Origin of the sequence: Citricoccus parietis, assembly GCF_042433045.1 — a bacterium.
GTDB lineage: Bacteria > Actinomycetota > Actinomycetes > Actinomycetales > Micrococcaceae > Citricoccus > Citricoccus parietis.
Window position 1 is genome coordinate 1 of record NZ_JBHLWH010000046.1, and the last position, 46,709, is coordinate 46,709.

Annotated in this window: 41 protein-coding genes; 18 read left to right on the forward strand and 23 right to left on the reverse strand. The window is 70.3% G+C overall.

Annotation, left to right across the window (positions count from 1 at the left end; all coding sequences use genetic code 11):
- Nucleotides 1-104 precede the first annotated feature (104 nt).
- The 4 genes from ACFFIO_RS16000 to ACFFIO_RS16015 all read right to left on the reverse strand — a co-directional run bounded on the left by ACFFIO_RS16000 (nucleotide 105) and on the right by ACFFIO_RS16015 (nucleotide 4,362).
- A complete protein-coding gene (locus ACFFIO_RS16000) occupies nucleotides 105-1,508 on the reverse strand; it encodes a GntP family permease (RefSeq protein ID WP_378043383.1) in 1,404 nt (467 codons plus the stop codon).
- A 113-nt stretch (nucleotides 1,509-1,621) separates the two neighbouring features.
- Entirely contained in the window at nucleotides 1,622-2,152 is a 531-nt protein-coding gene (locus ACFFIO_RS16005; protein WP_378043385.1) for a gluconokinase, read from the reverse strand.
- Nucleotides 2,152-3,210, reverse strand: a complete 1,059-nt coding sequence (locus tag ACFFIO_RS16010; protein WP_378043442.1) for a 4-hydroxy-3-methylbut-2-enyl diphosphate reductase — start codon at nucleotides 3,208-3,210, stop codon at nucleotides 2,152-2,154. The genes ACFFIO_RS16005 and ACFFIO_RS16010 overlap by 1 nt, the downstream gene beginning before the upstream one ends.
- Nucleotides 3,211-3,360: 150 nt before the next feature.
- The gene (locus ACFFIO_RS16015; protein WP_378043386.1) at nucleotides 3,361-4,362 is read right to left on the reverse strand and encodes a hypothetical protein; all 1,002 of its coding nucleotides are present in this window, start codon (nucleotides 4,360-4,362) and stop codon (nucleotides 3,361-3,363) included.
- A 115-nt stretch (nucleotides 4,363-4,477) separates the two neighbouring features.
- On the opposite strand from ACFFIO_RS16015, the gene xseA reads away from it, so the two are divergent.
- Nucleotides 4,478-5,785, forward strand: a complete 1,308-nt coding sequence (gene xseA, locus ACFFIO_RS16020) for an exodeoxyribonuclease VII large subunit (protein ID WP_378043387.1) — start codon at nucleotides 4,478-4,480, stop codon at nucleotides 5,783-5,785.
- Complete coding sequence (locus ACFFIO_RS16025; RefSeq protein WP_378043389.1) at nucleotides 5,782-6,066, forward strand: exodeoxyribonuclease VII small subunit; 285 nt, start codon at nucleotides 5,782-5,784, stop codon at nucleotides 6,064-6,066. Before xseA ends, ACFFIO_RS16025 begins: the two co-directional genes overlap by 4 nt.
- A gap of 19 nt (nucleotides 6,067-6,085) precedes the next feature.
- Here ACFFIO_RS16025 and ACFFIO_RS16030 read toward each other — a convergent pair whose 3' ends face one another.
- Nucleotides 6,086-6,655, reverse strand: a complete 570-nt coding sequence (locus ACFFIO_RS16030; RefSeq protein WP_378043390.1) for a type 1 glutamine amidotransferase domain-containing protein — start codon at nucleotides 6,653-6,655, stop codon at nucleotides 6,086-6,088.
- 209 nt (nucleotides 6,656-6,864) lie between these two features.
- Between ACFFIO_RS16030 and ACFFIO_RS16035 the strand changes: the two genes are divergently transcribed.
- On the forward strand, nucleotides 6,865-8,226 hold the full coding sequence (locus ACFFIO_RS16035) for an L-lactate MFS transporter (protein ID WP_378043393.1): 1,362 nt from the start codon (nucleotides 6,865-6,867) through the stop codon (nucleotides 8,224-8,226).
- On the forward strand, nucleotides 8,223-8,390 hold the full coding sequence (locus ACFFIO_RS16040; protein WP_378043394.1) for an MFS transporter small subunit: 168 nt from the start codon (nucleotides 8,223-8,225) through the stop codon (nucleotides 8,388-8,390). Before ACFFIO_RS16035 ends, ACFFIO_RS16040 begins: the two co-directional genes overlap by 4 nt.
- 121 nt (nucleotides 8,391-8,511) lie before the next feature.
- On the opposite strand, the gene ACFFIO_RS16045 is transcribed toward ACFFIO_RS16040, so the two are convergent.
- The 4 genes from ACFFIO_RS16045 to ACFFIO_RS16060 form a co-directional block, all read right to left on the reverse strand.
- Nucleotides 8,512-9,402 (reverse strand): PPK2 family polyphosphate kinase, encoded by an 891-nt coding sequence (locus ACFFIO_RS16045; protein WP_378043444.1) that lies wholly within the window; start codon nucleotides 9,400-9,402, stop codon nucleotides 8,512-8,514.
- A 10-nt stretch (nucleotides 9,403-9,412) separates the two neighbouring features.
- Complete coding sequence (locus tag ACFFIO_RS16050) at nucleotides 9,413-10,645, reverse strand: pyridoxal phosphate-dependent aminotransferase (protein WP_378043396.1); 1,233 nt, start codon at nucleotides 10,643-10,645, stop codon at nucleotides 9,413-9,415.
- Nucleotides 10,646-10,734: 89 nt separating this feature from the next.
- Nucleotides 10,735-11,937 carry a type 2 periplasmic-binding domain-containing protein gene (locus ACFFIO_RS16055; protein WP_378043398.1) on the reverse strand — a complete coding sequence of 401 codons (1,203 nt, stop codon included), beginning with the start codon at nucleotides 11,935-11,937 and terminating at the stop codon, nucleotides 10,735-10,737.
- On the reverse strand, nucleotides 11,934-12,362 hold the full coding sequence (locus ACFFIO_RS16060) for an NUDIX hydrolase (RefSeq protein WP_378043400.1): 429 nt from the start codon (nucleotides 12,360-12,362) through the stop codon (nucleotides 11,934-11,936). Before ACFFIO_RS16060 ends, ACFFIO_RS16055 begins: the two co-directional genes overlap by 4 nt.
- A 93-nt stretch (nucleotides 12,363-12,455) precedes the next feature.
- On the opposite strand from ACFFIO_RS16060, the gene ACFFIO_RS16065 reads away from it, so the two are divergent.
- From ACFFIO_RS16065 to ACFFIO_RS16080, 4 genes are all read left to right on the forward strand, one after another.
- Nucleotides 12,456-14,339 (forward strand): tetratricopeptide repeat protein, encoded by a 1,884-nt coding sequence (locus ACFFIO_RS16065; protein WP_378043402.1) that lies wholly within the window; start codon nucleotides 12,456-12,458, stop codon nucleotides 14,337-14,339.
- A 117-nt stretch (nucleotides 14,340-14,456) separates the two neighbouring features.
- Nucleotides 14,457-14,996, forward strand: coding sequence for a hypothetical protein (locus ACFFIO_RS16070; RefSeq protein WP_378043404.1), 540 nt, complete (start codon nucleotides 14,457-14,459; stop codon nucleotides 14,994-14,996).
- A gap of 138 nt (nucleotides 14,997-15,134) precedes the next feature.
- The gene (locus tag ACFFIO_RS16075) at nucleotides 15,135-16,646 is read left to right on the forward strand and encodes a sensor histidine kinase (RefSeq protein ID WP_378043405.1); all 1,512 of its coding nucleotides are present in this window, start codon (nucleotides 15,135-15,137) and stop codon (nucleotides 16,644-16,646) included.
- Nucleotides 16,643-17,341: a response regulator transcription factor gene (locus tag ACFFIO_RS16080; RefSeq protein WP_378043406.1), complete on the forward strand. Its 699-nt coding sequence runs from the start codon at nucleotides 16,643-16,645 to the stop codon at nucleotides 17,339-17,341. The genes ACFFIO_RS16075 and ACFFIO_RS16080 overlap by 4 nt, the downstream gene beginning before the upstream one ends.
- Before the next feature lie 39 nt (nucleotides 17,342-17,380).
- On the opposite strand, the gene ACFFIO_RS16085 is transcribed toward ACFFIO_RS16080, so the two are convergent.
- From ACFFIO_RS16085 to ACFFIO_RS16095, 3 genes are all read right to left on the reverse strand, one after another.
- On the reverse strand, nucleotides 17,381-18,640 hold the full coding sequence (locus ACFFIO_RS16085; protein WP_378043408.1) for a phosphotransferase: 1,260 nt from the start codon (nucleotides 18,638-18,640) through the stop codon (nucleotides 17,381-17,383).
- A gap of 17 nt (nucleotides 18,641-18,657) precedes the next feature.
- Nucleotides 18,658-19,365 (reverse strand): hypothetical protein, encoded by a 708-nt coding sequence (locus ACFFIO_RS16090; RefSeq protein ID WP_378043409.1) that lies wholly within the window; start codon nucleotides 19,363-19,365, stop codon nucleotides 18,658-18,660.
- Between the two features lie 255 nt (nucleotides 19,366-19,620).
- Complete coding sequence (locus ACFFIO_RS16095) at nucleotides 19,621-20,247, reverse strand: GNAT family N-acetyltransferase (protein ID WP_378043411.1); 627 nt, start codon at nucleotides 20,245-20,247, stop codon at nucleotides 19,621-19,623.
- Nucleotides 20,248-20,391: 144 nt separating this feature from the next.
- Here ACFFIO_RS16095 and ACFFIO_RS16100 point away from each other — a divergent pair, with 144 nt between their 5' ends.
- From ACFFIO_RS16100 to ACFFIO_RS16110, 3 genes are all read left to right on the forward strand, one after another.
- Complete coding sequence (locus ACFFIO_RS16100) at nucleotides 20,392-21,204, forward strand: 5-formyltetrahydrofolate cyclo-ligase (protein WP_378043413.1); 813 nt, start codon at nucleotides 20,392-20,394, stop codon at nucleotides 21,202-21,204.
- A gap of 46 nt (nucleotides 21,205-21,250) precedes the next feature.
- A complete protein-coding gene (locus tag ACFFIO_RS16105; RefSeq protein ID WP_378043414.1) occupies nucleotides 21,251-21,643 on the forward strand; it encodes an FmdB family zinc ribbon protein in 393 nt (130 codons plus the stop codon).
- A gap of 646 nt (nucleotides 21,644-22,289) precedes the next feature.
- Nucleotides 22,290-22,517 (forward strand): hypothetical protein, encoded by a 228-nt coding sequence (locus tag ACFFIO_RS16110; RefSeq protein ID WP_378043415.1) that lies wholly within the window; start codon nucleotides 22,290-22,292, stop codon nucleotides 22,515-22,517.
- Between the two features lie 6 nt (nucleotides 22,518-22,523).
- Here the strand turns inward: ACFFIO_RS16110 and ACFFIO_RS16115 are convergent, their stop codons facing one another.
- The 3 genes from ACFFIO_RS16115 to guaA form a co-directional block, all read right to left on the reverse strand.
- Nucleotides 22,524-22,781 (reverse strand): hypothetical protein, encoded by a 258-nt coding sequence (locus tag ACFFIO_RS16115; RefSeq protein ID WP_378043417.1) that lies wholly within the window; start codon nucleotides 22,779-22,781, stop codon nucleotides 22,524-22,526.
- Nucleotides 22,768-26,736, reverse strand: coding sequence for a DEAD/DEAH box helicase (locus ACFFIO_RS16120; RefSeq protein WP_378043418.1), 3,969 nt, complete (start codon nucleotides 26,734-26,736; stop codon nucleotides 22,768-22,770). Before ACFFIO_RS16120 ends, ACFFIO_RS16115 begins: the two co-directional genes overlap by 14 nt.
- A gap of 165 nt (nucleotides 26,737-26,901) precedes the next feature.
- The gene (gene guaA, locus ACFFIO_RS16125) at nucleotides 26,902-28,482 is read right to left on the reverse strand and encodes a glutamine-hydrolyzing GMP synthase (RefSeq protein ID WP_378043446.1); all 1,581 of its coding nucleotides are present in this window, start codon (nucleotides 28,480-28,482) and stop codon (nucleotides 26,902-26,904) included.
- A 185-nt stretch (nucleotides 28,483-28,667) separates the two neighbouring features.
- Between guaA and ACFFIO_RS16130 the strand changes: the two genes are divergently transcribed.
- Entirely contained in the window at nucleotides 28,668-30,077 is a 1,410-nt protein-coding gene (locus ACFFIO_RS16130) for an MFS transporter (protein ID WP_378043420.1), read from the forward strand.
- Here ACFFIO_RS16130 and ACFFIO_RS16135 read toward each other — a convergent pair.
- The 6 genes from ACFFIO_RS16135 to ACFFIO_RS16160 all read right to left on the reverse strand — a co-directional run bounded on the left by ACFFIO_RS16135 (nucleotide 30,074) and on the right by ACFFIO_RS16160 (nucleotide 37,675).
- The gene (locus ACFFIO_RS16135) at nucleotides 30,074-32,224 is read right to left on the reverse strand and encodes a beta-glucosidase (protein WP_378043422.1); all 2,151 of its coding nucleotides are present in this window, start codon (nucleotides 32,222-32,224) and stop codon (nucleotides 30,074-30,076) included. The two genes, ACFFIO_RS16130 and ACFFIO_RS16135, sit on opposite strands and share 4 nt — an antisense overlap.
- A gap of 189 nt (nucleotides 32,225-32,413) precedes the next feature.
- Nucleotides 32,414-32,962: a DUF3817 domain-containing protein gene (locus ACFFIO_RS16140; RefSeq protein WP_378043424.1), complete on the reverse strand. Its 549-nt coding sequence runs from the start codon at nucleotides 32,960-32,962 to the stop codon at nucleotides 32,414-32,416.
- Entirely contained in the window at nucleotides 32,959-33,927 is a 969-nt protein-coding gene (locus ACFFIO_RS16145; RefSeq protein WP_378043425.1) for an SURF1 family protein, read from the reverse strand. Before ACFFIO_RS16145 ends, ACFFIO_RS16140 begins: the two co-directional genes overlap by 4 nt.
- A 9-nt stretch (nucleotides 33,928-33,936) precedes the next feature.
- Nucleotides 33,937-35,826, reverse strand: coding sequence for a glycerol-3-phosphate dehydrogenase/oxidase (locus tag ACFFIO_RS16150; RefSeq protein ID WP_378043427.1), 1,890 nt, complete (start codon nucleotides 35,824-35,826; stop codon nucleotides 33,937-33,939).
- 36 nt (nucleotides 35,827-35,862) lie between these two features.
- The gene (locus tag ACFFIO_RS16155; RefSeq protein ID WP_188805758.1) at nucleotides 35,863-36,999 is read right to left on the reverse strand and encodes a GuaB3 family IMP dehydrogenase-related protein; all 1,137 of its coding nucleotides are present in this window, start codon (nucleotides 36,997-36,999) and stop codon (nucleotides 35,863-35,865) included.
- Between the two features lie 31 nt (nucleotides 37,000-37,030).
- On the reverse strand, nucleotides 37,031-37,675 hold the full coding sequence (locus ACFFIO_RS16160; protein WP_378043428.1) for a TetR/AcrR family transcriptional regulator: 645 nt from the start codon (nucleotides 37,673-37,675) through the stop codon (nucleotides 37,031-37,033).
- A 111-nt stretch (nucleotides 37,676-37,786) separates the two neighbouring features.
- Between ACFFIO_RS16160 and ACFFIO_RS16165 the strand changes: the two genes are divergently transcribed.
- The 4 genes from ACFFIO_RS16165 to ACFFIO_RS16180 all read left to right on the forward strand — a co-directional run bounded on the left by ACFFIO_RS16165 (nucleotide 37,787) and on the right by ACFFIO_RS16180 (nucleotide 41,387).
- Nucleotides 37,787-38,719 (forward strand): NADP-dependent oxidoreductase, encoded by a 933-nt coding sequence (locus ACFFIO_RS16165; protein ID WP_378043430.1) that lies wholly within the window; start codon nucleotides 37,787-37,789, stop codon nucleotides 38,717-38,719.
- A gap of 104 nt (nucleotides 38,720-38,823) precedes the next feature.
- Nucleotides 38,824-39,867, forward strand: coding sequence for an LLM class flavin-dependent oxidoreductase (locus ACFFIO_RS16170; RefSeq protein WP_378043432.1), 1,044 nt, complete (start codon nucleotides 38,824-38,826; stop codon nucleotides 39,865-39,867).
- Nucleotides 39,864-40,505 carry an NAD(P)-dependent oxidoreductase gene (locus ACFFIO_RS16175; protein WP_378043433.1) on the forward strand — a complete coding sequence of 214 codons (642 nt, stop codon included), beginning with the start codon at nucleotides 39,864-39,866 and terminating at the stop codon, nucleotides 40,503-40,505. The genes ACFFIO_RS16170 and ACFFIO_RS16175 overlap by 4 nt, the downstream gene beginning before the upstream one ends.
- 27 nt (nucleotides 40,506-40,532) lie before the next feature.
- A complete protein-coding gene (locus ACFFIO_RS16180) occupies nucleotides 40,533-41,387 on the forward strand; it encodes an NmrA family NAD(P)-binding protein (RefSeq protein ID WP_378043435.1) in 855 nt (284 codons plus the stop codon).
- Nucleotides 41,388-41,422: 35 nt separating this feature from the next.
- On the opposite strand, the gene guaB is transcribed toward ACFFIO_RS16180, so the two are convergent.
- Both guaB and ACFFIO_RS16190 read right to left on the reverse strand, forming a co-directional pair.
- Nucleotides 41,423-42,967, reverse strand: coding sequence for an IMP dehydrogenase (gene guaB / locus ACFFIO_RS16185; RefSeq protein ID WP_378043437.1), 1,545 nt, complete (start codon nucleotides 42,965-42,967; stop codon nucleotides 41,423-41,425).
- A 240-nt stretch (nucleotides 42,968-43,207) separates the two neighbouring features.
- On the reverse strand, nucleotides 43,208-44,011 hold the full coding sequence (locus ACFFIO_RS16190) for a class E sortase (protein WP_378043438.1): 804 nt from the start codon (nucleotides 44,009-44,011) through the stop codon (nucleotides 43,208-43,210).
- A 205-nt stretch (nucleotides 44,012-44,216) separates the two neighbouring features.
- Between ACFFIO_RS16190 and ACFFIO_RS16195 the strand changes: the two genes are divergently transcribed.
- Entirely contained in the window at nucleotides 44,217-45,593 is a 1,377-nt protein-coding gene (locus ACFFIO_RS16195) for a dicarboxylate/amino acid:cation symporter (protein ID WP_378043448.1), read from the forward strand.
- A gap of 189 nt (nucleotides 45,594-45,782) precedes the next feature.
- Complete coding sequence (locus ACFFIO_RS16200) at nucleotides 45,783-46,598, forward strand: M23 family metallopeptidase (RefSeq protein ID WP_378043440.1); 816 nt, start codon at nucleotides 45,783-45,785, stop codon at nucleotides 46,596-46,598.
- Nucleotides 46,599-46,709: the final 111 nt, after the last annotated feature.

A 46,709-nucleotide genomic window follows, 5' to 3' on the forward strand; every position in this document is an offset into this window, starting at 1 on the left:
CCTCGAACGACACGATCCTCGCAACTCCCTAAAAGATAGGGTGTTGCGAGGATCGCTAGAGCCCGCCGCTGGATGCGGGGGCTTCTCGCTGTGCAGGGGCTGGGTCAGCCTATGGCGCCGGCGAGGGCGAAGATCGCCCAGGCGATCACGAAGCCCATGACGCCGATAAGGGTCTCCAGCACGGTCCAGGTCTTCAGGGTGGTCTTGACGTCCATCCCGAAGAACCGGCCGACAAGCCAGAAGCCCGAGTCGTTGACGTGGGAGACCACCACCGAGCCGGCGCCCACGGCCAGAACCATGGCGGCCAGCTGGACGGCGTTGTAGTCCGCGGCGGCCACTCCGGCACTCACCAGGCCGGCCGCCGTCGTGAGGGCCACGGTGGCCGAGCCCTGAGCGATGCGCAGCACGGCCGCAATGATGAAGCCGGCGAGGATCAACGGCACGCCAAGGTCGGACAGGGAGCCCTCCAGGGCGTCACCGATACCGGAGGTGCGCAGCACGGAGCCGAACATGCCGCCGGCGCCGGTGACGAGGATGACGGAGCACACCGGGCCGAGGGCACCCTCGAGGGTCTTCTCCAGGACGGACTTGTCGGTGCCGCGGGCCCGGCCCAGGACGACCGTGGCCACCAGCAGCGTGATGAGCAGCGCCACGGGGGTCTCGCCCAGGACGCGCAGGACCTGGAACCAGGTGGAGTCGCCCGTGCCCTCGGGCAGCATGCCGCCGCGGTTGAGGGTGTCCAGGCCGGTGTTGAGGAAGATCAGGATCATCGGCAGCAGCAGAACCAGGACCACGGTCACGAACCGCGGCGGGTTCTCCTCCTGCTCCTCATCCGCCCGGCCGAGCAGGGAGGGCACCGGCAACTGCCAGCGCCGGCCGGCCCAGCGGCCGAAGAGGTAGCTGGTCAGGTACCAGGTGGGCAGGGCCACCAGCAGGCCGAGGAGCATCACCAGGCCGACGTTGGCCTCGAAGAACGTGGCCGCGGACACCGGTCCCGGGTGCGGGGGCAGGTAGATGTGCATGACGGAGAAGGCACCGGCCACCGGCAGCCCGTAGGACAGCACCGATCCGCCGAGGCGGCGCGCCACGGCGAAGACGACGGGCAGCATGACGACCAGGCCGGCGTCGAAGAAGATGGGGAAGCCGAACAGCAGGGAGGCGACGCCGAGGGCGAAGGGGGCCCGCTTCTCACCGAACCAGCCGATGAGGGTGTCCGCCAGGACCTTGGCTCCGCCGGACATCTCCACGAGCCGGCCGAGCATGGCTCCCAGGCCCACCAGCAGGGCGACGGTGGCCAGGGTGCTGCCGAAGCCCTCCGTAGCGGTGGAGACCACGAGGTTCGCCGGGATGCCCGCGGCGAAGGCGGTCAGGACACTGACGAGGACGAGCGCGGGGAACGCGTGCATCCGCAGGTACATGATGAGGAACAGCAACAGCACGATCGCCGCGGCGGCGATGCCGAGCAGTGGTCCGGCCCCCAGGGTAGGGGTCCATTCTTCGATGGTCATGGGTGGGCCTTCGGGTCGGAGCGCAGCCCGGCGGCCCGGTCAGGTCGGAGGCATCAGCGCATGGTGGTATGGCGCTTGCCGCCCTGGCTCCCGGTGGTCAACGGCCGGCGGCCTCAGAGGTCGGCGACGATGGTCAGCGCCTGTTCGACAAGCTCGTCCACACTACCGGAGTTGACCAGCACCGCTCCGTCCTCGTCCATCCCGAGTTCCTCGAGTGTCGCGAGCTGACTGGGCACCAGTGAGGCCGGCATGAAGTGGCCCAGCCGGTGTTCCATGCGGTCCGTGATGACCGCCGGATCGCAGGTGACGTGCAGGAAGAACACCCGGCCGGAGGCCTGGCGCAACAGGTCGCGGTAGGTGCGCTTGAGCGCCGAGCAGGTGGAGATCGTCCCGCCGGCGTTGGCCTCCAAGTCCATCCACGCGCGCATGGACTCCAGCCAGGGCCAGCGGTCCGCGTCCGTCAGGGGGGTGCCGGCGGACATCTTGGCGATGTTGGAGGCCGGGTGGAACTCGTCAGCCTCAGCGTAGGGCCAGCCCAGACGCGTCGCCAGCCGTTCGGCCAGGACGGTCTTGCCCGAGCCCGAGATGCCCATCAGGACCAGGTGGACAGGCTCCTGCACCGCCCTGGGTGTACCGGATGCCATCAGTGGGCGGTGTTGGTCCGGCGGCCGCCGAGGGAGCGGTCGTTGTCCCCGACCTTCTTCATCTCGGCGCGGAGCTCCTTGGGCAGCGAGAAGATGATGTCCTCCTCGGCCGTGACGACCTCCTCCACCGAGCCGTAGCCGTATTCGGCGAGCAACGTGAGCACCTCCTGCACCAGGACCTCCGGGACGGACGCACCTGAGGACAGGCCGACGGTGGCCACGCCCTCGAACCAGGACTCGTCCACCTGGTTGGCGAAGTCCACGCGCTCAGCACGCTGTGCCCCGTACTCCACGGCGACCTCCTTGAGGCGCACGGAGTTCGAGGAGTTCGCGGAGCCGACCACGATCACGAGATCGCAGGACGGGGAGATCTTCTTGATGGCAGCCTGGCGGTTGGAGGTGGCGTAGCAGATGTCATCCGAGGGCGGATCCTGCAGATTCGGGAACCGCTCACGCAGGATGGAGACGATCTCCAGGGTCTCGTCCACGCTCAGGGTCGTCTGGGACAGCCAGATGAGGTTGTCCGGGTCCTCCACCTCAACGGTCCGGGCCTCCTCCGGGTTGTTGATGATGGTGGTGTGCTCGGGAGCCTCACCGTAGGTGCCCTCGACCTCTTCGTGGCCCTCGTGGCCGATCAACAGGATGCTGCGGTTCTGCTTGGCGAACCGGACGGCCTCGCGGTGCACCTTGGTGACCAGCGGGCAGGTGGCGTCGATGGTCTGGAGGTTGCGCTCAGCGGCCTCGTTGACGACGGCCGGGGACACCCCGTGGGCGGAGAACACGGTCAGCGCGCCCTCCGGCACCTCGTCCAGCTCCTCCACGAAGACCACGCCCTGCTGCTCGAGGGTGTCCACCACGTGCCGGTTGTGGACGATCTCCTTGCGCACGTAGACGGGCGCCCCGTGGTGCTCGAGGGCCTTCTCCACGGCGATGACGGCGCGGTCCACGCCGGCGCAATAGCCGCGCGGCGCGGCCAGCATGACCTTCTTCTCCCCGCTCACGACGGCGGCGGCCTCCACATCCTCGCGGGTGCGGCGGGCACGGGGCACCTGGGGCATCCCGATGGCGACCGGCGAACCGGCGGCGTTGGGGACGGGGGTGGTGGGGGTGGCAGCGGCTGCTGAGGGAGCGGCTGCTGAGAGAACGGCGGACATATGTTCCAGTCTACCGGCGTACCCGGCACGGGCCACCCGCGGGTGAGGCACGCCTCAATGCCCGGCACGGCCCCGGGAACGCAAGCCGGAGGCCAGGCCCACGAGCAGGCCGAGGGCGGCGACCACCCCACCCCCGATGATCAGTATCAGGGTGTCCGGCATCGCGTAGTCACGGATCCCCTCCAGCAGCGAGTCCGCGGCAACCCGGGCGATGCCCTCCAGGCCTGCGTCGGGCTCCATCCGCCCCAGCGCCCACCGGCTGACTCCCCCCGCAGCCAGGGCCGTGAGGCCGGCGACGAACAGCGGGGTGCCCTTCCGGCGGCGCGGTGCCGCCCACAGCGCCAGCAGAGCCACCACGACGGCTGTACCGGCCAGCCAGGGCCAGCGGTACAGGTTCTCCACGATCAGCACGACTGCGTCCGTGGGCACCGCGTCCGGATCCGGGACGGCGAGGTCCACGGACAGCACCGACTCCCCCGCCTCCTCATTCCCGGCCCCTGGGCCGGCGGCCAGGCCATCACGCAGCGTCTCCGCCACCGCCTCGCCGCCCGGCACCCCGGAGAGGGCCTCGGCCAGCCGGTCCAGACCGAGGTCCACGAGCGGCGCCGCCTGCAGGTGCACGGTGCCGGACACAGCTACCTCCGCACCGCCGCCGTCCACCGCACCGCCAGCACCCGGGGTGCTGGCCGGCGTCGTGCCCCCGGTGGCGAGGCGGTCGATGCGGGCGACCCAGTCCAGTCGGGTCTCCTCCAGGACCGCGGACCAGGCCGCTGGGAAGCGGTCGTCTTCGACCAGTCCGCTGGCGACTCCCTCCACGAGCCGGGAGGCGGCGGACTGGGCGAATCCGGGCATCTCCTCCGGCAACTGGTCCTCGACGAGCGAGCTGATCTCCCCGGGCAGAGCCTCCTGCAGCTGTGGGTCCTCGGACATCGGGGCGGCGATCTGCTGCAGAGGCCCCGGGGTAGAGACCAAAGCCTCGGCCCGGGCCCCCACGAGGGACAGGGACGCGAGTAGGCCGGCGAGCACGGCCAGCAGGATGGACAGTACCGTGCGCATGATGGCTCCGTTCGCTCAGGTGGATGTAGCCAGGGTGGCACAGGTCGGTCGTATCCCGTCCTAGCCTAGAGAGAGAATGGCATGACGACCCTGCCACCGAGGAGACACAGTACGCATGGACGACCAGCCGCCACCGGCACCCCTGCCGGCCACCGCCTCCGGGACCGCGCCGGATGCCCCGTGGCCGCTGCGGGTCCTCTCGGAGAATCTCAAGAAGTACTTCGAGCGTGCTCCGGAAGCCTGGATCGAGGGACAGCTGATCGAGTTCAAGGTGATCCGCGGCAATGCCTGGATGACCCTCCGTGACCTGGACGAGGACTACTCGCTGCCGGTGACCGCCTGGCGGAACGTGGCCTCCACCCTGGAGGGCGCGGTCGAGCAGGGATCCCGCGTGGTGGCCTGCGTCAAGCCCAGCTTCTACACGAAGACCGGACGGCTGAACATGATCGCCTCCGCCATGCGGCCGGTCGGCATCGGGGACCTGCTGGCCCGGGTGGAGAAGCTCCGCCGCACCCTGGAGGCCGAGGGCCTGACCTCGGCGGCCCGCAAACGGCCGCTGCCCGTACTGCCGCATCTAATCGGCCTGGTCACGGGCAAGAACTCGGACGCCCTGAAGGACGTCATGCGCAACGCCCACCTGCGCTGGCCCGAGGCCCGCTTCGAAATCCGCGAGGTGGCCGTGCAGGGGGCGAACGCGCCGCGGGAGGTGATGGCCGCCGTCGCCGAGCTGGACGCCCACCCGGAGGTGGACGTGATCATCATCGCGCGCGGTGGGGGCGCGCTCGAGGAGGTCGTGCTGCCGTTCTCGGACGAAGCGCTCGTCCGCGCCGTGGCCGCCACGCACACCCCGGTGGTCTCCGCCATCGGGCACGAGGCCGACCGCCCCGTACTGGATGACGTGGCCGATGTGCGGGCCTCCACCCCCACGGACGCCGCCAAGCGGGTGGTCCCGGACGCCACGCTCGAGCGTGAGGCGATCTCCGCGGCCCGGATGCGCCTGGCCTCCGGTGTGGAACGCCTGGTGCTGCAGGAGGCCCAGTCCCTGCAGGCCCTGCGCACCCGGCCCGTGATGGCCCAACCGGAACGCCTGGTGGACGAACGCGCACAGGACCTGGAGCGGTGGCGGGGGCGGGCCCGCACCTCGCTCTCCGGCCGGCTGGACCGGGAGCACGACGCCGTAGGGCACCTGCGCGCGAGGGTCCGGTCACTGTCCCCCCAGAAGACCCTGGACCGCGGCTATGCGGTCGTCCAGCACGAGGGCGAGGTGATCCGTCACGCTGGCCGGGTCGCCGCCGGGGACCGGCTGGACATCCTGGTGGCCGCCGGCCGGATCGGTGCCACCGTCACGGACATCACCGATACTGCCGATACTGCCGACCACACCGAGATCACCGCAACCACGACCGCCGAGGAGACCGCATGAGCGACGCGACCGAGAACACCGACCCCACTATTTCGGGTCCGGAGGGAGCCGCCGTGGAGGGGTTCTCCGCGGCGGACACCTCGGACATCGCCACCCTCAGCTATGAACAGGCCCGGTCCGAACTCGTCGAGACGGTGACCCGGCTGGAGACCGGCGGGGCCGGCCTGGAGGAGTCCCTGGCCCTCTGGGAGCGCGGCGAAGCCCTCGCGGACCGCTGCGAGGAGTGGTTGAACGGGGCCCGGGCGAAGCTCGACGAGGTCCGGGCCAAGACGGCCGACTGAGCCGCTTGCCCCGGCCGATTCAGGCAGTCTGGCCGGCGTGCTTGCCCTCGGCAAACTCCTCCACCATCTTGGCGTTGAAGGCGTCCAGGTCACCCGGGTTGCGGCTGGTGGTCAGGCCCTGGTCCACCACCACCTGCTCGTCCACCCAGGTGGCGCCGGCGTTCTTCAGGTCCTCGGACAACGAGTGGTAGCTGGTGAGCTTGCGCCCCTGGACCACACCGGCATTGATGAGGGTCCACGGTGCGTGGCAGATGGCCGCCACCGGCTTGTGCTGGTCGAAGAAGCCGCGGACGAAGCCCTGGACACTGGCGTCCACGCGGAGTGCGTCCGCGTTGAGGGTGCCGCCGGGCATGACCAGGCCGTCGAAATCCGAGGCCGAGACGGAACCGGCCGCGTGATCGACGGTGAAGGTGTCCCCGTGCTCCCAGTCACCGTTCATGGCGGTGATGGTGCCGGACTCGATGGAGACGAGCCGGGGCTGTCCCCCGGCGGCGATGACGGCCTCCCACGGCGAGGTGAGTTCGACCTGCTCCACCCCACGGGTGGCGAGGAAGGCGATGGACTTTCCCTGAAGCTGCTGAGTAGTCATGCCCCACCCTAAGCACGTTCCCCCGGGGCCAGGGCAAGCCCTGTTCGCCGACGGCGGGGACGTATCCCCTTCATTGACCCCGTGGTATCCCGGAGCTAACCTCTGCAAGGTTAGAGACGAAAACGTCATGAGCATCACTGAAGGCAACGCAACCGCCGGGTGACCAGCCACCTCTGGTCGACGGCGACCCGGAGAGGGACCGCACCGACATGCCCAACATCCTTGATCGAGAGGCCATAGTCGCCCCTCGACAATTCAATCGCTGGCTGATCCCGGCCGCCGCACTGGCGATTCACCTGTGCATCGGCCAGGTCTATGCCTTCAGTGTCTTCAAGATCCCGATGATGGGTCATTTCGAGGCCGGTGACGTGGCGGTCGGCTGGATCTTCTCCGTGGCCATCGCCATGCTCGGCCTGTCCGCCGCCTTCGGGGGTACGTGGGTCGAGCGTTCCGGGCCACGCAAGTCGATGGTCGTGGCCGGCAGCTTCTGGGTGGTCGGCTTCTTCGTCGCCACCCTGGGCATCGCCACCGGTCAGCTCTGGCTCGTCTACCTCGGCTACGGCGTGATCGGCGGCATCGGCCTCGGCATCGGATACATCTCCCCCGTGTCCACGCTGATGAAGTGGTTCCCGGACCGTCCCGGCCTGGCCACCGGCCTCGCGATCATGGGCTTCGGCGGCGGCGCGCTGATCGCCAGCCCGATGTCCAACAGCCTGATGGCTCTCTTCGGTGGCGGCAGCGAGCCGGAGCAGCTCCAGAGCGGTCTGATGCAGACCTTCCTCACCTTGGCCATCGTCTATGCCGTGGTCATCGCGCTCGGCGCCCTGGTGATCCGTGTTCCCCACCCGGACTGGAAGCCTGCGGGCTGGGATCCCTCCCAGGCCGCCGCCAAGCCGATGCAGACCACGGCGAACGTGTCTGCCAGTGCGTCCATCAAGACCCCGCAGTTCTGGCTGCTGTGGATCGTGCTGTTCTGCAACGTGACCGCCGGCATCGGCATCCTGGAGAACGCCGCCCCCATGATCCAGGGGTACTTCGACTGGATCACCCCGGCAGCCGCCGCCGGCTTCGTGGGCCTGCTGTCCATCGCCAACATGGCCGGCCGCTTCGTGTGGTCCACCACCTCGGACTACTGGGGCCGCAAGAACAACTACATGATGTACCTCGGCATCGGACTGGCCATGTACCTGATCATCGCCCTGATGGGCGGGGCCAACCTGGTGGTCTTCATCGTCGCCACCATGGTCATCATCTCCTTCTACGGCGGCGGGTTCTCCACGGTCCCGGCGTACCTGAAGGACATGTTCGGCGTCTACCAGGTCGGCGCCATCCACGGCCGCCTGCTGACCGCCTGGTCCGCGGCAGGTATCGCCGGACCACTGATCGTCAACAGCCTGATCGAATCCCAGGCTGCGGCTGGCAAGACCGGTGCCGACCTCTACACGGTCTCGCTGTTCATCATGGTCGGCCTGCTGGCCGTCGGTTTCATCGCCAACCTGCTGGTCCGTCCAGTGGCCCAGAAGCACCACATCTCCGAGGACCAGATCCGCGAGAAGGAGCACGCCAAGTGAGCACCAGCAACGAGAACACCCCGGACAGCCGAGCCCACGCCGAGGCGGCGGCCGGCGGCACCTACCGCGCCGTGGCCGTCTTCCTCGCCGTGATCGTCGTCGCCGCCCTGGCGTACGGCCTGGTCCAGACGGCGATCAAGGCCTCGGCGCTCTTCACCGGCTGAGGCCGAACACCACCGAGCGCCAACGACCATCGACGAACGGACCGGGGGCCGTGCACTGACACCAGTGCACGGCTCCCGGTCCGTCTGCATGCCGCAGCATCAGTTGGGTATCAACTGGGTATCAGCTGGCGGCGAGACGCTGCTGCTCCGCCGCCACGTCAAAATCCGCCGGCGGCCAGTCGAGCCCCATGCTCTCCAGCACCGTGATCATCAGCTCCTGGACGGCAATCCGGGAGTACCACTTGCGGTTGGCCGGGACGATGAACCAGGGAGCGTCATCGGTGTCCGTCTCAGCGATGGCGGCCCGGTACGCCTCCATGTACTCGTTCCAATAGGCGCGTTCGTCCACGTCCGAGGGGCTGTACTTCCAGAACTTGTCCGGGCGCTCCAGGCGTTCGGCCAGGCGTTCCTTCTGCTCGTCCTTGGACAGGTGCAGCATCACCTTGATGATGCGGGTACCACCAGCCACCAGTTCCTGCTCGAACGCACGGATGTCCGCGTAGCGTTGCTCAATCTCCTCCGTGGAGGCCAGGCCGTGGACCCGGTGGATCAGCACGTCCTCGTAGTGGGACCGGTCCCAGACGCCCACATAGCCGTCCTGCGGGACGTGCGGGCGGATGCGCCAGAGGAAGTGCTGTTGCTTCTCCTCCTCGGTGGGTGCCTTGAAGGCCGCGTCCTCCACGCCCTGGGGGTCCATGGCGCCGATCACGTGCCGCATGATCCCGCCCTTGCCGGCAGTGTCCATCGCCTGGACCACCAGCAGCAGGGAGCGGCCACGCCCGTGCTCGTCCGGGGTGCCGGCCACGCCGTTGGCGTAGAGCAGTTCCTGGAGTTCGGTCAGCCGTTCGGCACGGGCCTGGAGGGTGGCTTCCCCCTCGGCCTTGCCGCCGAGATAACCCGGCTTGGTGTCCGGATCCACGTCGAGCGGCCCCCGGGGCGCCCCCGGTGCCCCGGGTGTCTCCTCCGTGGTGCGGGCCCGCAGCGCACGCCACGGGTCCAGATTGAACTCCATCACGTGCCGTTTAGCGCTCACGGTAGTCCTCCAGGAAATCGGCGATGCGGCCGATGCCCTCCTCCAGGTCCCGCACGTTCGGCAGCGTGACGAGGCGGAAGTGGTCGGTGTCCGGCCAGTTGAAGGCGCGGCCGTGGGAGACCAGGATCTTCTGGGCCCGCAGCAGCTCGATGACGAACTCCTCGTCGTCCTCGATCCGGTAGACCTCCGGGTCCAGTCGCGGGAACAGGTACAGGGCGCCTTGGGCCGGCTGCACGCTCACCCCGGGGATCTCGGAGAGCAGCTTCTGCGCCAGGTTGCGCTGTTCCAGTAGCCGACCGCCCGGCAGGATGAGGTCGTTGACGGACTGGTAACCGCCCAGGGCGGTCTGGATGGCGTGCTGGGCCGGGACGTTGGCGCACATTCGCATGTTGGCCAGCAGCGTCAGGCCCTCGAGGAAGTCCGTGGCCCGGTGCTTGGGCCCGGAGATGGCCACCCAGCCGGAGCGGAACCCGGCCACCCGGTAGGCCTTGGACAGCCCCGAGAAGGTCAACGTCACCACGTCATCGGACAGTCCGGCCACGTTGATGTGGCGGGCGCCGTCGTACAGGATCTTCTCGTAGATCTCGTCACTCATCAGCACCAGGTTGTGCCGGCGGGCGATGTCCACGATCCCGTTGAGCACCTGGCGGGAGTAGACCGCCCCCGTGGGGTTGTTCGGGTTGATGATGACGATGGCCTTCGTCCGGTCCGTCACCTTGGACTCGATGTCCTCGAGGTCCGGGGACCAGCCCTCCTCCTCCACACACCGGTAGTGCACCGCGGTGCCGCCCGAGAGCGTGGTGGCACCGGTCCACAGCGGGTAGTCCGGGGCGGGGATGAGCACCTCGTCGCCGTCGTCCACGAGCGCCTGCAACACCATCGAGATCAACTCGGAGACGCCGTTGCCGATGAAGACGTCCTCCACGTCGATGCCCATGATCCCGCGGGACTGGTAGTACTGGCTGACCGCGGTCCGGGCCGAGTAGATGCCCCGGGAGTCGGAGTAGCCCTGGGCGTGGGGCAGGTGGGAGACCATGTCCTTGAGGATGGCGTCCGGGGCCTCGAAGCCGAACGGGGCGGGGTTGCCGATGTTCAGCTTCATGATGCGGTGGCCGGCCGCCTCCATGCGCTGGGCCTCTTCCAGGATCGGTCCGCGCACGTCATAGCGCACGTTGAGGAGCTTCGAAGACTGCTTGATCTGACCGGTCCGTGTCTTTGCCATGGGCCCCATCCTAGAACCGCGGGCCGCCGGATCGCGGGAGTGACGGCGGGATACTGCGGGTCCTCCCGCGACTGCCGGCGGACAGCCGGTCAGAACCAGTTCTCGGGAGTCTCCTCGAGTCCGGCGGACACGAGCCAGTACTGGGCGGCCTCCTCGCTCGGGAGGCGGTCCGGTCCGGTGGCGAGCCGCTGGAGTTCGGCCAGCATCTCACCGTCGAGTTTCCCAGCGACCTCGTTCACCGCGTCCGACGCGCCCCCGGGCAGGACGTCCGGCTCGGCCACCATGAGCATGCGCCCCTCCGGAAGCACCCGGCCTGCGTCCCCGAGGGGTTCAAGGGCGTGGTCGGGGATCGCCGGGTCGGTCCCGTACAGCAGGGCGACGTCGGCCCGTCCGGTCACCAGGTCCACGGCCGCGCCAGCGTCCCCCGCCTCGATCCACTCGGCCGGTTCGCAGCCGGCCAGCACGTCCAGCCGTTCGCCGTGCACGGCCGCTGCGGAGGCCGGGGCGAACACCATCCGGTCGCACAGGCCGTTGAGGTCGGTGAGGTCCTCCATCTCGTACAGCCCGGACAGCGCCGTGGTGGTGACCGCCTGCAGACGCATGGTGCCCGAGGACGCTCCGATCACCTCGGTGTCCTCGGGGAAGTACTCGGAGACCATGGCGGTGGTGCCTTGGGCATCTGCTGCGGGCCGCCCCTCGGGCAGGGGCGTGGGTGAGCCCGTGGCGGTCGGATGGCCGGTCGGCGAGGCCGGGGCCGGGTCCGACGGCGACGCGCTGGGTGACGCCGTCGCGCTCGCTGTCGCGCTCACAGCGGAGCTCGGGCCGGCCGCGGACGGGGATCCGGAGCCGGACGCCGAGGGCGACTGGGACGGCGTCGGGACCTCCCCGGCGAGCAGGTCCGGAACGAGGTGTGTGGCCATGGCGAGGGTGTCCACCACGGCGACCTGCTGTTCCCCGGCCGCGCCCCAGGGTTCGGCGGACGGTTCTCCCACGGCGGCGGGGATGCCCTTGTTCTCGAGGTGGCGCACCAGCACCACGGCCAGCAGCTGTTCCTCCGGACGGGGCCCCGTGATGACGGAGACGGGCGCCTGGGTCGGGGATGCCGTGGCCGCAGGGGTGCCCTCCGCCGTCGGGTCGTCATGGCCCGGGGCGGGCGTGCAGCCGGCCAGGGCGCCGGCCGCCAGCGCGGTGGCCGCGATCAGGCTGCCGGCACGCTGGGTGACCGAGCGGAGAGGCGAGCGGAGGGGCGAGCGGGACAGTCTCGCCTGGGAGCCGGCCTGCTCTGCCCTCATCGGCTGGCCCCGGCGAGCTCGAGGGCACGCTGGACGGTCGGCGAGGTGCGGTGGCGGTGCAGCTCCGCGAGGGGGATCCAGGCGGCGTCGATGGAGGAGCCGTCCACCTCTGGACGCAGTTCACCGGAGACGACGGCAGCCCGGTACAGGACCTGGACGGTCAGCAGGGGGCGTCCCGGGTGGGAGATGCGGTGGCCGCCTTCGATGGTGCGGCTGGTGACGCCGAGCAGCTCACCCAGCTCGGCCTGGTAGCCGGTTTCCTCCATGATCTCCCGCACGCAGGCCTCGTGGGGCTGCTCCCCCAATTCCACCTGGCCGCCGGGCAACGTCCAGATGTTCTCGGTGGGCCCCGCCCAGAGGCTCAGCAGCAGTGCACGGTCACGGATGACGACGCCGTAGGCGCCGACCCGGCTGTCGAAATCCATGCTCACCAGTCTAGATGTTGGGGACGGGCGCGTCTGGAATACTGGATGGGTTGCAGACCACACAGGAACGACATGGGATCACGAAGGGCTGGGATGACCGAGCACGACGGCGCTGAGCCGACGCCGGAACTGCCGGAGGACCTCACGGCCCGCCTGAACGCGGTCCTGGCCCGCCGTTCGCTGACGGGAGGACCCCAGGGCGAGCCGGACACGGCCCGCGGCTGGTTGGACGTCTCCTACGAGGCCGCCTACGCCGAGGACCTGGCCCGTGCCTCCCGTGCCGCTGAGACCGGCCTGACGGCCCCCGGCGGCCACGATCCGGTCAACCGCGCCAGCCTGTACCGGGCCCTGGCCTCCGTGGCCGCGCTGACCGGCGACCACGCCGCCGCCACCCGTCACATCGCCGACCGCGCCCAGGTCCTGGCCGAGGCCGGCTACCCCCACCAGGCCCGGCTGGAGGCCGAGCTCGGCACCATGTTGCTCCGTGAGCCCGAATCGTTCGAGGCCACCGTGCTGGAGGGCGTGCTGGAGGACGAGCGGACCCGGTCCGCCCACTCCGTGGACACCGTGCTGCCGGACGTGCTGGTGGCTCTGGCGGTCCGGCACGTCGAGGACGGCCGGTTCGATCCCGCCGTCGACCTGCTGGAGGAGTGCCTCGAGATCCTCGACGCCCGGGTGGCCGCCGGCGTACCGGTGCCCGCTGAGTCGTTGGCGTCCACGCGGATGTTCCTGGCCCACGTCCACCTGATGGGCCACGAGCCGGAGAGGTCTGCCGAGGTTGCCGACGAGGTCCTCGCCGGCCAGGCCAACCGCGCCGTGCGGGCCGCCATGTGGATGCTCAAGGCCGTCGTCGCCCATGAGCTGGGGGATTCCGCCGCTGCCATCCTCGATGCCCTGCGCTCGGTCGAGCTGCACGCCGCCGCAGGAGTGCGCAAGGGTGCCGCCTCGGCCGCGGCCCTGCTGGCCGGCATGGCGGACGACGCCGGCGACCAGCAGGCCTCCATCCTCGCCTGGAAGGTGGCCGTGGCCCAGGCCGAGCAGGGGGAGGTCCCGGAGGCCTCGGACCTGACGCTCGCCCTCGGGCACCAGTTGCTGGAGGCCGAGGAGCATGCCCTCGCCGAACGCGTGCTGGCCGGTCTGGTGCGCCGCGAGGAGGCCGCCCGGCGGCTGCCCGGCCTTGCCCGCGCGTTGGTGGACCTGGGCCATGCGGCCCGTCACCAGAACCGGCCCGCAGAGGCCCTGGAGCACTGGGGCCGGGCCTCCACCCTGTTCGAACAGGCCGGTGCCACCGATGAGGCGGCCCGCATGTATCTCGCCTCCGGTGCCCTGCTGAACCGGCAGGAGAAACCGGAGGAGGCCGCCGAGCGGTTCTCCCGTGCCGTGGAACTGGCCCGCCAGGACGAGGGATCCGAGGACAACGATCCTGCGGTCCTTCCCCAGGCCCTGCATGCGCTCGGGCACGTCCTGTGCGAGTTGGGCGAGGAGCGCGGGGTGGCCCTGCTGGACGAGGCCATCGCCCTGGCCCAGGACTCCTCCGCGTCCTGGTACGAGGCCGACTTCACGGACACCCGTGCCCGCGGCCTGTGGGCCCTGCGCAAGGGCGCGGCCGCCGTGTCCTCCGCCCTCACGGCGGCTGACCTGTTCGCCGCCTCGGAGGATGCCATGGCCTCCTCCAACGCCGAGCTGTTCGCCGCCTACGTCCTGCTGGAGCAGGAACGTGCCGAGGAGGCGGCCTCCCTCTTCCGGATGATCACCGAGAAGGAGGACACCGCCAGGTACCTGAGGATGGCCGCCTGGCTCGGGCTGGCCCAGTCCCTGGACCTGTCCGGGGACGAGGAGGGCGCCACCAAGGCACGCCTCGAGGCCGATGCCGCCGCCAGCACGGAGGATCCCGACGACGGGACTGGAACTGGAACTGGAACTGGCCAGGCTGGCACGGCGGACAGCGGCCTGGACAACGATCCGGAGACCGACTGACCGGCACCGGTGGACTCGGCTGGCCTGACCTGGCCTCCCGTGCTCTTTCACCGGTTTCTCATGCGGACGGGGCTGTTTCTCATCTTGGACTCATGATCACGCGCGATCATGGAGGGCATGAAGAACGCCGGGAAGGGACTCAAGGCCACCGTCATCGTGATGGTGGCCGCAGTCATGGCAGCCCTGGGCATCGCCGTGGTCTCCGCTCAACCGAGGCCGGTCGACCTCGGCGCAATGATCGCCGTCAGTGATGCCCCGTCTGCGAGCGAGCGCAACGCGCCGTCCTCGGCTGGTGCCGCCTCCACTCCGCCCAGCACCGCGACTCCCTCCTCTTCGCCGTCCTCTCCACCGTCTCCGTCTTCGTCCGGCGGCTCGTCCGCGTCCGGCGCAGCCGCCGAGCCCCCGTCCTCTCGGGTCAAGATCTCCTCCAAGCCCGGTCCGTCGACCACCGCTCCAGCCCAGGAAGGGTCCGGTTCCGGGTCCTCCGGTGCCGGGTCCGGTGGATCCGGAACCGGTGGCTCTGGTTCGGGTGGTCCCCGCTCGGGCTCGGCTCCCGCCGTGCCGGCTCCCCAGCCGGTGCCGAACCCCGCACCCCAGCAGCCCACGGACGACGACGACGATGACGACTGGGAGGATGACGATGATGACGACGACTGATCGCCACCGCACTCCCGGAACGTGGCAATGACCGCTCCCCCGGGAACGCACCCAGCGTCGCCGGCCCGGGAGCAATCCCGGGCCGGCGGCCGTTTGCGGACCCTTTGGGCCCTGGTCACCGATTGGAGTGCCCTGCCCGTGCGCACCCGGGTGGTCGCCCTGCTGGTCCTCCTCACCGCCGTGGCGCTGCTGCTCTCCGGGGCGACGGCCTACGCCCTGCAGCGCAGCGGCATGGCCCAGCAGGTCGACGACTCCCTGACGCGCTCGGTCCAGGAATTCCGCATCCTGGCCCAGGAGGGCATCGATCCGGCCACCGGCGAGCCGTTCTCCGCCTCCGACCAGTTGGTGTTCACGGCCATGCAGCGCACCCTGCCGGCCGAACACGAGGGCATGCTCGGATTCCAGAACGGGGAAATCAGCTGGACGGCGTCCTCCGCCGTGGAGCTCCGTCTCGAGTCGGACCCCGAACTCGTGCGGTGGGCCGCGGACCAGCTCGGTTCTGACCAGGTGGCCATCCAGACGATCACCACCGCCCAGACCACCTACCGTGCCGTCGCCGTGCCCATCCACTTCGACAATGACTCGGCACCGTCACTGATGCTCCTCGCCTACGACTTCTCGGCCGAGCTCGGCGACCTGGACAGCACCTTCCTGACCTACGGCCTCGTCGGCTTCGGCGTCATGATCGTGGTCGGCGTGGCCGGGTGGCTCCTGGTGGGCCGGCTGCTCCATCCCCTGCGCATCCTGCAGTCCACGGCAGCGGAGATCTCCGGAACGGACCTTCGGCGCCGCGTCCCGGTCTCCGGCCAGGACGACGTGGCCGAGCTGGCCGAGACCTTCAACGAGATGCTGGACCGTCTCCAGGGCGCCTTCTCGTCCCAGCGGCAATTGCTGGACGACGTCGGGCACGAGTTGCGCACCCCCATCACCATCGTCCAGGGGCACCTGGAGTTGCAGGATGCCGAGGACGCGGCCGACGTCCGCGAGGTGCGGGAGATCGCCCTCGATGAACTGGACCGGATGCGGCTGCTGGTGGACGATCTCGTCACCCTGGCGAAGTCCGGCCGGCCGGACTTCGTGGATACCGAACCGACCGACGTCGGGACCCTCACCCGGGATGTGCTGGGCAAGGCCTCCCCGTTGGGACCCCGGATCTGGACCCTGGACCATGCGGCGGACGTGACCGTGTCCCTGGATGCCCAGCGCATCACGCAGGCCTGGCTGCAGCTGGCATCCAACGCGGTGAAGTACTCGGAGGAGGGTTCCAAGGTCTCCCTCGGCTCGCAGGCCCTGTCCGGCGCCCTGCGCCTGTGGGTGCGGGACCAGGGCATCGGCATCCGGCCCGAGGACCGGGAGGGCATCTTCGAGCGTTTCGGGCGGGGCTCCAACAGCACCCGGGCCGAGGGCTCCGGACTGGGGCTGAACATCGTCACGGCGATCGTCCAGGCCCACGGCGGCAGCGTGGACGTCCAGTCCGCGCCGGGCATCGGATCCACCTTCTACATCGACCTGCCGCTGGACGGTCCGGTGGACGGTCCTCTGGACGGCCATCTGGACGTCACCGAGCTTGATGGAACGGACGGCGGCCACCTCCGGCAGGTAGGTTCTCCAGTGAGCAAGACTTCCCACCCCAAGGACGGTGCGGCGTGAGCCAAATCCTGATGATCGAAGACGAGCCGCGGATCAGTTCGTTCGTGGCCAAGGGCCTCAAGGCCGAGGGACTGGCCACCACCGTGGCCGCCACCGGGCGCGAGGGACTCATCCTGGCCTTGACCGGCGGTTTCGAACTCGTCATCCTCGACCTCGGCCTGCCGGACATGGACGGCTTCACGGTGCTGGAGAAGATCCGGGCCCAGGACCCGGGCCTGCCGGTCATCATCCTGACGGCGCGGGCCTCCGGGGAGGACACCGTCACGGGGCTGACCTCCGGGGCTGACGACTACATGCCCAAACCGTTCCGCTTCGCCGAGCTGGTGGCCCGCGTGCGGTTGCGGCTGCGCTCCGAGGGCCACTCGTCCTCAGCCCCGGCAGACCCGGTGCTGCGCCATGCCGACCTCGAGCTGGACCCGATCCGCCATGTGGCGGCCATCGGCGGCGTTGAGGTGGACCTGTCCGCCCGTGAGTTCTCCCTGGCCGAGACCTTCCTGCGCCATCCCGGCCAGGCCCTGAGCCGCGAGCAGCTGCTGTCCCGGGTGTGGGGCTACGACTTCGACCCGGGATCCAACGTGGTCGACGTCTACGTGCGCTACCTGCGCAACAAGCTCGGCGTCACGCGGTTCACCACCGTTCGCGGCGTCGGCTACCGCCTGGTGGATGAGAAGGACTACCAGCCCGCTGGCGACTGAGGCGGATCTCAGGGCCTGGAGCTCTGAAGGTCTAGAGCTCTAGAGGTCCAGGAGCGATTCGGCGATGTCCAGCCGCTGCCGGGCCGATCCCTGCCAGTCCCGCCGCCCCGAGTCCCGGGCGCCGGCCACCAGGGACAGCGCCACCGCCGCGGAGCGGCACGCCAGCGCCGCTGGATCGACTCCGGCTGTGAAGTGCCCGTGGAAGCGCCGCAGGGCCTCGTCCACGTGGACATACCGGCGGTCGACGGCCGGCAGCACGGCCAGGTGCCCCAGGAAACAGGCCAGGTCGTCCACCCGGTGGCCCGGACCCGCTCCGTCGATGTCCAGCACGCAGCTGATGCGGTTCTGCTGCACCAGCAGGTTGGCCTCGTAGAAGTCGCCGTGGGTGGGCACCACCGGCCCACGGTCCGTGACGGCCAGCTGCCGCTGCAGGTGGTCCACGAGGGACCGGATCCGCCGGGCCTGGTCCGGCAGTGCGGTGGCGGCGGCGTGCCCGTAGTCGGGCGTGCGGTCGGACCAGGCATCGCGCCGCGGCAGTTCCAGCAGGTCGGCCGGCATCCGGTCCAGGATCCCAACGACGTCGGCCGGTTCCACCTGCCGTGCCCCGTTCGCCATGATCGCGTTGGCCAGGACCTCGCCCTCGCCCTGTTCGAGGGCCAGCACGTCGGCGACCGGCGGGCCGAGGACCACGGGTACCGGCACCCCGGCCGCCGCCAGCAACGTGTGGCGATGGTGGAGCCGGGTGGCCAGCCCGGCGCGCATGACCTTGAGGAAGAGGGTGCGGCGCCCGGAGGCGCCGGAAGCATCCGAGGTGCCGGAGGCGTCAGGGGCGCCGGGCGTCCCGGGGACGCCCGTCACCACCGCGCGCAGGACGGCTCGACGCAGCGGGCGATAGCTGATGGTCTGCAGGTCCACCAGCGTCCCGCCGCGGCCCCAGAGGGCAGCCACTGATGTCGGGTCGGACGCCAGCGCCAGGCCGGTGAGCAACGGGTCATGCGGATGGAACCAGGCCGACCAGGTGGCGTCGTCGTCCTCGCCTGCCGCCAGGACGTCCTCGTCCGGCACGGCTTCTGCGGTCAGAGCGACGAAGAGGTCCTCCGACTCCTCCTCGGTGACGCGGACGCGGAAGACGCCGGTGGCCCCGGCACCGGGACGGTGCTGGAGGTCGACGAGTTCGGCGTGGTCGAGGTGAAATCCCTGCCCGTCGAGGACCTCTCCCAGACGGCCTCTCACGGCTGCTGAGGACAGGTACTGAACCTGCCGATGCTCCGCCTCGTCCCGGTGCGCGCCCTTGCGCATCGGTGCCAGTCCGGGTCTCAGACGGCCCGGCGGCGTTCCAGGACCTTGTCCAGGTCCAGGGTGCGGTTGGCCGTGGCCTCGACCTTGGCGCGGTATTCAGCGGAGACGCCGGACTTCAGCTTGACGCCAGGGCTGGCCTGCGGGGCATCGGGCTTGGCCATGGGAGCCGGCACCACCCGGTGGGCCTCTGCGGCGTCCAGGTAGGTGGGTCGCGGGACGGACGGCAGGGCCGAGGCACTCTCGTCCGCCCCAGCGGCACGGGACACCTGTTCGGTGACGTGCCCGGTGGTCGGCGCGGTGGCCGGCTTCTCAGCGGGCGCAGCCGCGGCAGCACGTCCGGAGGTGGAACCGGCGGCCGCATCGAACACGCGGGTCGGTCCGGTGGCTGGCGCGGTGGGCTCGGCGGTCGGCAGGCCGGGGTTCATGGCGTCATCGAAGGCGCTCTCGATCCAACGGTCCTTGCGCTTCTTGCGGTCCCGGAGGGCCAGAGCACGCAGGGCGACCACGCCGGCCACGGCGACGGCTGCGGCGATGCCGGAGACCAAGAGGGTTCCCGCGCCGAAAGCGGCGGCGATGCCGGTCCCCAGGAACGTGAGGGTGGCCAGCACGGCAACGGCGGCGATGATGGTCCGGTCCCACTTGATGCGGAAGCCGGAGTCAGACTCCTTCGCGTCGTCCACGGGACGGGTGTTGTTCCGAGGCATGGACTGGGCGGTGCGCTTCATGGTCTTCCTCCGGTGGCTCCTGGGCTGGGGCTCCTTGTTCGCCCTCCGGTAGATGGCTGTCAACCACGCCACCACCAGTGCACACAGCACCAGTGATCCGTGCAGGTGAATGTCCGGAAGGTAGCCCAGTGCAAGGCTGAGCGACTCCTCAAGACTACCTGTGCCTGCATCCACCCCTCAAACGGTACCGGCCGCGAACTACACCGGTGTGATTCAGCGCGGTTTGCCTGCCGTGTCGCCGCAGATTCGGGCTCGTCAGCACCCCTGCCACCGGGCGAGCAGTCCCTCCGGGACCTCGGGAGCGGTCAGGGCATAGGCGTCATGATCCCGCCAAGCCCCGTCGATGTGCAGGAAATCGCGGCGAATCCCCTCATGCCGGAAGCCGAGCTTCTCCACCACACGCCGGCTGGGGACGTTCTCCGGCCGGATGTTGATCTCCATCCGGTGCAGCCCCAGGGTGGTGAAGCAGTAGTCGGTGGCCAACGCCACGGCGGTCGGCACGAGCCCCTGCCCGGCCCGGGCCTGGTCGATCCAATAGCCCAGCGAGGCCGAGAGCGCCGACCCGCGCACGATCGAGGACACGCTCAACTGCCCGGCGATCACCGGCACTCCGGCGGCGGATGTCCGCACGCAGATCAGCCACGGCAGCGCCGTCCCCTCCTTCCCGGAGCGGTTGAGGACCTTCACCATCTCGCCGTAGCTCTTCAGGGCGGTGGCCGGCTCGGGGTTGGTGGCGTCCCAGCGGCGGAGCCAGTCCCGGTTGCGGGCCCGCAGCGAGGTCCACTCCTCCTGGTCCCAGCGGCGGAAGGGTCGCAGCACGAGATCCCCGTGTTCCAGGGACACGGGCCAGCGATGGGTCCGGGGGGTGGCGGCAGGCGGCATGTGCCTGATCCTAGGTCGGAGAGGCGATGCCCGTCTTCCGCCTCACTGTGGGGCAGAACTTTCAAGACAGAGAGAAGTACTCATCCTCGCCCCGCAAAGTCGCCCCGAAGCCGGGTGGTTGCGGGAGGGAGGCACAATGGGAGCGTGTCGTTCAACGAGTCGTTCAACCAGTCAGCCTCCTCCCCGTCGCCGGAGGGAGGAGAGGCCGAGTACTCAGCGTCCCTGACCGGGAACCGGGGCGAGAGCCCGGAGGAGGTGCTGACGCACCGTAAGCAGGATTTCCGCACCCTGTGGCGGGCCCGCCGGCGTGAGCTGGACCCGGCTGATCGCGCCGCCCAGTCTGCCGACCTGACCTCCACCATCCTCGACTGGTACCTCCCACGGGCGCAGCACCGCCGCGTCGCCGCGGTGCTGTCCTATGGTGCCGAGCCGGACACCGGAGCGCTGCTCGAGGCACTGCACAGAGCCGGCGTCGAGGTCCTGGTCCCCATCACGGAGCCTGAGCGGCAGTTGTCCTGGACCGCCTGGCATCCCGGCGTGGAGGTGGCCCGCAGTTCGGTCGCGCCGATCGACGAACCGGTGGGCGAACGCCTCGGCGTGGAGACCATGGAGACGGTGGACCTCGTGCTGGTACCGGCTCAGGCGGTGGACACCCGCGGCTTCCGTCTGGGACAGGGCGGCGGCTACTACGACCGCTTCCTGGCCGCCCTGTACCGCCAGCGTTCCGCCTCCATCACCTCCATCACCTCCAGCACGTCCAGTACTTCCAGCGTTCCCGGCGCGGATGCCACCACCACGCCCGACGCCGGCTCGGCCCCCTCCGCGGCCCCCCTCACGGTGGCCGTGGTGTTCCGGCACGAGCTGATGACCCGGGGCCAGGTGCCCACCTCTGGGTTCGACGAGCCGGTCGACGGAGCCGTCACCGCCGACGGCTTCACGTGGTTCGGCCAGGTGTAGACTTGGCACTCGAAACGTGAGAGTGCCAAATCGAGAGGACCATTCGGTGCCCACCTATGCCTACGCCTGCAAGGACTGCGGCCATGAGTTCGACATCGTCCAGTCGTTCACGGACGATTCACTGACCGCCTGCCCCGAGTGCGAGGGCACCCTGCGGAAGAAGTTCAACTCCGTGGGCGTGGTGTTCAAGGGATCCGGTTTCTACCGCAACGACTCCCGCTCCGAGGGCTCCGGCTCCCAGGCCTCCTCCACGCTGGCCGCGGACAGCTCCTCGGGCGGCTCCTCTGACAGCTCCGCCTCAAGCGGGGCCTCCACCTCCTCTGATTCCGGCTCAACATCGTCGCCGTCCACGTCGGGCGCCGCCGCGGCCTCCTCATCCGGGTCCAGTGCGGCGTCGTCCGGTTCCTCGGGCACTTCCTCCTCGGGTACCGCTGCCTAGTTCCGCGTTCCTCCACAGCCGACCGATGACGGCTGTACCTCCACCGCTGGGGTGATCACGGTGGCCGGGCCTGCTGCGGTCCTGATGGGATCGTGGCATGACATCACCCACCGCCGCGGCCCGGCGCTCCCGGGACTCTCCGCCATCGTCCCGATCCCGGAGACGGCCCTCTCCTCGCCGTGAGCTGCGCCGGTATCGCCGCGCCGTGCGCCGGCGGATGGCCACTCCCCCACCTCCACATCTGGTGGAGCACGACGCCGGCCGGTCCCTTCCACCGGCCGGCGGCACAGCATCAGCCGCCTCCCCGCGGCGGCGCACTCGGCTGAAGCTGGCGCTGGCCTCCATCCCGCTCGTCCTGGCGGTCATCCTGCTCCTGGTCAATGCCTTCGGTGGTCCGGACGGCTCGGGTGGCCGAGGTGACGCGGACGGTCCGCGCGGTTCAGGCAGTTCAGGCAGTTCAGGCGGTTCAGGCGGTTCTGTGGGGGCGGAATCCCAGCAAGCGGGAACAGCAGCAGTAGCGGCCGGTGACGTCACCGTGTCGGCGGTCCAGGAAGGCCATCGCCGAGCCCTTCCCGATGGTGGCGACGTTGTATCCGCAGAGGCCGCCGGAAGGCCCGAGGTGCCGGCCGGGCATCGGGCTGTAGCCGTGAGGTTCGCGAGCCCCGACGCTGTGGACCTGGTGGCGGCCGGAGACCGCATCGACATCGTGGGAACGGACGGAAGTGTGCTGGAGGCGAACGTCGAGGTGCTGCAGGACCGCTCCACGGAACAGGCCACGGTGCTGGTCCTGGCCGTGACCGAGGAGCGAGCCGCAGAACTGGCGGCGGCCGCGGTGAACCAGGACCTCACGCTCCTGGTGACACCGGAGCCGTAGCCGGCGTCAGTCCCAGTGCGGCGGACGCTGTTCGAGCAGCCAGCGCTCACGCTCGGACAGGTTGCGCTGGTCCGCGGACCGGGTGTCGCCCTGGCCGGAGACGGATGGCCCCGAGGTTGCTGACGTCGCTGAGGACTCGCCAACCGCAGGTTCGCCGAGGGTCGGCTCGGGCCCGTCGGCGGACGCCGGACCGGTGCCGGGCGCGTCGGCCCGTCGGGGACCGCGACGGCGAGCTACCGGGCGCTCGGGGTCAGCGGGTGCCATCGTCCTGGTGCCCGTCAGCGGTCGCGTCCTCACGCTGTTGCTCGGCGGCGGCACCATCGAAGACCGCACCGTCGAACACCGCGTCGGACGATCCTGCCCCCTCCGGGGACTCCGGTGAACCCACCGACGCAGGGCCAGACGTCTCGGCCTCGGGGATGGCCAGGTGCTCCGCAGGGCCAGGGCCGGCAGGTTCCACGGGGCCGTCCTCGGCCGAGGGCAGGCCCAGGAAGTCGGCGATGGTCCGCGCGCATCCGGCCGGGTCGGAGAAGACGTCGATGGTCCACAGGGCGTGGTAGCGCCAGCCGCTGCGCTCGAGCTGCTGCGGCACCTGACGGGACCGCTCGCGCACGGTCATCCCGCGGTACGCCTCGGACCCGTCGGAGAACATGGCGACAGGGACGGCCTGTTCCGGGGAGGTCTGCGCCTCCCACGCGGGCAGGCCCAGGGGGTTCCAGACGGCCAGGTCGATGCTCCCGGCGAAGTTCGGCAGCACGGTGGCATGGCGATGAGCCAGGCGGTCGGACAGGTCCGCCACCAGCGGGTCCCGCGGACGCGGCGAGGTGGTGTGCCCGGTGTCCTTGAGATAGGCCTCGAGCAGCCCGTAGAAGTCCGCGGCACCATTGCCCAGCCGCTGCGGTTCCAGGTCGTCCGGATGCACGCAGGTCAGCACGTGCAGGTGCTGGCGCGCGCGGGTCAGGGCGGTGGCGTAGAGCTCCCGGCCACCGGCCTCCGAGAACGGCCCGAAGTGGTGCACCACGCGCCCGTGCGGGGTCCGACCGTAGCCGAGGCTGAAGATGATGTGGTCCCGGACCACGCCGTGGGCCCGGGCCATGGGGGCCACCACGAACGGCTCCCGGTCCCGGTTGAAGAAGGAGGCGGCCCACGGGTTGTTGGGCAGGTTCAACCGGATCGCCTCGGCCACGCGGCGGGCATGCAGCGGGCTCGCGGTGATGACGGCCAGCGAGGCGCCCGGGCGGTGCCGGATGTGCTCGAACACCAGGTCCATGGTCCGGTTGACCTCGGCCACGGTGGATTCCACGCCCTCGTCGCCGGCACCGGGCATGCCGGTCCCGCCGGGCAGGAATTCCACCCGCACCGGATGGTCGGCGCCGGTCAGCTCGGACGCGCCGGGCAGCATGTCCAGCGTCGAGTCGTAGAGCTGTTCGCCCAGCAGACGGGTGAGCTTGCGCTCCAGCCCGCGGTGCATGGTGGTCAACCTGACGTTCGGCAGCACCCGCATCAGGGCGCTGAAGGCCGAGTCCACCTCGCGCGGCAGCAGCACGGAGGCCGTCGGGTCCACGGAGACGTTGAAGGTCTTCGGTGAACCGGAGGTGCCGTCGCCGAAGGCCACCACCTGCTTGCCGCGGCTGATCGCGCCCAGCGCCGTGCTGAGGGCGAGGGATTCAGCGTCCAGCAGCAGGACGGCGTCGAAGCTCATGTCCGCCGGGAACTCGGCCAGGGCCAGCGGGGAGGTGGTCCAGGCCGGAACCAGGGACTGGAGCAGCTCCGGCTCGAGGCCGGACAGGGACTCCGGGTCCGGGTTGCCGTCCTTGAGCAGGGAGCGCAGCACGCGGGCCGAGGCTCGGTGCCTGCCGGCGGTCCGGGTCCACCGCTGGGCCATCTTCCAGTTCAGGCGCTGACTGCCGCCCTCCAGGTGGGCGGTGTCCGCGAGGCGGTACTCCGCCTCGATCTTCCGCAGCGACTCGGCGTCCATCATGGCCAGATAGTCGTCGCCGGAGATCATCGCCTCGAGCGCGGACTGCCACCAGGCCAGCTCGAGCTCGGCCCGTAGCTGGTCCGTCGGCACTTCCCGTTGCTGCAGGTCCGCCATGAGCTCCTGCAGGCCCTGCTCCCGGAGTTGGTCGCCGACGAGAGTGCGTTCGGGCAGTGTCTTGAGCGTGTCCTGGTCCGCCACGAGCCGGTCCAGGATCTGGCTGAGATCGTCCACAGGCAGGTTCTCCAACCGGCCCGACTCCCGCCGCGGCTCGGCGAGGGCCCGCTGCAACCGGGCCATCTGGCCGGCCACCTCGGCACCCTTGGCCGAGAGTGCCTCCAGGCCGGCCGGCACGGAGGGGTGGCGCTTGCTGGTGGCCCAGCGGGTCCACTCGGCGCGCTGGTCCTGCACGTCCACGAGGGCCTCGTGCAGGTCGGAGACGTGCACGCCCGGACGGATGTACTCCTTGGCCACGCGGCGGAGCCGGGAGCGGGTCATGGAGGACATCTCGACGCCGTGCTGCTTGCGCCACTGCCCGGAGGCCGTGGCGGAGATCAGGTCCGTGACCGGACGGTCGAAGATGTCCGGGGTGAACTGGTCCAGGGAACCGCGGACGGCGGAGAGCAGGTGGATCTGGCGGATCCAGTCAGTGAAGGTCCCGCCGGTGGACAGTTGGGCCTGCTCGGTGGCCTGGTCCAGCTGCCCGCGCAGCACGGGCAGGGCGGCGGCCAGGTCCTCGGCCAGCCCGTAGGCGTCCTCGGTCTCCTGTACGTTGCGCAGCCGTGCCCCGTACCAGGGGCTCTCCGTGGAGGAGCGGGAGAAGGCTCCGAGTTCCCCGGCACGGATGAACGTCGCCGCGGTCTCGTCACGGTTGACGGTGGCGTCCAGCACCGACCGCTTGAGGCGAACGGTGGTGGAGGGCGCCGGATCCATCGCGGTCAGTGAGGCCAGCGACTGCATGGCCTGGAAGGGCGAGCAGCCCCAGCGCTCCCGCACGTTGTGCAGGCTGCGCAGGTGGTCCCGCAGCTGGTGGCGGCGCTCCACGAGGGTGGCGTTGAGCCGGCTGGTTGCCGGTTCCTGGGCCCGCTCCACGCGCAACAGGGCCTGGATGAGCTGACGGCGCATCAACTCGGGGGTGGCCGCAGCCGGGATGTCCAGCGCCAGCGAGTCCACGTTCACGGAGCCCAGACGGCGCCGGAAGTCGTCCAGGGTGGCGGTGCGCTCGGCCACCACCAGCACGCGCTTGCCGTCCCCGGCGAGCTGCGCCACGGCATTGGCCGCGGTCTGCGTCTGGCCCGTACCGGGAGGGGTGAAGACCACCAGGTCGTGGCCGGCGGCGATGTGGTCGAGGGCCTGCTGCTGGGACGGGTCCGCGTCCAGGATCAGGTTCTCAGCGGACGGGTCCCGCTCGTCGACGGGCGGTAGTCCCGTCTCCGGCAGTTCCGCACGGCGCGGGACCATGCCCGAACCGGCGTCATACAGTGCGGAGACCACCGGGTGGGTGGAGTCCACCACGTCCACGGACGCGGTGTCCGCCAGATCGGCGAAGGTGGACACGAGCAGGCGGTGCTCCACCACGAGCCCGCGGACCTCGCGTCCCTGCGAGCGCAGCAGCTCCATGGCGGGCATGGGCTCGAGCTTGGCGGTGGCGTAGGCGGCGCGCAGGTAGTCGTCCGCGTCCAGCACGATCCCGTGGTGGTCCCGGAAGTAGCGGGCCAGGGCGGGGTTGAGCCGGGCCCGGTCCGAGATCTGCAGCTCGTAGTCGTCCTGCTCGCCCCGCAGCGTCAGGCTCAGCCGGGCCAGCATCACGGGTGCGGACATCTGCGTGGAGCGGCCGTCCTCGATGACGCGCCACGTCGCCAGGCCGGTGGCCAGGTACCCGACGTCGACGCCGCGGTCCTCCGCCAGCTCCTGGATCTTGCCGCGCAGCTGACGGGCCGCACCGCGGGCGTGCATGAAGGCGTCGGAGTCCCGCAGCAGGGTGGACAGGCGCGTGCGGCGCCCGGACATGAACTGGCTCAGCCCGGAGGGGTGGGAGTGCGAGATGTCGATGCTGTTCGCGCCGGACGGGGCGAAGCGCAGCATCGTGTCGTTCTCGGTGCCCGAGCCCAGCGAGGCCAGCCACGCTGGGAAGGTGAGGCGGGAGTCGGACTCGGCGGGGCCGTCGTCGGGCAGGCCCGTGTCCCTGCCCCCGTGGAGGCGAGGCGCCGCGGGGCTCTGCTGGGGGTCCTGCTCAGTCACAGTTGTCCTTCCTGCCGCCGGCCGCTTCCCCGCCCTGCCCACGACGACGGCCGGTGCGGTGGGGCCGCGAGGCACCAATGCTTGATTCCACGGTACACAGGCGCACCGCGGATTCCCCCGAGGGAAACGGACCGGTTCCCCGGCGCCCGCCTCCTGACGGGGGGCTTACTCCCACTCGATGGTTCCCGGGGGCTTGCTGGTCACGTCCAGGACCACCCGGTTGATGCCGTCCACCTCGTTGGTGATGCGGTTGGAGATCCGTGAGAGCAGGTCGTACGGCAGCTGGGCCCAGTCAGCGGTCATCGCGTCCTCGGACGTGACCGGCCGCAGCACCACGGGGTGACCGTAGGTGCGGCCGTCACCCTGGACGCCCACGGAGCGGACATCGGCCAGCAGCACCACGGGGCACTGCCAGATGTGGCGGTCCAGGCCGGCTGCGGTCAGTTCCGCGCGCACGATCGCGTCGGCCTGGCGGAGCAGGTCCAGGCGTTCCCGCGTCACCTCGCCGATGATGCGGATGCCCAGGCCGGGGCCCGGGAAGGGCTGGCGCCAGACGATCTCATCCGGCAGTCCGAGCTCGGAGCCCACGGCGCGGACCTCGTCCTTGAACAGGGCGCGCAGCGGTTCGACCAGCTCGAACTCGATGTCCTCCGGCAGCCCGCCCACGTTGTGGTGGCTCTTGATGTTCGCGGTGCCCTCGCCCCCGCCGGACTCCACGACGTCCGGGTACAGGGTGCCCTGCACCAGGAACTTCACGTCCTTGGCATCTGGGTCGTGGCGGGACTCGGCGATGATGTCCGCCTGGGCCTTCTCGAAGGTGCGGATGAACTTCTCGCCGATGATCTTGCGCTTGGCCTCCGGGTCGGTCACGCCGGCCAGAGCCTCCAGGAACACGTCCTCGGCGTCCACCATGATCAGCCTGGCACCGCCGGTGGCCGCGCCGAACGCCTTCTCGATCTCCTCGGACTCGTCCTGGCGCATCAGGCCGTGGTTGACGTAGACGCAGGTCAGCTGGTCCCCCACGGCCCGCTGGACCAGGGCGGCGGCCACAGCGGAGTCCACGCCGCCGGAGAGGCCGCAGATGGCCCGGTGCTCGCCGATCTGCTCGCGGATCAGCTCGACCTGCTCCTCGATCACGGAGCTGGTGGTCCAGGTGTCCTTGAGGCCGGCGCCGTGGTGCAGGAAGTTGCGCAGCACCTCCTGGCCGCGCTCGGAGTGGCCGACCTCCGGGTGCCACTGCACGCCGTAGATCTTCTTCTCCGGGCTCTCGAACGCCGCCACGGGGGCACCCGGGGTGCGGGCGGTCACGGAGAAGCCCGCCGGGGCCTCGGTCACGGAATCGGCATGGCTCATCCACACGACCTGGTCCACGTCCTGACCGGCGAAGAGCACCGAGGTAGAACCGATGGCCTCCAGCCGGGTGGAGCCGTACTCACGGGTGTCGGTCTTGGACACGGTGCCGCCGAGCGACTGGGCGATCGACTGGAAGCCGTAGCAGAGGCCGAGCACGGGGACCCCGGCCTCGAGGAGTTCCGGGTCGAGCCCGGGCGCGCCCTCGGCGTAGACCGAGGAGGGACCGCCGGAGAGGATCAGGGCGGCGGGCTTGCGGGCCAGGATGTCCTCGGCCGAGAGCGTGTGCGGAACGACCTCGGAGTACACGTTGGCCTCGCGCACGCGCCGGGCGATCAGCTGGGCGTACTGGGCACCGTTGTCCACCACCAGCACGGTCGGGAAGTCGGCGGCGATCTGCGGGTTGTCCGGGGTGTCCGGCCGGTGGTCCGGAGCTGTGGTCTGGTCGTCAGCCTGGGAGGAAGTCACCCGTCAAGGATAGTGCAGTTGTGGAGGGGACCGCGGCGAGGCGAGGACCACCGAGGGGACCGCCGCGGGGCCGGCCCGCGCCGGGTGTCCCCTTCTCGGGCACAATGTCCCCTATGCCAGGTGCCGCAGCCTCCGAACCCCTCGCTGATCCCGCGCTGCTGCCGCGTGCCCGGGCGGCCCAGCGCGGTGCCGTCCGCGTCCTCGGCACCGCCCAGGTCTTCTCCGGGCTCGGCAACGGCGCCACCCTCTCCCTCGGCTCGATCCTCGCCGTGGACCTCTCCGGGGCCGAGTCCAGCGCGGGCTTCGCCAACACCGCCTTGACGCTCGGCTCGGCCGTGGTGTCCATTCCCCTGGCCGGGGTGGCGGCCCGGCGCGGCCGCCGGGTCGCCTTGGGGCTCGGCCTGGCTGCCGGGCTCGTGGGGCAGGCACTCATGGTGGCCGCCGTCCTCGGCCGGTCCTTCCCGCTCCTGCTGCTCGGGGCCTTCCTGGTGGGCTTCGCGGCCGCTGTGAACCTGCAGGCCCGCTTCGCGGTGACGGACCTGTCCGAGCCGAGACGCCGCGGCCGGGACCTGTCCGTGGTGGTGTGGGCCGTGACCGTCGGCGCCGTGCTGGGTCCCAACATGGTGGGCCCGGGCGCCGTTCTCGCGGGGTGGCTCGGCATCCACGCGCACGCGGGGCCGTTCTTGATCTCCGCGGCCGGGATGGCCGCCGGCGCCGCCATCATCCTGACGGGGCTGCGCCCGGATCCGCTGCTGTTGCGCCGCGAACTCGAGATCGCCCTGCTCAAGGGACCCCTGCGCCGGGGCGCACCGGCGAGAGGCAACAGGCCGGGCCCGACGCCGGCCGGTCACCCGGGCGGTGCGGTCCCGCGCCGCGGTGGCTCGGGGGCTGCCGGGTGGTCCGCGGGGTGGCGGATCGTGCGCGCCCAGCCCACCGCGCTGGCGGCCGTGGTGGCCGTGGCCTCGGCCCACGCGGCGATGGTCGGGCTGATGTCCATGACGCCACTGCACCTGCAGCACGAGGCCGGCGTGGCCAGCCACGAGCTGGGGATGCACCCGGACACCGTAGTGCTGATCGGCTTCACCCTCTCCTTGCACGTGGCCGGGATGTACGCGCTCTCGCGCGTCATGGGGATCCTCTCCGACCGCTTCGGCCCGGCCCGGGTGGCCGGGGCCGGACTCGCGATGCTGCTGGCCGCGGCCGGGCTCACGGGGCTGTTCCCGCACGTGCATGCCGCCGTGGTGCTCGGCCTGGTGGTGCTGGGGCTCGGCTGGTCCGCGGCCACCGTGGCCGGGTCCACGCTGCTCGTGGCCGCGCTGAGGCCCGCCGACCGAGTCCCCGCCCAGGGGTTCTCCGACGCCGTGATGTCCCTGGCCGCCGCCGCCGGCTCCCTGGCCGCCGGCCCGCTGATGGGAGGCCTGGGCTTCGCCGGGCTCTCGGCGGTGCTGGCCGTCCTCGTGGTGCTCAGCGGCCTCGGCATGGCCGGACTGCTGCGCCGGCCGGTGAGTCGGGCCGGCGCCTAGCCGCCGGAGGCGGCGCCCCTCAGGGTCGTGGTGAGCGGGGTGGAGTCCGCCGCGGTCCCGACGTACAGGGTGTAGTCCCCGGTCACGGTCCGGAAGGCCCGCGCCGTGTGGTCCCACACGGAGAGGGGGTGGTGGGTGGCGCCGGGGTCGATCGTCAGCCGGACCCGCTCGGTGGCCCCCGGCTCCACCTGCACCTTCGCGAAGGCGACCAGCCGCTTCGGCGGCTGCCCCTCCGCGGGGATGCCGGCGTAGACCTGGACCACCTCGGCCCCGGCGCGCTGCCCCGTGTTGGTTATGGAGACCTCCACCGTCACCGGCGCGGCCACGCCGTCCGGGGCGTCCACCACGAGGTCGGAGAGCTCGAAGCTCGTGTAGGACAACCCGTGGCCGAAGCCGAAGAGCGGCTCGTTCCCCTCGGACTGGAACCAGCGGTAGCCCATCCGCCGTCCCTCGGAGTAGCGGATGACGGGGTAGCCGTCCCCCTCATCGGTGCCGGGGTAGCGCTCCGGCCGGCCGGCGTACAGCGTGTCGTCCTCCGAGCGCGGATAGGTGGTGGGCACCTTGCCGGAGGGGTTCACCACGCCGAACAGCAGGTCCGCCACCACGTGGCCGTCCTCCGCGCCCTGGTTCCACACCTCGAGGACCGCCGGGGCGGCCTCGATCCACGGCATCAGCACCGGGTTGCTGTCCTTAAGCACCACCACGCTCCGCCCGTTGACCGCCAGCAGCTCGGCCAGCATCCGGTCCTGGCCGTCCGGCAGGCTGGCGTGGGGCTGGTCGGCGCCCTCGGTGGCCACGTGTCCGGCCATCAGGACCACGACGTCGGCCCACTCCGCCGCCTGCCTCGCCTCACCGAGGTTGGACAGGTCCTTCTCGACCATCACCCGGGTGATCTCGGCCGGGGACCCGAGGCCCTCCAGCACGTCCCGGAGCCCCTCGACCGGTGGCACCGTGTACAACGGGATGACCTTGGAGGACCCGCCGCCGCCCAGGCACGCCTCGTCCACGAACGTGGACTGTCCGATCACCGCGACCGAGGCGACCGCGGGATCGAGGGGCAACAAGCCGCCGTCGTTCTTCAGCAGGACGGCGGTCTGGGAGCCGATCCGGCGGGAGACCGCGCCGTGGGCCGCGGCGTCGATCTCGCCCGGGGCGTAGGGCCTCTCGAACACGCCGAAACGGAACATCTGCGTGAAACGGCGCGCGAGGGCGCGGTCCACCGTCTCGATCTCCAGGCTGGTGTCCTGCAGCGCGGCGGTGATGTTCTGCTCGTTGAGCCATTTCGCGTCCGGCATCTCGTGGTCCAGCCCCGCGTTGAGCGAGGGGGCCGCCGAGCGGGTGGACCAGAAGTCGGACTGGACGTAGCCCTCGAAGCCCCACTCGTGGCGCAGGATCTCCGTGAGGACCGGCCGGTTCTCGGTGGCGTAGACGCCCCGGATGCGGTTGTAGGCGCTCATGATGCCGGCGATCCCGGCGTCCTTGACGAGCATCTCGAACGGCAACAGGTACAGCTCGCGCAGCACGTCCTCGTCGATCTCCACGCTGGTCCGGAACCGCTCGACCTCCTGGTCGTTGAGGACGTAGTGCTTGCCGATGGCGATCACGTCCTGGGCCTGGATGGCCCGGGTCACCTCCACGCCCATCACGCCGGACAGGTACGGGTCCTCGGAGAAGTACTCGAAGTTGCGGCCGGCGATCGTGGTCCGGTGCAGGCAGACGCCGGGACCCTCGAGCACGTGCTGGCCCAGGGTGGCGGCCTCCGCCCCGATGATGCCGCCGTAGTCGCGGGCCAGCTCCGGGTCGAAGCCGGCGGCGAGCGCGATCGCCATGGGCAGCGCGGTGGCCGGCGGGCTCGGCGTGCCGTCCCCCATGCCGACGCCGACCGGCCCGTTGGTGATCCGGAAGCGGGGGATCCCGAGCTCCTCGATGCCGTCCACGTGCCGCTCCACGCGGAACTGGTCGGCCACCGCGTCCAGTCCGCCCTCGCCCTGGGCCGCCTCGGCGGACACTGCGTAGATGTCGATCGTCTCCATGGCCCCGTGCAGCTGGGCGATCTTCTGCTCCCGGCTCATGGCCGCGACCAGCAGCCGGGCCCGTTCCCGCGGCTCCAGCTCGGCATCCATCCAGGGGGTTGCGTCCTCGGTCACGGTCTCACTCCTTGATCAGCGGATGCTCTCGGCCCCAGCGTAGCTCCGCCGATCGGCCCGCATCACCCCACAGATCAGGCCCTGGAACAGCCCGCTGTCAGGGTCCCAGCAGCAGCGCGACCCCGAGGATGACAGGCAGGGAGAGCACGGCGGAGGCGAACACGATGTCCCGTCAGACTGGGCCGATCCTCAGTACCGGCGCAGGGCCTCGGGGTGATCGGCGAGCTCCTGCAGGGTCTCGCGGTGGACCCGCTTCTCCACGATGAAGGAGAGGAAGGGCACCACGCCGCCGCCGGCGATGGCCAGCAGGCGCATCCCGTTCCAGCGCATCAGCGACCACAGACGGAATGCGGCAACGAGGTACACCACGTAGAGCCAGCCGTGGGCGATGAGCACGGCGATGGAGAGGTTGAGCCCACCCGTCACCGAGTCCTCCGGCTGGAGGGACAAGGTGTTCGCGGCACCGTCGGCCAGGGTGCCGCCGGCGTAGAGCTCGGTGCCGTAGCCGTACTTGAAGATCATCTCAAACACGAGAAGCAGCAGCATGATGCCGGTGATCCACGCACAGATCTTGTACATCATCAGGGCCGACTTGATCTGCTGATCCGTCCCGGCGAACCGCCGCGGAGCACTCTTCTCCGGCCGCGGCGGCGGTGCCGGCAGGTCCGCCTCGGTGATGTCCTCGGGGTCGGGCAGGGTGTTCGGGTCGACCGGGGGCTGCTGGTCCGGGGTGGTCACTGGTTCTCCTGCGTTTGCTGGGTTTGCTGGGTTTGCTGGGCTGACGTCGGGGCGGTGGAAGCCCCGTAATACTGTTCGTACTCTTCGATGGCCTTCCGCTTGGCCTCGAGGGCCTCGGTACGGCGGCGCTCGAGTTCTGCGGCCTTCCATTCCTCGGCCCACTGGCGGTCGAGTTCGTCCTCGTCCTGGCTGCGCAGGTAGTCATCCCGCAGGAACCGCCACCAGAGGAAGATGGCGAAGCCGGCGAACACGACCCACTCGATGGCGTAGAAGATGTTCATCCAGTTGTAGGTGGTCTCCTGCGGCTGCGGGCCCACGATCACGGGCTCGAGCTCGCCGCCCTCGGCCTTCGCACCGACCTCCTGGCCGCTGCCCGGGGAGCCTGAGCCGCCGGTGGCCACCACATCGAAGGCAGCCACATAGCCGGCATAGGAGCGCAGGTCCCACAGGTTGATCAGCTCGGACGAGGCCAGGTTGGCCAGCACCGTGCCGTCCGCGGTGTGCTGGACGCCCTCCGGGGCCGGCCCTTCGGCGGGCAGCAGTCGCCCGGTGATGTGCAGGTCTCCCTGCGGCGCCGGGTCGGTCTCGGCGGTGGAGTCGGTCCAGCCGCGGACCACGGGAATGACCTCGCTATTCGGGGCACCGTCCACCTGGAAGGCGCTGACCACCCAGTAACCCTCGGTTCCGTCCTGGCCGCCGTGCAGGCGCGGGTGGATGAACACGTCCGTGTCCGGGACGAAGGAGCCGGTCATCGTGACCACCTGGTCCGCCTCGGTGCCGTACATCGGCTTCTCCGGGGCGAAGTGCTCCGTCAGCTCGACGGGCGTCTCGGTCTGGGTCAGCGGCGGCGGGGCGGAGGCGGAGTTGTCCATCTGCCACTTCCCGAGGAGCACGAACACCGCGGAGACCACGAGCGCCAGGACGAGTCCGGCGATCCACTGGGGTTTCAGGGCGGTTTTCAGCACCCCACCAGACTACGCGGTTTCTCTACCGGACGTAGAACTCGCTATCTCGGGCAGGCCACCGCGGGCCACATCACGGACCGAGTCCCGGGCCGCCTCGACCAGCAGGGCATGGGCTTCGGCGTCTGTACCGGCCCCCAGCGTGGCCCGCTGTGCCAGCGTCCACTGCCGGTAGCGCTCGGCCTCGGCGGAGGCGCGCTCGGCGTCCCAGCCGAGCAGGGGTGCCATCAGGTGGGCGACCGTTCCGGCGGCGGCAGCGCCGGCGTCGTCCGCCTCGAACACCGCGCGGATCCGCCGGGCCAAGACGTCCTGGACCGAGCGCGCACCCTCATGTGTGACGGCGTGCACGGCCTCAGCGGCAAGGTGTCCGGGCAACCCGGGCAACTCCTCGGCCAGCTCCGGGGAGGCCACGGCCAACCGGATGACCTCCGGGGCGCCGGAGCCGTAGCGGTGCAGCAGGGATTCGACGACGGCGGCCGGCAGCCCCGAGTCCACGGCGAGCAGCAGGCGACGGTTCCAGGCCGGAGTCCAGCCCTGGGCGCCGAGCAACGGCAGATCGGCGGTGCAGGAGGCGGGCACTCCCTCCCCCGAGCCGGTCACGTCCTGGCCGGTCAGCGGTCCGGTGTCCTGGGCACCGGCTGCCCGGACGGCGGCGTCCACGGCGTCAGCGGCCATAGTCCGGTAGGTGGTGAGCTTGCCACCAGTGACCACGGTCAGCCCCGGCAGCGGGGTCGCCACCACGTGCTCGCGGGAGACCTTGGCCGTGCCCGCGGCCGCAGCGGTGTCCCCCAGCGGCTCGTCCTCACCCGGCGGAGTGACCAGCGGCCGCAACCCGGCGAACACCCCGACCACGTCCGACCGGTCCAGCGGTTCGGAGAGCACCGCGTTGGCGCGCTCGAGCACGTAGTCGATGTCCTCGCTCGTGGCGGCGGGTTGATCAACATCTTCGCGCCAGGGCGTATCCGTGGTGCCGATGATCCAGTGCCGGTCCCAGGGGATGACGAACAGCACCGACTTCTCGGTGCGCAGGATCAGCCCGGAGGTCGAGGTGAACCGGTCACGCGGGACCACGAGGTGGATGCCCTTGGCAGCGGTGACCCTCGGCATGCCCTGCACCACCGGCTCCTCACGGCCGTCCGGATGGCGGACCGGGATGGACCCGGTCCAGACTCCGGTGGCGTTGATGACGCGGCGGGCATGGACGGCGATCCGCTCGCCGGTCTCCCGGTCGAGCACCTCCGCGCCGACGATCCCGCCGGCCTCAGACCCCAGGTACGCGGTGACCTCGAGGCGGGAGGCACAGTGGGCCCCGTGGACGGCGGCCGTGCGGACGAGCTCGATCACCAGGCGGGCATCGTCCACCTGGGCATCGTAGTAGCGGATCGCCCCGATGTACGCCTCGGGCTTCAGCCCCGGCGCCAGGCGGGAGACGGCGGCTCGGCCGAGGTGCTTGTGCACAGGCAGGTGCCCGGTGCGCCCGGCGGCCATGCCGTCATAGAGCGCGACGCCGGCCCCCACGTAGGGCCGTTCCCACGGCTTGGACAGGGGGTACAGGAACGGCACGGGCCGCACCAGGTGCGGCGCGATGTCCTCCACGAGCCGGCCCCGTTCCCGCAGCGCCTCGTGGACGAGCGGGAAGTCCAGCATCTCGAGGTAGCGCAGCCCGCCATGGACGAGCTTGGAGGACCGGGAGGAGGTGCCCCAGGCGAAGTCGGTGGCCTCGACCAGGGCTGTAGACAACCCCCGCGTGGTCGCGTCCAGGGCAGTCCCGGCGCCGACGACTCCCCCGCCGACGACCAGCACATCGAGTGGACGCTCCGGCGTGGTGGCCCGCAGCGTCGCGAGCGTGTCTGCCCGGTGTGCGGGTCCGATCCGCGCGTCGCCGCCGGTGGTGGTGGTCATCTCGCTCAGGCCGTCTCCGGTTCCGTCAGGTCCCGCTCAACGGTCCCCGGTCGGGGCCACGAGGACCTCGACCTTCTGGAACTCCTTGATGTCCGAGTAGCCCGAGGTGGCCATGGCCCGCTTGAGGGCACCCATCAGGTTGGAGGTGCCGTTGGTGTGGTGGCTGGGGCCCCACAGCACGTCGTTCAAGCTGCCGACGGTGCCGACGTGGGTGCGGTCCCCGCGGGGCATGTCCTCATGGGCGGCCTCCCCGCCCCAGTGCCAGCCACGGCCCGGGGCCTCCTGGGCGCGGGCCAGCGCGGCGCCGAGCATCACGGCGTCGGCACCCATGGCGAGGGCCTTGACGATGTCCCCGGAGTTGCCCACGCCGCCGTCGGCGATCACGTGGACGTAACGTCCGCCGGACTCGTCCATGTAGTCCCGGCGGGCCTCGGCGATGTCCGAGATGGCCGTGGCCATCGGCACCCGGATGCCCAGGGCGCGGCGTGTGGTGGAGGACGCCCCGCCGCCGAAGCCGACGAGCACGCCGGCCGCACCGGTACGCATCAGGTGCAGCGCCGGGGTGTAGCCGGCTGCTCCGCCGACGATCACGGGGACGTCCAGCTCGTAGATGAACTTCTTCAGGTCCAACGGCTCGCGGTTCTGGGACACGTGCTCGGCGGATACCGTGGTCCCGCGGATGACGAACATGTCCACACCGGCGGCCAGCACGGTCTCGTAGTACTCCTGCGTGTGCTGCGGGGTCAGGGACCCGGCCACCACCACGCCGGCCTCACGGATCTGGGCCAGGCGTTCGGTGATCAGCTCGGCCTGGATCGGCTGCGAGTAGATCTCCTGTAGGCGCCGCGTGTTCGCCGGCGAATAGTTGCTGGGCTCGAAGGAGGCGATCTCCTCGAGCACGGAGGACGGATCCTCGTAGCGGGTCCACAGGCCCTCGAGGTTGAGCACACCCATGCCGCCAAGCTTGCCCAGGGCAATGGCGGTGTCCGGGCTCATGACCGAGTCCATCGGGGCGCCGATCACCGGCATGTCGAACTTGAAGGCATCGATCTGCCAGTTGATGGACACGTCCTCGGGGTCCCGGGTCCGACGCACAGGCACCACCGCGATGTCATCCAGGGCGTAGGCCCGACGTCCCCGCTTGCCGCGGCCAATCTCGATCTCGTTGCTCACGCTTTCCAGCCTAGTGCAGGCACTGGACGGGTTAGTCCAGCGCGCGAGCGCCGGGCCCCTGTGCGCGCGCCCAGACCGCAGGTGGATCGGCCAACGGCCCCTGTGCCACGCGGAAACTCTGGAGCATGTAGTCCGCGAAGCGGCGCCACGCCCCTGGGGCGGAGCGGTGCGTTCCGCGCACCAGCCCGGCGTTGGCGTGCTGCAGCACGAGCAGGTCGCTGTGGTCGAAGTCGGATCGGATCGCTCCGGCGTCCCGCGCCCGGCCGACAAGGCGGAGGGAGGCCCGGAAGGCACGCCGGACCTCGGCCTGGAAAAGCTCGCTCCCGTCGTCCGCGGACAGGACCACGTCGCTGAACGCCAGGTCGGTGGCCTGCTGCTCCAGGATGAACAGCACCCAGTCGCGGAACGCCTCCCAGGGGTGGTCGATGGCCTGCTCAGCGGCCTCCTCCGTCCGGTCGGCGTAGCGGCGCATCTTCTCCTCGAGCACGACCGCGACGAGCTCCTCCACGGAGGCGAAGCGGCGATAGATCGTCCCCACGCCAACCCCGGCGGCGGCCGCGATGCGCTCCAGCGTCACCGCGGTGCCCTCGTCTGCGAAGACTGATCCGGCGGCACAGATGATGGCCTGCCGATTGCGTTCGGCATCTGCCCGGAGGGGCTTAGCGGCGTCAGTCATGGCTCCATTCTAGTCATATGGAATAAATCCTCCGCTTCATGGTTAGATGTATGTGGAGCGAGTGCTCCACATACATTCCACGCAGATATCTCACGGACGAAGGCAGGACTCATGAAGGTTTTCGCGCTGCACGACGACGGCCAGGCACCCTCGGTGACCGAGGCCCCGCTCCCTGAGCCCCAGGAGGGGGAGGTCCGGGTGCGGGTCCGGGCGGCCGCTCTGAACGGTTTCGACCTGTCGGTGGCGTCCGGCCGGCTGAAGGACATGATGGAGCACCGGTTCCCGGTGGTGCTGGGCAAGGACTTCGCCGGCACCGTGGACGCCGTCGGATCCGGAGTGACCGGATTCCAGGTCGGGGACCGCGTCTTCGGCGTGGTCACCAAGGACTACCTGGGCGACGGCTCCTTCGGTGAGTACGTCACGGTCCCGGTCGCCGTCGGCATAGCCCAGCTCCCCGAGCAGGTGGACTTCACCGAGGGTGCCGCCCTGGGATTGGCCGGGACCGCGGCCGTTGACGCGTTCGATGCGGTCAACGTCACCGGCGGGACCACCGTGTTGGTCTCCGGGGCGACCGGGGGCGTGGGCCAGCAGGCCCTGCAGCTAGCCGCGCGCGCCGGCGCCGAGGTGATCGCCACCGCTTCCTCCGCCGAGGAGATCGAGCTGGTGAAGCGGCTCGGTGCCGCGCAGACGGTCGACTACCGGGGCGACGTCGTCACCCAGGTGCTTCAGACTCACCCGGACGGGGTGGACGTGGTGCTGAACTTCGCCGGCGACCCGGCCGCACTGGTCCCGGCGGTCAAGCAGGGCGGCAAGCTGGCCTCCACGCTGATCATGAGCGCGGACGCCGTGCCGGCCGAAGGCATCGAGGTGCTGCCGGTCTACGCGAACCCGGCCCCGGCCACCCTGACCCGACTGGCGCGGAACCAAGCCGAGATGCACACCGCCGTCACGGTGCAGCAGGTCTACCCCCTGGCCGATGTCCCACAGGCCATCGAGGACTTCGGCTCCGGCACCCTCGGCAAGCTCGTCATCACCCTCGACTGACACCATCGCCACCGTCCGCTGACACCGTCTCCCCACCTCCCCACCCAGCCTGCCGCGGGCCGTCCCCCCGGCCCGCGGCAGGCCCACCACGAAGGACCATCGCCATGGAACTCGGCGTCTTCTCGCTCTCCGACATCTACCCCGACAGCCCCGATACGGCGGCTTCTCGCATCGACGACATCATCAGCTACGGGGTCCTGGCTGAACGACACGGCTTGGACGTCTATGGCGTCGGTGAACACCACACCCGGGCCTTCGCCGTCTCCTCCCCGGCGGTCATCCACGCCGCCATTGCCCGGGCCACCAGCCGGATCACACTGACCACGACCTCAACGATCCTGACGGTCCTGGACCCGGTGCGTCTCTACCAGGACTTCGCGACCCTGGACCTGATCAGCCACGGCCGGGCTGAGATCGGCGCCGGCCGCAGTGCCTTCACTGAGCCGTTCGCCCTCTTCGGAGAGAACATGGCCGAGTACGACGAGCTCTTCGCCGAGAAACTCGACCTGCTGCTACGACTCCGCGACGAGGACACCGTCACGTGGAACGGCACGTACCGCCCGGCGCTCGACAGCGCCGAGGTGAACCCGCGGCACACCGGCGACCTCCCCATCTGGGTCGCCGTCGGCGGCACCCCGGCCTCCGCCGCCCGAGCCGGCCGCCTCGGGCTGCCCATGGTGCTCGGATTGATCGGGGGCACCATCGACCACGCCAAGCGGCTGATCGACCTCTACCGCTCCGCCGGCCGCGACGTCGGCCATCCCGACGAGAAGCTCAAAGTGGGCATCACCAGCCACTTCTACATCGGGGAAACCCAGGATCAGGCCCTCGAGGACTTCTACCCCTACTACCACCGCTACCTCTCACCGGAGACGAACGGCGGCCGCGGCTTCTACGTCGACCGCGCCCAGATGGAGCAACTCGCAGCGCGCCGCGGCGCCCTGATGGTCGGCGGCCCCCGGGAGATCGCCGAGAAGATCCTCGATCTGCGCAGCGAACTCGGCGTGGATCGGTTCCTCGGCCAGGTCGACCTCGGCGGCATGCCCCCGCAGATGGTCCGCGACTCCATCCAACGCTTCGGCGACACCGTCGCCCCCGCCATTCACCACGTCACCTCCCGCTCACCCGAAGGACACCCATCAGCATGAACGTCACCGTCTGCGGCGCCACCGGCGCCATCGGCTCCCTCACCGTCAACGAACTCCTCGCCCACGGGCACACTGTCACCGCCTACGCGCGCAACCCCGCCAAGGTCCCCGCATCCTGGGGTGAGAAGGTGCGCGTGGTCATCGGCGAGATGTCCGACGCGGCCGCCATCGACCAAGCCGTGGCCGGGGCCGAAGCCGTCGTCAGCGCCCTGGGGCCCAGCATGGACCGCAAGGCCACCGGCCTGCCCCTGGTGGAGGGCACCGGCCACATCCTGGCGGCCATGGGCCGCCACGGCGTCACCCGGTACATCGGCCAGGCCACCCCCGCGGTACTCGACCCACAGGAAAAGCCCACCCTGATCACCCGCTTCACCACCTTCATGCCCCGCACCTTCATGCCGCGCGCCTATGACGAGATCCGCGGTATGACCGGCCCCGTCATGGACTCCGACCTGGACTGGACCATCGTCCGTTTCCTCGCCCCCAAGAACACCCCCAAGCAGGAGCGCGTCCGGACCGGCTTCTTCGGCACCGACAAGATCGGCTTCGCCGTCTCCCGCGCCGACATCGCGGCCTTCACCGCCGCCCAGGTCGACGACGACACCTACCTCCGCCGCGCCCCCGCCATCAGCAACTGACTCCACCCAACGAAAGAGGACATCACCATGACCATTGCCATCATCGGCGCGACCGGCAAGTTCGGCGGCCACACCATCGACGCACTCCTGGAACGCGGAGTCGAGGCCTCCGACATCCTGGCCCTCGGACGCGACGGCGACCGCCTCCGCGCGCTTGCGGACCGAAGCCTGCGCACCGCGGCCATCGACCTCACCGATGAAGCAGCCACCACTGCCACCCTCCAGGGTGTCGACAAGCTGCTGCTGATCTCGGTCGGCACCCCCGGGGAGGCGCTGGCCCCACGCACCACCGCGATCAACGCCGCCGCCGCGGCCGGCGTGAAGCACCTGGTCTACACCTCCGCGCTCAACGCCCCGGAGACCACGTTCGCCCTCGCCGCCGAGCACAAGGCCACCGAGGACGTCATCACCGCCTCCGGGATCCCGGCGACGTTCCTGCGCAACGGCTGGTGGAACGAGAACCTGCAGCAGGACTTCGAAGCGGCCCGGGACCGCGGTGTGATCGCCAACAGCATCGGGGACGGCCGCCTGGCCACCGCCACCCGCCGGGACATGGCCGAGGCCGCCGCCGTCGTGCTGACCACCCCCGGCCACGAAGGGGCCGCCTACGAACTCTCCGGTGATACCGCGTGGTCCTACGCCGAGTTCGCCGAGACCGCCCAGCAGATCCTCGGCACGCCCGTCCGGTATGAGGCGCTCACCCCGGAACAGGAGCAGGAGATGCTGATCGGCGCCGGTCTCGACGAGGGCACCGTCGGCTTCATCGGCGCCATGAACGCGGGCATGCGTGACAACACGCAGGCCTTCCAGACCGGCGACCTGTCCCGCCTGCTCGGCCGCCCCACCACCCCGCTGGCGGACACCCTCTCCAGCTGGCGCTGAGCACGCCGGCCCCCGGCGTTGACGACCGAGGGGCGTCAGCGCGACCGGTAGTTCGGCGCCTCCACCGTCATCATGATGTCGTGCGGGTGCGATTCCTTCAGCCCGGCCGGGGTGATGCGCACGAAGCGGCCGTTCTGCTTGAGGTCTCCGATGGTGGAGGCACCCGTGTAGAACATGGTCTGGCGCAGGCCGCCGACGAGCTGGTGCACCACAGCGGAGAGGGGGCCGCGGTAGGGCACCTGGCCCTCGATGCCCTCGGGGATCAGCTTGTCCTCGCTGGGCACATCGGCCTGGAAGTAGCGGTCCTTGGAGAAGGAGCGCTTGCCGTTGCGGGTCTGCATGGCGCCCAGGGAGCCCATGCCGCGGTAGGCCTTGAACTGCTTGCCGTTGTAGAACACCAGGTCGCCCGGGGATTCGGCGGTGCCGGCCAGCAGAGAGCCGAGCATCACGGAGTCGGCGCCGGCGACCAGCGCCTTGCCGATGTCGCCGGAATGCTGCAGACCGCCGTCGGCGATCAAGGGGACACCGGCGGGGATGGTGGCCTTGGCCGCCTCGTAGATGGCGGTGATCTGCGGGACCCCGACGCCGGCCACCACGCGGGTGGTGCAGATCGAGCCCGGGCCCACGCCCACCTTGACGGCGTCCGCGCCGGCGTCGACGATCGCCTTGGCTCCGGCGTAGGTGGCGGCCTGGCCGCCGATGACGTCCACGTGCGCGGAGGCCGGGTCCTTCTTGAGGCGCGCGATCATGTCCAGTACGCCCTGCGTGTGGCCGTTGGCGGTGTCCACCACGAGCACGTCCGCACCGGCCTCCACGAGCGCCATGGCCCGCTCGTAGCCGTCACCGAAGAAGCCCACGGCGCCGCCGACGCGCAGCCGGCCCTCCTCGTCCTTGGTGGCCTCCGGGTACTGCTCGGCCTTGTCGAAGTCCTTGACCGTGATCAGGCCCTGGAGCTTGTTGTTGCCGTCCACCAGCGGGAGCTTCTCGATCCGGTGCTCAGAGAGCAGGCGGACGGTGTCCTCACGGGAGATGCCGACGCGTGCGGTGATGAGCGGCATCTTGGTCATGGCGGAGGCCACGGTGCGGTGCTCGAACTCGGCGTCAGGGATGAAGCGGATGTCCCGGTTGGTGATGATGCCCAGCAGCGTGTTGTCCGTATCCACCACGGGCAGGCCGGAGACGCGGTAGCGGGCGCAGAGGTCGTCCAGCTCGGCCAGGGTGGCCTCCGGACCCACGGTGAGGGGGTCGGAGATCATGCCGGACTCGGAGCGCTTGACCCGGTCCACGTGGGCGGCTTGGTCCTCGATGGACAGGTTGCGGTGGATGATGCCCATCCCGCCCTGCCGGGCCAGGGAGATGGCCAGCGGCGCCTCCGTGACGGTGTCCATGGCAGCCGAGATGATGGGGGTCGTCAGGGTGATGCGCTTGGTCAGGCGGGTGGAGGTGTCCGCCTCGGCCGGAATGACATCGGTCATGTTCGGGAGCAGGAGGACGTCGTCATAGGTCAGGCCGACGAATCCGAAGGGATCGGCGGCGGTGGCCACCGGGTCTACCGAGGGACCGGGAATCTGTGCACTCACGGGCGAGGGGCCTTTCAGTCAGCGGGGTTGCGACCAGTCTAGGCCCGCCACGGGCGGAGGGGTCGCTGGGGGTAGTGGCGATGAAACACCGCCCGGGGCCCGGTCTATTCCTCGCGTGGCATGGGCCACACCCTCCCCTCTGCACTTTCAGTCGACTTGGGGTGGCTCGTGAGGTCAAAAACCCACACGAACTCGACTGAAAGCGGAGGGGTGGGGCGGGGCGGGCTGAGGTGGGGTAAGTCAGGCCAGGGCTGGCGGCAGGCCTTCGCTCTTCGGGGTCCAGTAGTCGGCCTCGGCCCAGACGATGTAGCGGTCGGTGATCCCGAAGATGGGATCGCACGTGGTCAGCGTGAGGTAACGGCCCTGAGTGGCGCCCTCGAACGGCGGGATGGGATCCAGCACCTCGGACTGATGAGGCTTGACGATGTCCTTGGCGACCACCTTGTAGACGAGCCAGTGGTCCGCGGACTCGACCACGATCTCGTCGCCCTGCTCCAGGTGGTGGACCTCGCGCAGGGGCTTGCCGTGGGTGGTCCGGTGGCCGGCGAGTCCGGCGTTGCCCATGGCGCCGATCGGCTGGGTGGCGTCATAGTGGCCCACCTGGCCGGCGTCCAGCACGTCCGCGCCGTCGCCGGAGCCGATCGGGACCTCGAAGTCCTCCCCCCAGCTGGGCACGTGCAGCATACCCAGGGTGCCCTCGCCCTCGACCACCGGGAAGTCGTCCCGGTACTCCGCGCCGATGCCGTCATCCACCGGGACCTGCTCGGCGCGCCACTGCGTGGCGACCTCGGTCCGGTCCGACTCGGCGATGACGTCCGTGATGAACAGCTCGTAGACGCCGTACAGGCCCACCAGGATGCCGAGGGTGATGAACAGCTTGCCCAGCAGAGAGAGGACCCCCCTCCGCGGCTTCGTGCGCCGTTTCGCTCGCCGGGATTCACGACGCGCGGACCGACCGTCACGCTCGGTGCCGGGCCGGCGTCGTGGGCCGTGTCCGTCCCGCGGACCCTCACCCGAGGGCGGCCGGTCAAGGGTGCTGGTCATGCCACGAGAGTACCCTCGGCGAGCGACGACGACATCCGGGCGAACCCCAGACCGCACCAGGACCACACCGCCGAGTCACGGGTCACAGTGACGTCATCTGACGCAACACCGGTACCCGGTTGTGGTAAAGGGGCGCTACTCTACATCGGTGACTTCCTCCACCACCGCCCCCTCCCCCACCCGTGTCCGGCGCCTGCCCGGCTGGATGACCAACTTCGGCGTGCAGATCCTCGCCGCCCTGGTCCTCGGCCTGGTCCTGGGCCTCACGGCCCGTTCCACCGGGCACACGGCGGACACCCCGAACGGCCTCGGCACCACCCTGGAGGTGCTCGGCTCCAGCTACATCTCCCTGCTGCGCGCCGCCGTCGTGCCGCTGGTGTTCTTCGCCGTGGTCGCCTCGATCGCCAACCTGGCCAAGGTGACCAACGCTGCCCGGCTGGCCGCCAAGACGCTGCTCTGGTTCGCCATCACCTCGCTGATCGCCGTGGTCATCGGCATCATCCTCGGGGCCGTCATGCAGCCGGGCGTCGGCACCGGGCAGTCCGCGCCGCCGGAGTACGAGGGCAAGACCGGCAGCTGGTGGGCCTTCCTTCAGGGACTGATCCCGTCCAACTTCCTGGGGCTCTCCGCCAGCACCACCGCCGGCGAGGACGGCTCGCTCTCGACCTCCGTCAGCTTCAACGTGCTGCAGGTGCTGGTCATCTCGATCGCCGTGGGCGTGGCCGCCCTCAAGCTCGGCGAGAAGGCCAAGCCGTTCCTGGACTTCTCCGCCTCGATGCTGGAGGTCATCCAGAAGGTGCTGTGGTGGATCATCCGCATCGCCCCGATCGGCACCGTCGGCCTGATCGGCAATGCCGTGGCCTCCTACGGCTGGGACACCATGGGCACGCTGGCCAAGTTCGTGGCCGCCATCTACGTGGGCCTGGCAATCGTGCTGCTCGTCGTCTACCCGCTGCTCGCCAAGTTCCACGGCCTGTCCATCCGCCAGTACTTCACCGGTATGTGGCCGGCCTTCCAGATGGGCTTCGTCTCCCGCTCCTCCATCGGCACCCTGCCGGTGACCCAGCGCGTGGCCGAGCGGAACTTCGGAGTCCCCCGCGGCTACGCCTCCTTCGCCGTCCCCCTCGGCGCCACCACCAAGATGGACGGCTGCGCCGCGATCTACCCGGCCATCGCCGCGATGTTCGTGGCCCAGTTCTTCGGCATCGACCTGGCCTGGAGCGACTACCTGCTGATCATCCTCGTCTCCGTCCTGGGTTCCGCGGCCACCGCAGGAACCACCGGCGGCGTCGTGATGCTCACGCTCACCCTCTCCACGCTGGGACTGCCGCTGGCCGGCGTCGGGCTCCTGCTCGCCGTGGACCCGATCGTGGACATGGGCCGCACCGGCGTCAACGTGGTGGGTCAGGCGCTCGTGCCCGCGCTGGTGTCCAAGCAGGAGGGCATCCTGGATGAGGACAAGTACAACGCCTCCCGCACCGGCGGCAACCTGCTCGCCGATGACGAGGCCCCGCTCGAGACCAATGACGACGGCGGCGCCGGCACCGGTGCGGAGCGCGAGAGCGAGTCGTCCCGCGCCTGAGCGTGCCCCGAAGTCACCTGTCGGCCAGACGTCTGCGGCCGTTAGTGTGGAACCCATGAGTCCGCAGAGAACCACGTCTGACCAGAGCTGATGCCGCCGAGCAGGCCCCGGGGCGGCGGTACACTCCGACGGGCTGTCGCCCGATGGCAGACCTGGTGGGTCCGGCTCTTCATCGTGATGGTGCTGGTGATGTCCGTGGCGCCGGTCCCCCGCCTGTGGGCCCTGGTGTGCATGGTGGTTCCCCTGCTGCTGTTCTGTGTGCGTCCACCGGCGCAACGGCCGAAGCCTGTCACCCTGCAGGTTCCCGTGCGCGGCTGGTGGGTCGCCTGCAACAGCCCAGGTTCGAAAGTCCCCAGCCACGGGGTGCGTGCCCACGGCCAGATGTATGCCGTGGACCTCGTCCAGGAGGCCTCGGAGGAGAACACGGACAAATCCCCATCGCCGGGCTGGTCCCTCCGTGGGCGGGCACCGAAGGACTATCCGAGCTACGGGGCGCCGGTCTTCGCCATGGCCCCCGGGACAGTGGTCCACGTGACTGATCACCTGCAGGACCACCGGGCCCGCGACTCCTGGCCCACCGTGATCTGGATGCTGACCCTGGAGGGTTTCCTCCGCGTCCTCGGCGGGGCCCGGAGCATCCTGGGCAACCGGGTGATCGTCCAGCACGACGACGGTACCTGCGCGGCGTACGCGCATCTGCGGCAGGGCTCTGCAGTGGTCCGCGCCGGCAACCGTGTGGACACCGGGCAACAGCTCGGGCGGGTCGGCAACACCGGGAACACCTCCGAGCCGCACCTCCACGTCCAGCTCATGGACCGGCCCCGCCCGGAGGCCGCTGCAGGCCTTCCGATGCACTGGGCGGGAGTGGAGATCGACGACCAGCGGCTCAGTCATCGCTGGGCCACCGGATACGCGAAGCCCAGCGCAGTGCCGGACTTCCCGGCCAATGGTCAGATCTTCGAGGCCACCGCCCCGCAGGGGGCCGCGGCCATCGACGCCACCTGACGCCCGTGCCGGCTCCGGCCGCGAGATGGCCGGACAACGCAGAGGGGCCCCGTCATCAGGCGGTTTCCAGGGGTCCTCGCAACACCTGATGGTTAAGTGACTGTTAGTAGA

Bases quoted from the DNA above. Each gene is read 5' to 3' on its own strand.
- ACFFIO_RS16190 (WP_378043438.1), bottom strand. From the start codon at position 44,011: ATGACCAGCACCCTTGACCGGCCGCCCTCGGGTGAGGGTCCGCGGGAC.
- ACFFIO_RS16030 (WP_378043390.1), bottom strand. From the start codon at position 6,655: ATGACTACTCAGCAGCTTCAGGGAAAGTCCATCGCCTTCCTCGCCACC.
- xseA (WP_378043387.1), top strand. From the start codon at position 4,478: ATGGACGACCAGCCGCCACCGGCACCCCTGCCGGCCACCGCCTCCGGG.
- ACFFIO_RS16045 (WP_378043444.1), bottom strand. From the start codon at position 9,402: ATGGAGTTCAATCTGGACCCGTGGCGTGCGCTGCGGGCCCGCACCACG.
- ACFFIO_RS16025 (WP_378043389.1), top strand. From the start codon at position 5,782: ATGAGCGACGCGACCGAGAACACCGACCCCACTATTTCGGGTCCGGAG.
- ACFFIO_RS16150 (WP_378043427.1), bottom strand. From the start codon at position 35,826: ATGACCACCACCACCGGCGGCGACGCGCGGATCGGACCCGCACACCGG.
- ACFFIO_RS16000 (WP_378043383.1), bottom strand. From the start codon at position 1,508: ATGACCATCGAAGAATGGACCCCTACCCTGGGGGCCGGACCACTGCTC.
- ACFFIO_RS16065 (WP_378043402.1), top strand. From the start codon at position 12,456: ATGACCGAGCACGACGGCGCTGAGCCGACGCCGGAACTGCCGGAGGAC.
- ACFFIO_RS16070 (WP_378043404.1), top strand. From the start codon at position 14,457: ATGAAGAACGCCGGGAAGGGACTCAAGGCCACCGTCATCGTGATGGTG.
- ACFFIO_RS16050 (WP_378043396.1), bottom strand. From the start codon at position 10,645: ATGGCAAAGACACGGACCGGTCAGATCAAGCAGTCTTCGAAGCTCCTC.
- ACFFIO_RS16005 (WP_378043385.1), bottom strand. From the start codon at position 2,152: ATGGCATCCGGTACACCCAGGGCGGTGCAGGAGCCTGTCCACCTGGTC.
- ACFFIO_RS16175 (WP_378043433.1), top strand. From the start codon at position 39,864: ATGAACGTCACCGTCTGCGGCGCCACCGGCGCCATCGGCTCCCTCACC.
- ACFFIO_RS16195 (WP_378043448.1), top strand. From the start codon at position 44,217: ATGACCAACTTCGGCGTGCAGATCCTCGCCGCCCTGGTCCTCGGCCTG.
- ACFFIO_RS16200 (WP_378043440.1), top strand. From the start codon at position 45,783: ATGTCCGTGGCGCCGGTCCCCCGCCTGTGGGCCCTGGTGTGCATGGTG.
- ACFFIO_RS16055 (WP_378043398.1), bottom strand. From the start codon at position 11,937: ATGAGGGCAGAGCAGGCCGGCTCCCAGGCGAGACTGTCCCGCTCGCCC.
- ACFFIO_RS16095 (WP_378043411.1), bottom strand. From the start codon at position 20,247: ATGCCGCCTGCCGCCACCCCCCGGACCCATCGCTGGCCCGTGTCCCTG.
- ACFFIO_RS16170 (WP_378043432.1), top strand. From the start codon at position 38,824: ATGGAACTCGGCGTCTTCTCGCTCTCCGACATCTACCCCGACAGCCCC.
- ACFFIO_RS16085 (WP_378043408.1), bottom strand. From the start codon at position 18,640: ATGCGCAAGGGCGCGCACCGGGACGAGGCGGAGCATCGGCAGGTTCAG.
- ACFFIO_RS16130 (WP_378043420.1), top strand. From the start codon at position 28,668: ATGCCAGGTGCCGCAGCCTCCGAACCCCTCGCTGATCCCGCGCTGCTG.
- ACFFIO_RS16060 (WP_378043400.1), bottom strand. From the start codon at position 12,362: ATGGATTTCGACAGCCGGGTCGGCGCCTACGGCGTCGTCATCCGTGAC.
- ACFFIO_RS16090 (WP_378043409.1), bottom strand. From the start codon at position 19,365: ATGAAGCGCACCGCCCAGTCCATGCCTCGGAACAACACCCGTCCCGTG.
- ACFFIO_RS16115 (WP_378043417.1), bottom strand. From the start codon at position 22,781: ATGGCACCCGCTGACCCCGAGCGCCCGGTAGCTCGCCGTCGCGGTCCC.
- ACFFIO_RS16015 (WP_378043386.1), bottom strand. From the start codon at position 4,362: ATGCGCACGGTACTGTCCATCCTGCTGGCCGTGCTCGCCGGCCTACTC.
- ACFFIO_RS16035 (WP_378043393.1), top strand. From the start codon at position 6,865: ATGCCCAACATCCTTGATCGAGAGGCCATAGTCGCCCCTCGACAATTC.
- ACFFIO_RS16180 (WP_378043435.1), top strand. From the start codon at position 40,533: ATGACCATTGCCATCATCGGCGCGACCGGCAAGTTCGGCGGCCACACC.
- ACFFIO_RS16165 (WP_378043430.1), top strand. From the start codon at position 37,787: ATGAAGGTTTTCGCGCTGCACGACGACGGCCAGGCACCCTCGGTGACC.
- ACFFIO_RS16010 (WP_378043442.1), bottom strand. From the start codon at position 3,210: ATGCCCCAGGTGCCCCGTGCCCGCCGCACCCGCGAGGATGTGGAGGCC.
- ACFFIO_RS16160 (WP_378043428.1), bottom strand. From the start codon at position 37,675: ATGACTGACGCCGCTAAGCCCCTCCGGGCAGATGCCGAACGCAATCGG.